The following is a 57,671-nucleotide window of genomic DNA, read 5'->3' as shown; positions in this document are numbered from 1 at the left end:
CATCTACAATTTTTGTATTTGTACTTATCACCACATTTTTAATTGGTGATGCAGATGGTGTAGATGGTGATGTGGATGCCGAAATAGAAAGTGATACAGGAATTGGGTTTCAATTCTTTTCTTTCAAAAACTTAGTAGCATTTTTTACCATATTTAGTTGGGCAGGAATTTCTTGTATCGATGCAGGATATGGAAAAGGTGTCACTATTGTCGTTTCTACCATTGCAGGACTCATTATGATGACCATTATGGCGACACTTATTTATTATATCAACAAATTGGTAAGTAGTGGAACCTTAAAACTTGAAAATGCTATCGGAAATGTGGGAGAAGTATATTTAACCATTGGAGCAAATCGTTCCAAAATGGGGAAAGTACACGTTAATATACAAGGAGCTTTACGCGAATTGGATGCACTTGCTGATAGCCAAGAAAACTTAAAAACAGGAACTGTAATTGAAGTCAAAGAAATTACAGGAACAGGAATATTAATCGTACAACCAATAAACAAAAACAATTATGACAAAACTCCTCTTATTGCAAAGTAGTTTAGGAAATGACGGCGGAAATTCTATCGCAGGATTTTCAAATATCATTCTACTTGTCTTTGCAGTGCTATTTATTTTTATACTCATCACGGTATTTATCCGTAGATACAAACGCTGTCCTTCAGATAGAATTCTCGTAGTATACGGAAAAGTTGGTGGTGGGCAATCAGCAAAATGTATTCACGGTGGCGCGGCTTTTATCATGCCAGTTATTCAAGATTATGAATATCTTGATTTAACTCCAATTTCCATAGAAGTAAACCTTGTAAATGCGCTAAGTAAACAAAACATTCGTGTAAATGTACCTTCACGATTTACGATTGGAATCTCTACAGAGCCTGGCATTATGCAAAATGCAGCAGAACGTCTATTAGGTTTAGGCCAACACGAAATTCAAGAACTAGCGCAGGAAATCATCTTTGGTCAATTACGTTTAGTAGTAGCTTCGATGGATATTGAAGAAATCAACAATGATCGTGATAAATTCTTAACAAATATTTCTGAAAGTGTTGAAACCGAATTGAAAAAAGTAGGTCTAAAACTTATCAACGTAAACATTACAGATATTGTTGACGAATCTGGCTATATTGAAGCACTTGGTAAAGAAGCTGCGGCACACGCAATCAACGCAGCTCGTAAATCGGTTGCCGAGAAAAACAGAGATGGAGCTATTGGTGAAGCAAATGCATCACAAGATGAGCGTACGCAAGTAGCAGCGGCAAATGCAAAAGCGGTTGATGGTGAAAACAAAGCAAAAATTGAAGTTGCTAATTCAGATTCCTTACGTAGACAGCGTGAAGCAGAAGCAGAACGTGTAGCAATTGCGTCTGAAAAAGTGCAAGCAGCAAAAGCCTTAGAAGAATCATACGCGGCAGAACGCGAAGCGGAAGAAGCCAGAGCAGAAAGAGAACGCTCATCACAACAAGCAGATATTATTGTTCCTGCGGAAATTGACAAACGCAAAGTAGAAATTGATGCAGAAGCGGAAGCAGAACGTATTCGTAGAAAAGCAAAAGGTGAGGCAGATGCGATTCTTTTCAAAGCACAAGCAGAAGCACAAGGACAATTTGAAGTATTAACCAAGCAAGCATCAGGTTTAGAACAAATTGTAAAAGCAGCAGGAAACAATTCAAAAGACGCTGTATTATTACTAATTGCGGATAAACTTCCAGAATTGGTTCAATTACAAGCAGAAGCGATCAAAAACATCAAAATTGATAAAGTTACTGTTTGGGAAAATGGAAGTGGCGGAAAAGATGGCAAAACCTCTACGTCAAACTTTATCTCAGGCATGTACAAAGCAGTTCCACCATTACAGGAAATGTTCAACATGGCAGGAATGGAATTGCCAGAATACTTAAAAGGTAAAGATGTTACCAAAGAAGTTCCTACAACAGAAGTAAAACCTTCGGAAGACGATTCAAAAGAAAGTTAAACAAAACTGCAACAAATACTAATACCAATTCTACTATAAAATATCCGCCTTGTGCGGATTTTTTTATGAAGTATCATTCAAAAAATCATCAAAAAAACAATTTCATTCTGCAACAAAAAAACCATAAAAAAAACTAAAAAAGGAAACCCTAATTTGTTTAAAATCGTGTCTGCAAAATCTTTAGGTATTTTTAAGCGTAAAAATATCAATCCAAAAAAACAAACTTTTTCAACTTTAAAACAGATATTTAATTAAAATTCTGAAAATAAGTAGGTTATGTAGTTTTTCTAGCTTAAATTCAGATTGAAAAATTCAACAAAAACGCTCGATTAATTCCCCAAAAACTAGCCTAATTTTAAATAAAATTGCTTCAATTAACAGTTTGTAAAAGTCCAAAATCTTTCCTTGCCCTAATTTGTTTAAAGTCGTGAAACGTTCCTTTTTTTTCAAAATTTAATGACAGACATTCGTCATCGAAATCATAAAGAAATAGTTAGCGATTTCATGTATGGGGAAGCTGAAAACCTATAATAGAGTAAGCATTATTATTAAAATTTACATACGATGAAAAAGTCATTAAAAAAATTACAGATCAACAAGCAAGTAGTTACAAACTTAGATGCTGAAAAAGTCAATGAAATAAAAGGTGGATTAACAGCTATGATGTGTAACACAGTACCAGAATGGGATGGCGGAATAGGATGTCACCTTTGGTAGTCATTAAAAACTAAAATTTCCCGTAAGTAGTATGTTTACGGGAAGTTTTAATCAAAGGGTAAACTGAAAACCTTTAACAGAGTAAGTACTACCAAAAAAATTACGCCATGAAAGATTCATTAAAAAAATTAAAACTAAAAAGAAATGTTGTTTCTACTTTTGTTATTGAAAATATTACTGGAGGATACGGTCCAACTGATTTAATGTGTAATTCTGTTGCTGTTGGAGAAGGCGGAATAGGATGTCATGTAAAATAAATTCACAGTATTCTTATGGGTAAAACTATAAGTTTTTTTAAAATTACGTTGCGCAAGTAAAAGTTATATCAGTGCTTACTTTTTCTTTGTTGTAACGTAATTTCTCTTTTTGCGTCAAATAGCTATGAAACTGGAATTTATGCTACTTTTTATTGTTTTTAGGACTGTTTTTGATAAATCAGAATTAACATGCTACGATATTGATAGTTATAAAATCATTAAAAAATTAGATCAACTATTAACAGACTTTTCTAATGAAAAATAATAAAATTGTCTTTAAAAGAAAAGTGCCAATAATGCGTTATATATTTGGTGTTGCTTTTTTCTTTATGGGAGTTTCTTGGTTAATTTCAGGAAATCTATTTGGATTAATATTCTGCGGAATGTCTATCTTTTTCTTTAATATTGATGGATCTGAAATTGACTTAGATATACAAAAATACAGAACATTTATCGAACTTTTTGGACTTCGTTTTGGAACATAGGAAGCATTACCAGAAATTGACTATGTTTCTGTGTTTAGTACAACAGAATCTGCAAAAGTGAGAGCACTTACTGCAGAAGCTACCATAAAAAATGATATTATTGTATTAAATTTATTTTATAACGGAAATCATCGCATCAAAGCTTACGCAACTAAAGACAAAGAAGATGCCTTTAAAGTTGCCAAACAAATCGCCAAAATATTAAAAATTGATATTTTAGATGCAACAAAGGCAGAATCTAAATGGATATAACTATTTTTGTCATCAAACTAACTATTTTATGAGCAACATACGACACAATTGGACCAAAGAAGAAATCATTGCGATTTACAACAAACCAATGATGGAATTGTTATATGAAGCAGCAACAATACACCGATTACACCACGATCCAAACACGGTACAAGTATCTACATTACTATCCATAAAAACAGGCGGTTGCCCAGAAGATTGTGGCTACTGTCCGCAAGCAGCACGTTATCATACGGATATTGAAGGAAACGATTTGATGTCGGTTTCGCAAGTAAAAGCACAAGCCTTACGCGCAAAATCATCAGGAAGTTCACGTGTATGTATGGGAGCAGCTTGGCGTAATGTAAAAGACGGTCCAGAATTCGATCAAGTACTAGAAATGGTACGTACCATCAACAAGCTAGACATGGAAGTTTGCTGTACACTAGGAATGGTCACAGAAAATCAAGCACAGCGTTTGGCAGAAGCCGGATTATACGCGTACAATCATAACTTAGATTCTTCAGAAGAATATTACAAAGAAGTTATTTCCACACGCGGTTACGAAGATCGTTTGGAAACTATTGACAACGTGCGTAAAACCAACGTTACGGTTTGTAGTGGAGGAATCATCGGAATGGGAGAATCAGTAGAAGACAGAGCAGGAATGTTAGTGGCATTGGCAACACTCAATCCGCAACCAGAATCTGTACCTATCAATGCATTAGTTGCAGTTGATGGAACACCACTAGAAAACGAAAAACCTGTAGAAATTTGGGAAATGATTCGTATGGTAGCAACTACCAGAATTGTCATGCCAGAAACGCAAGTACGTCTCTCTGCAGGAAGAACTAACATGAGTAGAGAAGGACAAGCCATGTGTTTCTTTGCAGGTGCAAACTCTATCTTTGCAGGAGATAAGCTATTAACAACACCAAATCCAGACGTAAATGAAGACATGAAAATGTTTGAAATGTTAGGATTAAATCCGCAAAAACCATTTACAAAAAAGGTACAACCAAAAACGGTAGAAGCAAAAGATTCTCAATATGAAGCTTTAGGTGAAAAGCCTAAATGGTCACGACCAGATCATAAAATTGATCGAAATGAAGAAGCGAAAGAAAAGAAAAAAGCAGCAGTATTAGAGAAAAAACAATAATTGAGTTTCATATATTATACTAAAAAGGGCTCTTAAATGAGCTCTTTTTTTTAGCTTTAAAATATTCTTTCATAACAATTTATTAACTTAGCTAGTATAAACGTTAGAATTTTGAAATTGAATCTACAAGAAATTCCAAGGGTTAAAACGATTACCAAAGAAGATTTTATAAAAAACTACTTCAAACCACAAAAACCTGTGGTGATAGAGCGTTTTATAGAAGATTGGCCTGCGTATAACAAATGGAGTTTGGAGTATATGAAAGAAGTTGCAGGCGATAAAGAAGTGCCGCTCTATGACGACAGACCTGTAGATTATAAAGATGGTTTTAACGAACCACACGCCAAAATGAAAATGGCGGAATACGTAGATTTGCTCAAACGTGAACCTACAAAATACAGAATCTTTCTGTGGAATATTCTCAAAGAAGTTCCTTCGTTACAAGACGACTTCTCATATCCCGATTTTGGATTAAAACTTATGAAATCATTGCCAATGTTATTCTTTGGCGGAACCAATTCGCATACCTTCATGCACTACGACATAGATTTGGCAAACATCTTTCACTTTCACTTTGAAGGAAAAAAACAATGCATTCTGTTCGATCAAAAACAAAACGATTTTCTATATAAAATTCCACACTCTTTGATCGTTCGTGAAGATATCGATTTCTCTAATCCGGACTTTGAAAAATGGCCAGCATTGCAAAAAGCAAAAGGATATATTACCAACTTAGAACACGGAAACATTCTCTACATGCCAGAAGGATATTGGCATTACATGAAATACCTAACACCAGGTTTTTCAATGAGTTTACGCGCCATTGCTAGAAACCCTAAAAACTTTGGTAAAGCGGTATACAACCTATTTGTGATGCGTCACTATGACAATTTGATGCGACGAATGAAAGGACAAAAATGGATTGATTGGAAAAATGAGCAAGCTATTTTAAGAACACACAGAAAAAACAAGATTTTTTAAAGAAATACTTACTTTACCAATTCATTAATCTTCTCATATACCAAATGTGCTTCCCAACCACGATAAAATAAATAATCTGCTATTTTTTTCTTTCGTTTAAACATATTTGTTTCCCTTACTGCTTCATTTCGTTTTCGGGCAAGCTCATCTAAGGTGTCTAAATAATCAGTTTCTTCAATCTCTTTTAGCGCAGTTTCAATATTATACTTAGAAATTTGGCGTAACTTCAATTCTCTTGTAATACGTAATTTTCCCCATTTTTTAATGCGAAACTTACCTCTGGCAAAACTCTGAGCAAAGCGTTCTTCGTTCAAAAAATTATCTTGAATCAACTCAGAAACAATCATATCAATTGCTTCAGGAATCATATTCATTTTCTGTAACTTTTCTACCACTTCTTTATGACAACGATCCTGATATGCACAAAATTGTTGCAGCTTTAACTTCGCTTCCGTAAGTGAATAAGAATCATTTTTCATAAGAGTTTACAAAAGAATAACTATTTGTTGATAGAAACAAGTTTTACAACTCTTGAAAATTAGCCAATTATCTAGTATATTAGTAAACTCATTAAATGTAGCGGAATGAAAAAAAAAATAACCCTAGTTTTCTTTTTTCTAATGTGTTTTATTGGAAATAGTCAAACAGTAATTGATTTTGAAACTGTAAATAGTGGTTACACGCCTTCAGGGACTTCAGGAACTGGATTTACAGACGTTTTCAACAGAACAAATGCAGATTTACCAAATACTACATCAGAAACAGGTTTTTATTGGGCAATAGAAGATACATCACTCTCAAATCCAAGTATAGATTTAGATCAAATTGATGTAACAGGTTCTGCTGATTTTACATTTTCAATAGATATGGTAGCACATCATTACCTAGATTGGGACACATCAGATGAGCTTTTAATAACATATTCTGTAGATGGAGGAAGCTATCAAAACTTAATGTGGGTGCAAAGTATTCCTGATGGAGACATTTCCAATTCTGTCGCTGCACTTGATACAGATTTTGATGGTGATGGTGAATGTGGTAATGTATTACCAGCTTTAACAACAGGTACAAATGCAGGATGTACAGTATCATCATCTGATTTTCAAACATTTTCAACATCTGCAATAACACTATCGGGAAATAGTACACTTGATATACGATTACAATTTAACGGACTTACAGCTGGTGATGAAGGAATATATTTAGATAACATCACTATCACAGAAACAAGCGCCTGTACTGACGCCATGGATTTTTCAAACGTACAATTTCCAACAACATCACAAACCATAACTGTTGGTGATAACTTCACAGTATTTGCGCAAACTTACGAGCCTGGCGTTACAGAAGCTGCTGGAGCAGGAACTGGCGTAGAAGCATGGATTGGTTATAATACAACAAATAACGATCCTAGTGTAGATGCAGGATGGACTTGGATTCCAGCGACATTTAATGTGCAAGTAGGAAATAACGATGAATTTAGCGCTGAAATTGGTTCCGCATTACCCACAGGAACCTATTATTATGCAAGTCGTTTTAGACTCAATAACTGCAACTTTACTTATGGAGGTTCTGGTGGCGACTGGAATAATGACTCAGTACAACTTACCGTAAATCCTGATGTGGCAGATTTCTGTAATGTAGATTTTCCGAAATCAGCAACGATCACAGAAGGCGATTCATTCAATGTATATGCACAAATTTATGAACCAGGAATTACAGATGCTGTAGGACAAGGTGCTAATGTAGAAGCTTGGATTGGTTACAGTGCCATTGATAATGATCCGAGAGTAGATGCTGGTTGGATTTGGGTTGCCGCAACATATGACTCAGATGTTGGGAATAATGACCAATACACCGCAGAAATCGGTTCTTTACGAACACCAGGAACGTATTATTATGCTTCACGATTCAGAATAAATGGTAGCGATTTTACCTATGGAGGAATTCTTGCAGACAATATGGGGAACTTTTGGGACCCTGTAACGTATAACTCCGGAATATTAACCGTAAACGCGCCACCATTAGCAGATGTTGTCATTACAGAAATCATGTATAATTCTACGGGAACAGACGACGAATGGGTTGAAATCTGTAATAACTCCGGAAGTACACAAAGTCTAAGTTTATATACTATAGAAGTAAACAGTTCTACCGTATATACTTTTTCTGGCGGAACCACCATTGCAGACGGAACTTGTATCACTATTGGAATTGGAAGTAATGGAGATGGAAATTTCAATCCAGGATGTAACTTTACACCAGATTTTGGACTCAACGGAAGTATCGACAATTCCAATAACTTACCCAACTCAACACAAACAATCACATTATTTGCCGCAGATGGAACAACAGCGGCAGATGCTGTTACATATAATACAGGAGACGGCGCTAATGGTAATGGAAACTCATTACACGTGATTGATGCTTCTTTAGATAATTCTGATACAGGAACTAATTGGCAAGAAGTTACCAATGGCGGATCGCCAGGAACAAACTCTTTAACATCACCATGTGCAACAACACAAGTAGAATTTGTAAACACAACCTCAACACTTGCTGAAGATGGATTGTTTATTGATATTTGTGTCGAAATTGTAAATCCAAGCGGAAGCACAGCAACAACGGTAGAAGTAGCACTTGATGGAGCAAGCACAGCAACCAACGGAACAGACTACGACGATGGCGCAGGAACACCAGCCGCGATCTCATTTCCTGTTACACTCACATTTCCTGCAGGTTCATCAGCAAACCAATGTGTAACAATATTTATTTCAAACGATGATGCAGTTGTAGAACCAAGCGAAACCGTAATTCTGAATTTACAAAATGTTTCAGGTGGCACTACAGCTTCTATTGCAACAAATTCTACGCATACACTCACCATTACAGACAATGATGGTGCTGGTTCTACTGATATCATGATTACTCAGTATTATGAAGGTGCGGGAATTAATAAATGGGTTGAAGTAAAAAATGTAAGTGGTGCTGTGATTCCAGCAAACACCTATTATATTGTGATATTAAACAATGCAGATGCTGATAATCCAACTGCAGCTGATCCAACTGCGGGCGGTTCGCCTTCAGCAAATAACAATCTACTCATCAGTACCGATATGGCAGTAGATGAGGTAAGACGCTATAAACATAACAGTGCTACTGTGCCTGCGTACGCAACTCCAGGAGAAGTTGGTTATGACGGAAATCCAACATTTAACTTTGCAGCTGCAGCAAGTATGTTCAGTGGTGACGATTTGGTCATTATTTCTACCACAAATGATAGTTCTACTTGGGCAAATAGAGTAGATGTTATTGGTAATGGTACAACTTGGGGAAATCGTAGATGTTTTGTACGAAACACCTGTGTGTCCACTGAACCTTCAACAACTTTTGACCTGAATGATTGGGTAGAATTTACAGATGCCGAAGTAGAAAATTCTTTAACAGGAACAAATCCATATCTAGGAGAACATGAAGAAGCCGTAACAACTTGGAATGGTGCTTCTTGGAGTAATGGATTGCCTGAAAGATCACGATTTGTAGCATTATCGGGAAATTACAATGTTGGAGTAAGCGGCGATCTAGAAGTGTGCTCACTAATGGTAGATGCTGGTATTACAGTGACAATTCCTGCGGGATCTTATATAGATATTGAAAATGATCTGAGGGTAGACGATACTGGAATTATCAATATAAATCATGAAGGCTCACTTGTCATGGTAAATGATGCAGGCGTTGTTACTCTAAACGGAACGGGAATGATTAATGTTGAAAAAACAACAGCTTCATTTGAGCAATACGATTATACGTATTGGTCTTCGCCTATAGCAAGTACAACATTTGGAACTTCTTTAGGAACATGGCGTTTAGACAGAACTTTTAGATATGTAGCATCTAATTTTGAAGATTTAGATGATGATGAGTTTGACGATAACGACGATGTTTGGGCACATATTCTATCAACAGATACGATGACGCCAGGTGTTGGATATGCCGTAATGGGACCAACAACAGGAAGCTTTCCGCGAACAGAAAATGTGACATTTAGTGGCGCCGTAAACAACGGAGTTATCACAGCGCCAATAAGTTTAAGTGCTGATGCTACCGATACTGAAGACGATTGGAATTTTGTTGGAAATCCGTATCCTTCAGCAATAAGTGCTGACGATTTTGTCACGTTAAACACAAATATTTCAGGAACGCTATACTTTTGGACACATATTGATGACGTCTCAATATCAAATCCTGGACCAGATTTATTTAATTACAGTACAGACGATTATGCAATGTACAATACGGTTGGTGGTGTTGGTACAGGTTCTACAAGTGGAAGTACTGCGCCAACTGGTTTCATAGCTTCTGGGCAAGGTTTCTTTATAGAAGCTATTACTGCGGGAACGGTTACGTTTAACAATAGCTTGCGAAGCAACACATATAGCAATGATAATTTTTACAGACCTGCAAATGCAGAAACGACTACGGAAACAACTGAAGAACGTGATCGAATTTGGCTAAATCTTACAAATCCTGATGGCGCATTTAGCCAACTGTTAATAGGTTTCTTGGATGATGCAACGTTGCAAAAAGACAGATTGTACGACGGAATCCGATTGAATGGTTCTAACTACTTGAGTTTTTACTCAAACGATGCAACGAATAACAAATACGGAATTCAAGGAAGACCAACATTTGTAGAAACAGACATTGTTCCGTTAGGATATGATGCTAGAATTTTGGGCGATATCACAATTAGTATTGATAATATAGAAGGAATTTTGAACACAGCTGATGTCGATGTATATCTAAAAGATTTAGAGTTGAATATCACACACGATTTAAAACAATCGGATTACACATTTACCACAACAGATGGCGTTTTTCCAAACAGATTTCAATTAGAATTTATTAACAATGCAATTTTAAGCGTGGAAGATGAAGTGCTTGATGATAATGCTTTGGCAGTCTATTTGAACGATAACAAAGAAATTGAAATCAAACAACGCACACGAACAATCATCAATAGTGTTACAGTATATTCTATGTTAGGGCAACAAATAGGTACAATTACAGATATGAATCAGAAGATATCTTTACGTACACAAGCTTCAGGCGTATATGTAGTTGTGATTGATACAGAAAAAGGGCAAATTAAAAAGAAAATAACGCGATAATCACGCAAGCGACAATTCTAAAAAATGATAACCAGTTCCATTGTGTAGCTTTTTTCCTTGTACAACATCTATTGGATTTTTGAATAATGGACAATCTATAACAACGGTATGAAATTCGCCATTTTCTCCGCAAACATCTACACCTTTTGCTTCAAGTAATTCAATGGTTTCTTTGTTAATGATTCTTCCCAAAAAATCTTGTCCCAAATGATCGTTACAAGAAACAATCATCGCAACAATTCCTGCTGCTACCATTTCGGTAACCAATGCGCTGCGATCTTGTTGCCAAAGCGGTAAATTACAGTTGATTTTTGCGGCATTGCAGACTTTTTCCTCCCATTCGCGATGTGATTCTATATCAATATCTCCAAAAACGACATCGGTTAATTCATACTGATTCGTAAGCATTCTCAGCTTATTAATAAACTTTTCTGTATAATCACTCCAAGTTGCAGCAATAAAGTGAATGGAAGCGCCTAAAGCATCAGCTTGCGCACGTAATAAGGCTTTGGTAAGTCCGTGTGAGCGACTAATCTCACCATTTTCATTCAAAGCATTTAGCAAAACTATTGGTCGTTCTTGCATTTGCATCAGTGCATAACAAGAATCTTTTCCGCCAGACCAAGAACAAAGTAGTTTCATAATAAAAATTTGATTTGGAAACTTTTCTTTTCCGCAGTATAATAGGGATTTTTCGTTAAAAATTTTCGAAGCCTTGGAGAAAATTTAGAAGAATTCATGCGGTTTTAGTTTTTCACTACAAGAAAAACTAAAAATACCTCTGGAAAAGTTCCCTTTCTTTTGTTTCTTTTCTTTGGGTAAGCAAAGAAAACGACAATAGCAGATAAAAAATGTATTTTGCTATAGAAATATTCTTGATTCATTAATAGTATCAATTGAATAAGTTATTTAAGACTGATGTTAAATTGTTTTACGGAAGTAAATCAGATAAAAATAACAAGCAAAATCTTCTTATTACGAAATCTCACAATTATTTTACAAAAATTATCAAAACCTAAGTCAGCGGATAATAGACTTCATCTAATGAAAACCCAATTACATGAGATAAATACGGCGCTTCATGTAAAATAATTTCGTCTCCTGTGTGTAACTTTTGATAGATATCTTCTGAAACCGAAAGTGAACCATAGGTAGTTTTAATCGCTCGTTTTTGACTTTTTGCGCCGTTTCTAGACATGGTAGTAAAAAGCTTGTCGGTTATTTGTGTGGTAATCAATTTTTTTCGTCCTTCACTCACAAACTTTTGGTAATTCATATAAAAACGAATGAGTTTGTATAAACGATATATCAAAATAAGTGGCAACGGAAACAGAAATACCAAAAGTCCGCCCAAATTACTTACCAACAAACCTACCACGGGAAAAGCGAAAAATGCAATTCCAATCAATCGAGAACGTAATTTTTTATTATAAAAACGTTTTACAAAATCTTTATCTCTTGCGGTTAGTGGTGCTTTTCTAATCTTAGAATCTGGATATGTTTTTCGTGAATAGCGTTGCACATGTTTCTGTTCGTCAACAGCTTCTTCAAGAATTTCGTAGTGTAACAATGCATTTGATTTTGGAGCAATTTCAAAATAAATTTCATCGCCAACACTTACCTTACTATACATAGGATATTCCACATTATGCTCTGTTCCTGCTACTGTAATGTAGTAATCTCGCTTGGTACTTGTTCTGCTTCCGCCAGTTCTTCTGCCGCCAGCAGTAGATCTTCCGTGCGATGTACTTTGACTAATATTGAGTCGTTTATCTTCTACAACTCCTTCAAAACAATTTTTAACACCAATTTTAATATCCTGAATGTTGCTCCATGCTATAAATACAATCACACCCGCAAAAAACAATCCAAAAACACCAAAAATAATCAGAGGTATATATCCAAAACCGTCACTTTTTGAGAAGTCTTTGAGTACAGACGAATAAATCATATAAAAAATAGCTATAGCAATAGCAGCAAAGAAAGCAACGAATATCAATTTTTTTCGAAGAATCTTTTTGTCTTTTGGAGTAAGTGGTTTTTGCATGGTATGTTAATTTCGAGATAAAAATAAATTTTATCTGTTGAAAAGAAAATACGAAGAATTACGTATTTCTATGTTCAAAGTCTCAAAAAATTTGAATAGTTTTTGTTGGAAGAAACTACGCTGAAAAATAAATATCCAATGCTTTTATCAAACTATGTACGTTGAGGTTTGGATAAAATCCGGCGCTATTGATGCAGTTGATTTCTACAATTTTCCAGCCATAATTTGTCAGGCAAATATCCATTACAAAGGCTTCGGCAACTTCGTATATTTGAAGCATTTTTTTAGCAAAATTGATTCCTTCAGAGGAAACTTCAGCTTCAAACATCACATCGCCATTAAATTTATAATACACAGCAGCTACAATTTGTCCGCCAACAATCCACAAACGTGCTTCTTTGTATATTTCTTTTGGGATAGAAGCCTGAATTAACGATTTGCCATTGAGCAATGGAGTTCTTGGGTTTTCGAGCGAATTTGCCACAAAATCTGTCCATTTTGTCTCTGTAAATACGTTTCCTGTAAAGATTTTAGCATCTTTATAGGGTTTGATGAATTTTTGTTCGTTTGGTTTCCAGGAAATTGCATTTTGAAACTCAAAAACTTCCACATCGTAGTTGAGCAAATTGTCTTTATAATAATTAGAATAGATTTTATATTGATGATTTCCGCCATAAAACGATCCAGGATTCCAATGTGTATTTACTTTCGCGAGTCGTGCCAATTTTACCGAACCGTACACGAAAACGTCTGTACGATCAGCTTGTATGGTAATTTCTTGTGTTTCTGAATTCAGTTCAATTTTTTCGTAAGGAATATTCAAATCCTGCAACGCATCAAAAATACGATTGTGATCTGGATCAGAATAAATATTCGATTGTACTAAAAAAAGCATGTGAAGTGAAAGTAGTTTTGTGTATTCTATTGAAGATGTTGAAAAGCATTTATTTTTTATCCCAATTACTTTCAAAAATATCAATAAACTGAGCGTATCGCGAACCTTCTTCGGCAAATTCTCGTGTTAATTTTGCCCAAATATCAAACTTTTCTCTATTGCGTAATTGAAAATAAGTTTGTGCCATATTGACTGCCATTTCACTTTTCTCAAAATCATTATCAGAAAGTAAAATTCCTCTTTGGTAAATGGCTTCTGCGTCTTCTATACGATTTAAATTTTTATAAGAATAGCCTAATTCTCTGTAGAAATAATAATTTTCAGGATTGTTTTCAATGGCTTTTTTCAATACAGGAATGGCTTTTTCAAATTGTTCCAATGCGTTGTATGCGTACGATAATTCAAATTCTAAACCTTGAAAATGCGGATCTTTTTCGTAAGCTTTCAACAAAGGTTTTAAGGCAAATTGACTTGCGCCAACATGATTGTAATGATATCCTATTCGTGTCAAATAGGAAACTTTTTGGGCGTCACGTTTGTAAATTTTTAGCCAGTCTGGTTGTTCTGGCAGTTCTAAAGCAGTGCGTTGTATAGGAGTTAAAATTGCTACCTTTCCTGCATTTGGCGTGAGTCTGAGTTTTAAGTTTATAGTATCAGGAGTTGCTATTTTTTTTACGCCATCTGGAGTTGGCAAAATATCACATTCATAATTCATGGTAAAACCAGCTTGCTGATCGATGTAAATAAAGCCTACAGAAATTTTGGCATTTTCCTCATCACCAATAAAAGCAACCCATTTGTCAACAGCTTCATAATATTTTTTATCAAATTTAAGTCTGGCGTTTTCCTTTTGGGCAAAGCTAGAGTTGTAGATAAAGAGTATGGCGAAAAGCGTAATTAGTTTTTTCATGAGTCGTACTTATGTAATTCGTATACTCAAATGTAACAGAATTAGGCTTCACAAAAAAAATAAAATGCGTAAACACAGGTTTTTAGTCTGTGAATCGTCCTAAAATGGTAGTGACTTTGATTTTAGGATATTCTTTAATTAAAATCCAATTTTCGATTAAAATTTCCCAAAATTGAACTTGGATAAAACATGGTAAAAATACTTTGTAGTGTTAGTTTTCTGTTCTTTTCAGGGATATCTTGCCAATATAGTTCTTGTGGATAAATGATTTTATTAATTTTCCCTGTATAATCGCCACATTCTAATTTTAATTCTTCTTGGTAAATAGGATGAATTTCAAAATGCTTCTCAAATGCTTCAAAATCCTCCGTTTTATACGTGTAAGGTATTTTGTAGATTTTATTATCTTTTCCTGTAATTTCGATGAAAATTCCGTCGTTATCCAAAACATATCGAGTACTTATAGAAATATGTTTGATATTTTTGAGTAGAATTCGAAACGATTCACAATACATTGCTTTGCCTGTTTCTTGCAAAGGAAATGCTTCAAAAAATAATTCTTCTTCTGTGATATTGATGCCGCGATTTGGAAACATAATTACTTGTTTTAAGTTTGTAGATTAATCATTGCGTTCAACTTCACTTTCAAGTTTTAAAACGCTTGTGCTGTCTTCTTGTTTTATAAGAAGTGCTTTGTCATCATCTGAACCTTTTCGGGTAATTTCGGTGCCGTTAATTGTTTTTGAGATTGATTCTGTATAGGTTTCTTCAACCTTTCCTTCTGCATAACCGTTTCCCCATTTCCATTTTACTTCTGTTCCTTTTCGTATCATTTCTTTGTTTTTTCTTAAAGATACATCAAACGTAAAGCTTTCAAAAACAGATTGTTTCTTTTGAATTGATCGAGTTAACTTTTTTATTGAATGAGAACAAAATCAAAAAGTCATGTATTATTTAAAAAATAGCTACTGCAACTACAGAAGATATGTTGCCGCAATTGAGTTATTTGAAGTTTGAAGAAAACCTGAAATAATTTTTCAATCACTCTGTTTTCAATCTTTTCATAACTTTTAAAACAAAAAAAGCGACCAATTACGGTCGCTTTTCATTAGTTGTAGATTTCATCGTTTTTGTCTTTAAAACGATATTCTAGATACGTGTAAGCATCTCTTGGTAATATTTTTACCCATTTTTTGTGTTCTAAAAACCACTTAAAACGGATGGATGGAAATCCTTTTGTGAGATACGCCGCAATAAAAGGATGCGTGTTTAACGTAACTCCGTTGAAGCCATCTTTCTTGGCTAAAATTCTTTCTAGATCAGTCGTAATTTTGTCTACGAGAACAATGGGAGCTTCTACTTCGCTTCCGCCACCATTTGGGTTTTTCTCGCGTGTTTTAATATTTACTTCTGGTCGTACTCTTTGTCGCGTAATTTGTACCAAACCAAATTTGCTAGGAGGTAATATTTTATGTTTCGCTCTGTCATCTTTCATTTCTGTCTTCAAATGATCGAATAGAGTTCTGCGGTGTTCTGCATTGGTCATATCGATAAAGTCGATTACGATAATTCCTCCCATATCGCGTAATCGTAGTTGCCTAGCAATTTCTCTTGCGGCAATTAGGTTGACTTCTAATGCAGTGTCCTCTTGTGTTTTGGCTTTGTTAGAACGGTTACCACTGTTTACATCAATAACATGTAATGCTTCGGTATGCTCAATTACTAAATAAGCGCCTTTACTCATGGAAACTGTTTTTCCAAAAGAGGTTTTAATTTGTCGTTCTACTCCATATTTTTCAAAGAGTGGAACTTTTGATTGGTACAATTTTACTATAGACTCTTTTTTTGGTGCAATTTTCTGCACGTATTCTTTAATCTCGTAATAAAGATCTTCATCATCTACTTGAATTCCTGTGAATGATTCGTTAAAAATGTCTCTTAATATAGAAGACGCTTTGTTCATTTCACTTAGTACTTTCGACGGATGTTCTGCTTTATACAATTTTTTGCACATCGTTGACCATTTTGTCAACAAGTTTTGCAAGTCTTGGTCCAATTCAGCTACTTTTTTGCCTTCAGCTACTGTACGTACAATAACGCCAAAACCTTTAGGCTTGATACTGAGTACCAAACGTTTTAAACGGTCTTTTTCTTCTTTACTTTCTATTTTTTGAGATATAGAAACACGCTCCGAAAAGGGAACAAGTACAATATATCGTCCAGCAATAGAAAGTTCCGAACTAATTCTAGGACCTTTGGTCGAAATTGGCTCTTTCACAATTTGCACTAATATAGATTGATTGGCTTTTACAGCATCCATAATGCTACCATTTTTGTCTATATTTGATTCAAACGGAAAGTTTTTTAATGTATAATCTTTTAATTTACCTGTGCTTACACGTTTTATAAATTTTAGTAAGGAAGGAAGTTGCGGTCCTAAATCGTGGTAATGTAAAAAGGCGTCTTTTTCGTAGCCAACATTTACAAAAGCTGCATTTAGTCCAGAAACGGGTTTTCTTATTTTGGCAAGAAATATGTCTCCAACTGCAAAATCATTGTTATCTTCTTCCTTATGTAATTCTATAAGTTTTCCATCCTTTAGCAAGGCAAAATCAACTTCAGAGGAATTGGATCTAATAATTAATTCTTTATTCACTCTGATTTAATTTTTATCCATACATAAATGTACAGATGGATTAAACAATTTTCACAGGTATTGTTTTTACCCAATAAAATATACATACGCTCACGCAAGCACAAGACAGAAGTGCTTACTTAGGTATGCAATTTTTTTTCAAAGAACGTTGTGTTTTATAAATTACTATAAAACAAAGAAGTAGTTTGCTATAAACTACTTCTTCTTGTGACGATTAGCTCTTCTTCTCTTTTTACGCTTATGCGTAGCCACCTTGTGTCTTTTTCTTTTTTTACCACTTGGCATAATGCTCTATGTTTTTAATTAATAAATTATTTTTTCAATTACTTTACTTCAACGTTGCTCTTTACGCCTTCAACAAAAACTTTTGCAGGTTTAAATGCAGGAATATTGTGTGCAGGAATTTTAATTGTAGTGTTCTTAGAGATGTTTCTTCCAGTTTTTTCTGCTCTAGTTTTAATGATAAAACTACCAAAACCTCTTAAGTAAACATTGTCTCCACTCTCTAAAGAATTCTTCACTTCTTCCATAAAAGTTTCTACAGTTGCCTGTACATCACCTTTTTCCATTCCTAATTTTTCTGAAATCTTTGCTACGATGTCCGCTTTCGTCATTTTAATATATTTTGTTTATTCGTTATAAAATTAAGGGATGCAAATATATAATTAATTAGATAATATTTATATTCTAATTGATTAAAATTTAACGATATAAAGATTTATTTTTGCACATTATTTTGATTTGATGAACTTTTCCAAAGAAATTATACAGTGGTATTTCCAAAATAAACGCGATTTGCCATGGCGAAAAACCAAAGATCCATACCGAATTTGGCTGTCTGAAATTATGCTGCAACAAACCCGCGTAGCGCAGGGACTACCTTATTATGAGAAGTTTACAGAAGCTTTTCCAACAGTGTATGATTTGGCAAATGCCGAAGAATCGCAGGTGTTAAAACTTTGGCAAGGACTCGGTTATTATTCGCGAGCACGCAATTTGCATTATACCGCAAAAGATATTGTAGAAAACTATAATGGGCAGTTTCCAAGCACGTATAAAGCACTTTTGAAGCTAAAAGGCGTCGGAGATTATACCGCAAGTGCCATTGCTTCGATTTGTTTTGACGAAGTTGCGCCTGTTGTCGATGGAAATGTATACCGCGTTTTGTCTCGCTATTTTGATATAGATACACCTATAAATAGCACGGAAGGCATCAAGAAGTTTAAAGAATTGGCTTTTGAAGTCGTCGATCATGATGATCCAGCAAATTTTAATCAGGCAATTATGGAGTTTGGAGCCGTACAATGCAAACCTCAAAATCCGTATTGCATTATATGTCCGTTGCATGAAAGTTGCGAAGGTTTGAAAAATCAGCGTGTTGACATGTTGCCCGTAAAGTTGAAAAAGACAAAGGTAAAAAAGCGTTGGTTCAATTATTTGGTAGTGGTTTCAAATGCATCAGAGACGCTTCTGGAGAAACGAAAAGGAAAGGGAATTTGGCAAGGATTATATCAGTTTCCTTTATTGGAGACAGAAACGTCGATTGAAACGATTGCCGACTATCAATCTGAAATAGAAGAAATTATAAAGATTAAAGATTTTTCCGTTACAAAGTTTAATGAGAAAGAAATGATTCATAAATTATCACATCAACATTTGTATACGACATTTTGGATTGTAGAAACGACCGATAGTTTAAAAAACGGAATATCTTTGCAGGAAATTAGAACATATCCAGTGCCAATATTGATTGGAAACTTCATTGAAGAATTCAATTTTTAATGGTTTTTTTAGTACATTTGATTATACACATAAATTTTAGAAGATGAGCGGAACACTAAATAAAGTAATGTTGATAGGACACTTGGGCGATGAAGTAAAAATGCATCATTTTGAAGGTGGCGGTTGTATTGGACGTTTTCCGATAGCAACTAATGATTCCTATACGAACAAACAAACAGGTGAACGCGTTGTAAATACCGATTGGCACAATATTGTGGTACGAAATAAAGCTGCGGAAATTTGTGAAAAGTATTTGAGTAAAGGAGATAAGGTATATGTGGAAGGTCGCTTAAAAAATAGACAATGGCAAGGTGAAGACGGCAATACACGCTATTCTACGGAAATACAAGTAACCGATTTTACATTTTTGTCTACAAAGAAAGAATCGCAAGCCAATGCCGCAGCAGGAAATACTAATACTGCTGCTCATACAACCACGAATCATCAAACTGCACAGCCAGTACAACAATCACAACAACAAACGCCACAAACGACGCAAGTTGAGGAAGATGATGATCTGCCATTTTAATCGAAGTTTAATTAATCATTGCCATTTTGGATCCAGAACCCAGTTTACTAATATTTACGACTTCCATTGACGGAATCCTTATTTTTAAGATTGTTTTTTTTGGTATCTTATTATGTTGCTCTGCGTTGATTTCTGGAGCAGAAGTTGCTTTTTTCTCGTTGTCGCAAACAGAAGTGAATGAAGCAGAAGAATCTGATTCTGCTCGTATGCGATTGGTGGCAAAATTACTTCGAAACCCTAAGAAATTATTAGCCACTATTTTGGTTGCGAATAATTTTATAAATATTGCTACTGTGCTATTATTTGCCGCTATTAGTGATGAATTTTTTGCAGAAATTGCAACTCCTTGGATTAAATTACTGATTGAAATTGGTGTTGTTACATTTTTAATTTTGCTTTTTGGGGAAATTCTACCAAAAGTATACGCGAGTCGAAATAAGCACAAGTTTTCGTCCATGATGGCATATCCGTTGAGTGTGCTGGACAAGCTTTTTGCGCCCATTAGTTTGCCGATGAGTTTTGTTTCTGGGTTGATTCAGAAGAATTTTGGAAAACAACGTTCTAATCTTTCGGTAGATCAATTATCGCAAGCATTGGAGTTGACTTCCGAAGACGAAACAACCAAAGAAGAACAGAAAATTTTGCAAGGAATTGTATCGTTTGGAAATACCGATACCAAGCAAGTGATGCAACCGCGAATGGATGTTTTTGCCCTAAAAGAAGACATGAAGTTTGAAGTGGTTTTGAGCGAAATTACCAAAAAAGGATATTCGCGCATTCCTGTGTATAAAGAGAGTTTGGACGAGATTTCAGGAATTTTATATGTCAAAGATTTGATTCCGCATATTGATAAAAAAAGTTTTGCTTGGACCACACTTTTGCGCAATGCGTATTTTGTGCCCGAAAATAAAAAGTTAGACGATTTATTACGTGAGTTTCAAGATAAAAAAATCCATTTAGCAATTGTGGTTGATGAATACGGTGGAACTTCTGGTTTGGTGTCGTTGGAAGATGTGATTGAAGAAATTGTAGGTGATATTAGTGATGAATTTGATGATGAAGATGTGCATTATTCTAAGATTGATGATCGAAACTATGTCTTTGAAGGAAAAACCAATTTGAAAGATTTCTACAAAATTATTGGTGTGGAAGATAATTCAGAATTTGAAGCACACAAAGGAGAATCGGAAACAATTGCGGGTTTTGTGTTGGAAATTTTTAGAGGGTTTCCGAAGATAAAGGATAAAATAAATTTCGGTAATTATACGTTTACGGTGGAAGTGATTGATAACAAACGATTGAAACAAGTAAAAGTAACACGCAAAGAATGAAAATTTTAAATTATATAAGTATCATTTTAGTACTCAGTCTCCTTTTTATTTCTTGTGAAGGAGAAGTGTTACCCAAACCGAAAGCTTTTTTACGATTGGAATATCCGAAAGCAACGTATGCCAAAGTGCAAATGGATTGTCCGTATACGTTTGAGAAAAATGAACTTGCGGTAATTCAGCCTAAAAAAGATTGTTGGATGAATTTGGATTATCCTTTGCTCAACGGAACCGTGCATTTATCATACATTCCTGTAGAAAATAATTTAGAAAAATTAGTAGAAGATATTCAAAAATTAACTTACGAACACGCCGTAAAAGCAGATGCAATTGAACCTACTGTGTATGAAAATAAGGAACAGGGTGTATATGGAATGGTATATGAAGTAGAAGGAAATGCAGCTTCACAAGCACAGTTTTATGTCACTGATAGTACCAAACATTTCTTAACTGGTTCGTTGTATTTTAATGTAAAACCAAATTACGATTCTATTTATCCTGCGGTGAATTATATTAAAAAAGACATTCGTATGATGATTGAATCTTTGAAGTGGGAAGATTAATTAGATTCGCTTCGCTCTTAGACGCGCTATTGCTTTTGGGGCGCTTCGCTGTTAGATGTTGGATCGTTTCAAACCTTATGCTAGCTTTTTATAGAAGCATCATTGATACATTTTCAAATTATCACATTACTAACATTCGCTTCGCTCAATTCAAAGATTTAAAAATTCAATGATTCAAGGTTATTTCTGAGATCATTATTTAATATTATATAAAATGCTAAGTTTTAAATTTTAAATGTGTTTCTAAGAAAAATTTGAGCGTTGTTTGAAACTAATTGCTACATTAATTAGATTCGACTTCGTCTGTTAGGATTAGTAAACTTCTATAATACGTCTTTACGAGGAAGTATGACGAAGTAATCTCATTATTTTAGAACGAATTTACTATTTAAAGTCACAGATTGCCACGAATTTTTCTCAAAATTTTCCCAAAGACGTTTCCAACCATATATTTTAATAAAAAAATCCCCAATCATAATGATTGAGGATTTTTAGGTTTTATATCTTAAAAAAAATTACGCCTTTTTAGTACAGCATTCTTTTTTACAATCTTCGGCGCAAGCCATTTTTTTGTCTTCTTTCTTTGCGCAACATTCCATTTTACAATCAGCTTTACATGCTTTTTTAGCAGCTTCTTTAGCAGAGAATGCATCTACATTTTTCATGTCTGAAATTTTATAGTCACCAGGAACTTTTGCAACTTCTTTAGTAAGTGCTACAAAATCAACTTTAGCTTCGTTGTATTCGACCATTGCTAATTTCTGGTCAAAATCTACCGTTGCAGATTTTACACCTTCCATAGCGGCTAATTTGCTTTCAATACGTTTTGCGCATCCAATAGCACACGTCATTCCATCAATTTTGAATTCAGCTTTGTTGTAGTTTGCGGCTAAGTCTTCTTTGCTAATTTCTTTTTTTACCGTTTCAACTTGTGTATTTACAGTAACAGTTTCAGGCGTTGCGTTGTTTTTGCAGCTTACTACAGCAATCGCCAATACGCAAATAAATAGTATTTTTTTCATTATGATTTTATTTAGTCAATTCATATATAATTTCTGCTTATATGAACATTACAAAATTAAGGAAATATGAATTAATTATTAGAAATATTTGTCGGACTTTTGTGTGATCTTACGAAAAACACTTATGGATGTTTCAAAATTAAAGTGGATTTACCTTTCCTTGTTGTCATTAATTTGGGGAAGTTCTTTTATTCTGATTGATCTTGCGATGGACGGATTGACGCCAATTCAGGTTGGTTCGTTGCGTGTCGTTGTGACCGGAATTTTTATTCTTTCCGCAGGAGCGAATAAGATCAAACTGATTGAAAGCAAGCAATGGAAATGGATTTTTTGGACAGCACTTGCAGGTTCCTTGTTTCCGATGTTTTTGTTTGCAATAGCGCAAGATCAATTGGATAGTTCGGTAGCGAGTATGTTAAATTCGTTAGTACCATTGCACACCATTGTTTTTGGAGTTTTGTTTTTTGGTGTCGTGGTGCAAAAACGCCAGATTTTTGGAGTATTGATTGGTTTGATTGGCGCATTGGTGTTGGTTTTTGCTGGAGCAGAATTTAATCCGAATCAAAATTATTGGTATAGTATTTTTATTCTTTTAGCAACTATTGGATATGGTTTGAATGTAAACATAATAAAACGCTATTTGAACGATTTGAATGCCATTGCAATTGTTGCTGGAAATTTTGTAATTATTACGATTCCTGGGTTGATTATCTTGTGGTATACAGGATTTTTTGAAACGATTTTAGAAAATGAAGCGATGCAAATTGCATTGGGTTACGTTGCTATTTTATCGTTATTTGGAAGTGCCATTGCAAAAGTAATTTACAGTAGATTGGTTCAGATATCGAGTCCCGTTTTTGCTTCATCTGTAACATATACAATGCCAGTTGTTGCGATATTTTGGGGAGTGATTTTTGGAGAAAAATTGAGTTTGTATCAGTTACTTGGAGGCGTTATTATTTTATTGGGCGTGTATTTGGTGAATAATACTAAAAAGAAGAAAACATAAATTAATTTTTAGACATAAAAAAAGCCAAAAATCATTGTGATTTTTGGCTTTCTTAGTTTTATGCTATTGATTTTTTATTCGAAATCTTTTTTTGTTAAAGGCGCATTGACCTTCATTGAAATCGTTGTGAACTCAATTTTTTGCCCTGCAGCAGGAGCTACCATTTTGTAAGGGAATTTTATTCCATCTACTTCTTTGTAGTTTCCGTATGTAGTTTCTTGAGTAACTTCTTGTCCTCCTGGACCTTTTGCCGTTTCAGATTTTTTCACTTTTAAGCCGGAAGCTACATCGTAGTAGTTTGTAGTTTTTCCAGCACCTGAAGTAACTACAATTACATAAGCATCTTTTCCATCTACTGGTTCAATACTTTTTAATTCAATGCTACTGCTATCGTAATTTAATTCAGGGAATAAACCTTTTCTTGATTTCATTTCAGCAAGCATATCTGCTGGCATATCTCTTTTTTGACCTTGTTGTGACATGTATCCTTTTTCTCCATCAAATGATTGTTTGAAAACCGATCCCATTCCAACAACGCTTACATCAGTCATCATCATGTTAGGCGACTTTTGTTTTAATGTTGTAATCATATTCATTCCTTGCATAGAAGCTTCCATTTCTTGTACAAGTGAAGTTACTTTCATTAATTTTTCTTTTCCTCCAACAGCTTTGATATAGTTGTCAATTACCGTTTGGGCAGTAACGCCAGCAGGAATTTCTTTTTTGAATACAGGCTTTTTTGTTGGCGCTCCGTATTGGTCAAAGTATTTAACAGGAATCTTTTTCCCTTCAAAAGTCATGTTTTCCAATGCGTTTACAACTTCGCTTCCTTTTCCTGTAACTACGATACGTAATTTGTCGTTTAAGAAATATTTTTTAGCAGCTCTTAATACATCTTCTTTTGTTACTGCTTCAATTCTTTCTAAGTATGTTTCGTAGAAATCTTTTGGAAGGTCTTGCGTAATGATGTTTAGTGCGTAGTTGGCAATTGTAGAAGGACGCTCAACTCCAGTTACAAATCGTCCAATGTATTTTGCTTTTACATTTTTTAATTCCTCATCAGAAACTAATTCTGTAGACATTTTTTTAATCTCTTTCAAAATCTCAACTACAGCGCTATCAGTTACAGCGTTACGAACACTTGCCGTAGCTCTGAATGTAGAAATTGTTTTTCTGTTGTTTCCGATACTAGAGTATGAACCGTATGTGAATTTTTTGTCTTCACGTAAGTTGTTAAATAAACGTGCTTCTCCACCGCCACCTAAGATGTTGTTGGCGATTAATACAGGGAAATAGTCTTCATCTTTCATTGCTAATGTTACTGTGTTCTGAACGCTTATTTCAGATTGTACAGCATTTTCCATGTTGATGAAGTTGATTTCTGTAGTTGTTGGATTTGTAGCCGTATCGTATGTATCAGCAACAATGGTTCCTTTTTCCCAGTTTTTGAAAAGCTTCTTTACTAATTTTTTAGCATCTCTTGTTTTTACATCTCCAATGATGATTAAATATGCATTGTTTGGCTTAAAGTATTTGTTGTGAAATGCTTTTACATCTTCAAGTGATACATTGTTTACAGATTCTTCTGTGATGAATTCTCCGTAAGGATGATTTGCACCATAAGCTAATACAGATTGAACTCTACCAGCAACAGCCTTCACATTTTTCTTTTCAGATTTTAAGTTTTCTAAAATCTTAGTTCTTTCTGCTTCTAAGTCTTCTTTTGTGAAGTTAGGATTTAAAGCGCCATCTGCCATTAATTCCATAATTCTCGGAAAATACTTTGAAAGGGAGTTTGCAAATGCACTTTGCGAACCAAAATTTAAAGAAGCTCCTAAGTAGTCAACTTCTTCATTAAAATCGTCTTTTGAGATCGAAGTAGAGCCGCTTCCAAGTAACGCACTTACTAAGCTGGTAACTCCTGCTTTTTTCCCTTCAACAATCAAAGGATTGTCAATAGTTAATGTTGCAGAAACTCGTGGTAATTTATGATTTTCTACAATCATTACGGTCAATCCGTTTTTCAGTGTAAATGTCGTTGGCTTTCCAATATTAACTTTCGGTGCAGGTCCTGGTTTTGGCTGCACAGATCTATCTATTTGAGCTTGTATTGTTAGCGATGCTAAAAACAATACAAGGAGTGAAAATATTCTTGTTTTCATCTGTTATTTTTTAATGTTTTTAAAAGATCAGAATCCTTTTTATTTTTTTTCTTGTGTTTTTTCAGCTGGTAAATATTCCAAAATCAAACGTTGGTTTGACTTTAAATATTTGTTCGCTACATTTCTAATTTCTTCTCTTGTAATTGATCTGTAAATATCAATTTCTGTATTGATAAGGTTGGTGTCACCATATAATACATTGAATCTTGCCAACGAGTTTGCAATTCCCTGCACACTTGAATTTGAGTTTACAAAGTTATTTTCAAATTTATTTTGAAGCTTTTGGTAATCTCTTTCAGAAATTAACTCTGTTTGAAGCTTTTTGATCTCAATATCCATTTCAGCAACCAAATCATCTAACGAGTTTTCACCTAATGGAATTGCAAATAAAGCGTATGTTCCATAATCTTCTTGGCTCAAATTTACTGCTTGTACTGCCAAAGCCATTTTCTTTTCATCCACCAAACGCTTGTATAATTTAGAACTCTTTCCGCTACTTAAGTAAGAAGAAATCATATCTAAAACTCTAGCATCTCTTGTTTTGAAAGATGGTGTTCTGTACGTTGCAATAACTGCTGGAATTTGAATATTTTGATCGTATGCTTTTGCACGGAATTCCTGTGTAATAGGATCTTCTTTAGGAAAGTTTCTCTTAACATCTTTTCCTCTTGGAATTGCTGCGAAGTAATCTCTAATCATTTTTTTAGTCTTAGCAGTATCAAAATCTCCTGCAACAACTAATGTAGCATTGTTAGGAACGTAGAATTTTTTATTGAATGCCATAAACTCCTCTAAAGTAGCAGCATCTAAATGTTCCATTTTACCAATGGTAGTTCCTTTGTACGGATGCTTTTTGAACATATTCTTTTTAACTTCTTCAATAATACGTCCGTAAGGCTGATTGTCTACACGAAGTCTTTTTTCTTCTTTCACAACCTCATTTTGAGTATCAACTCCAATTTGATTAATTACAGGATGTAGCATACGTTCTGATTCCATCCATAATCCTAATTGTAAATTGTTTGACGGGAATACTTCATAATAATATGTTCTGTCATCAGTTGTGTTTGCGTTATTGCTTCCTCCATTAGAAGATACAATTTTAAACCATTGTCCACGCTCAATATTTTTTGTTCCTTCAAACAAAAGGTGCTCAAAAAAATGGGCAAATCCAGTACGTTCTGGGTTTTCATCTTTGGCACCTACATGATACATAACAGCTGTAGTGACTACTGGGGCTGAATTGTCTTGGTGAAGAATTACGTGTAGACCATTGTCTAAATCATATTCTTCAAACTTAACTTCTTGTGCTTGCGAAATAAATCCTAAAAGCAACAATGAAGCTATTGAAAATAATCTTTTTCTCATTGCATTAAACTTTTTTTGACTTTAAGTTATTTAGATAGGACGCAAGTTCTATAAAAATGTTACATCTCACAAGAGAACAATCAATTTTTTAAATATTTCATCAAGTCTCATCTTTTTTGTATATTAAAGGAAATCAATTGATTAGAAACCAAAAAAAAGGGAAAAATATGGGAAATAAAATCATTAAATATGGAGGCTTTATTGCAATGAGTCTCATTTTATACTTTTTAATAGTAAGATTGGTAGGCTTGCATGAAAATCCTTGGCTACGTTTGTTAAATGGTGTTATTGTAGCGTTTGGAATATACAAAGTGATTAAAGATGTAAAAAAAGAAAGCGGTGCAAGCTTTAACTATTTTGAAGGATTTAAAGCAGGAATCATTTCAGGATTTGTGGCAACGTTAATTTTTACTCTTTTTATGGGAATTTATATTTTTCATATTGACACTGAGTTTGCCGAAAAAATTATGGCAATGAGCTTGGGAAGTGTTGCTACCGAACCTGGACTTTTACTATTCATTATATTGATAGAAGGTTTTGCTTCTACAGTGGTTTTAAGTCTATTATTTATGCAAAAATTTAAGCCAAGTTGGAATATTAGCAATAAACTACAATAGAAGTGTTTGTAGATTAATTAATTAGATGTATATTTGCGTCCATTTTTGGATAAAATTAATTAATTAAACGATACGCTATGTATGCAATTGTAGAGATAGCAGGGCAGCAATTTAAAGTTGCAAAAGATCAAAAAGTATTTGTTCATCGTTTGGCAACAGAAGAAGGAAAGAAAGTTACTTTCGACAATGTTCTTTTGTTAGATGACAACGGACAAGTTACTATTGGCGCCCCAGCTATAAACGGAGCCGCAGTAGAGGCCAAAGTTTTAAAGCACCTTAAAGGTGATAAAGTTATTGTTTTCAAGAAAAAAAGACGTAAAGGGTACCGTGTGAAGAACGGTCACCGTCAGTCTTTAACAGAAATTGTTGTTGAAAACATTGTAGCTTCTGGAGCTAAAAAAGCAGCACCAAAGAAAGAAGAAGCTAAAAAAGAAGTTGCGAAGCCGGCTGAAAAGCCAGCTGCTAAAAAAGCAACAGGTAAAGCAGATGATTTAAAAAAGATTGAAGGAATTGGTCCTAAAATCGCATCTACTTTAGTAGAAGCTGGAATTGCTACTTTCGCTGAATTAGCGAAAACTGAACCAGCAAAAATTTCTGAAATCATTTCAGGTGTTCGTGGAAACCACGTTACTGATACTTGGCCAGCACAAGCTCAATTAGCTGCTGACGGAAAGTGGGATGAGTTAAAGAAATGGCAAGACGAATTAGATGGTGGTAAAGCATAATTGCATATCACTTAAGTATAACAAATAAAACCTTACTAAGATGGCTCACAAAAAAGGAGTTGGTAGTTCTAAAAACGGTAGAGAATCAGAATCGAAACGATTAGGTGTTAAGATTTTTGGTGGACAAGCAGCAATTGCTGGTAACATACTTGTTAGACAAAGAGGTACTACTCACAACCCAGGAGAAAATGTATATATGGGAAAAGACCATACATTACATGCTAAAGTAGACGGTATTGTGAAATTCACAAAGAAATCAAACAACAGATCTTACGTATCTATCGAACCTTTCGAAGCATAGTTAAGATTTACCCTATAAAAAAAGCCTGAACATTTTTTGTTCAGGCTTTTTTTATGGAATCATTTCATTTGCCGTTATTTTACAAATCCTTTTTTCTTTAATAAAGGCTCAATTTTTGGCTCTGCACCACGGAATCCTTTGTATAATTCCATTCCTGGTAATGAACCGCCCTTACTTAACATGTTACGATATTTTTTTGCGGTTGCTGGATCAAATATATTTCCTGTGTCTTTGAATGCTTGAAAAGCATCTGCATCCAATACTTCTGACCATAAGTAGCTGTAATATCCAGAGGAATAGCCCACAGGACTCGAAAATATATGTCCGAAATATGTGCTTCTGTAACGCGGAATAATTTCGTCAATCAATCCTAATTTGGTCATCGCTGCTGCTTCAAAAGCATTAACATCTGTTGGAATATCTGCTGTTTTTGCATGCCAAGCCATGTCTAAGTATGCCGCCGCCATATATTCAACCGTAGCAAAACCACCATTGAAGGAATTGGCATCTTTCATTTTTTTAATCATTGCATCAGGAATTACTTCTCCTGTTTTGTAATGTTTGGCAAACATGCGTAATACTTGCGGTTCGCTCATCCAGTTTTCCATTACTTGCGAAGGAAATTCTACAAAGTCTCTCGGTACATTAGTTCCTGATAAGGATTCATATTTTACATTAGAAAACAATCCGTGGAGTGCATGACCAAATTCATGGAACAAGGTTTCAGCTTCCGTAAAAGATAGCAACGATGGCGAATCTCCGGAAGGAGCAGGATAATTAAAGTTATTTGTTACAATTGGTGTTACCATTCCATCAACATTCATCTGACTGCGTAAAGCATTCATCCAAGCACCACCACGCTTGCTTTCGCGGGCAAAGAAGTCCATATAAATGATTCCTAAATGTGAACCATCGGCTTCTAATACTTCAAATACTTGCTGATCGTCATGCCATTTTGGAACGTTGTTCATTTCTTTAAATTCCAAACCAAAGAGTTCATTTGCCAACGCGAAAACGCCATCTCTTACCGCATTTACTTCAAAGTACGGACGTGTTTCTTCTTCGTCAAAGTTGTATCGTTCTTTGCGGACTTTTTCTACGTAATGTCTCCAATCGCTTCCTGCAAATGTTCCTGTAACACCTTCACTTTTCATTTTTTTGGCTAAAGCTTCACGTTCCGATTTTGCCATTGCTAGTGCAGAAGACCATAATTTGTCCATAAAACCATATACAGCTTCTGGAGTTTCTGCCATATTATCCGAAAGAATGTAAGCTGCATGTGAATCGTAACCTAATAGTTTTGCTTTTTCCAAACGCAATGCTGCCATTTCGCTTAGAATGGCTTTGTTGTCGTTTTCATTATCGTTATTTGCACGCATTGCATACCCGTCAAATAAGGCTTTGCGAGCTTCTCGGTTTGGAGATGATTGTAAAAACGGATTGATACTTGGACGTTGCAATGTGAACGACCAACCATCTTCATGTCCTCTTTTTTTAGCTTCTTCCGCAGCTAAAGCCACTAGACTTTCAGGAAGATTTCCGAGGTCTTTTTTGTCTTTTGTATGGTATTCGAATGCGTTGGTTTCATCTAGTAAGTTTTCTCCAAAATCACCACTTAGTTTTGCCAGTCGCGTGTTGATTTCGCGCAAGCGATCTTGTTTTTCACCTTTTAGACTGATTCCTGCACGCACAAAACGTTTGTGAGTTTCTTCAAGCAAACGTGTTTCTTCTGGAGATAAGTTAAGTGTATTTTTTTGATCGTACACTGCTTTTACACGTTCATATAATTTAGCATTTAGGTTGATAAAATCGCTATGCGTAGCCAATGCAGGCGTAATTTCTTTTGCAGCGGCTTTTAGCGTATCATCCGTATTTGCGCCATTTACGGCATAAAAAATACGTTGTAATCTTTTTAAATATTTTCCACTAAATTCTAACGCTTCAATGGTGTTTTGAAAAGTTGGTGTTTCGGTACTTTCGCTAATGGCAGTAATTTCTTCTTGATTTTCTTTCAGTGCAATTTTGAATGCAGGCAAGTAATCGCTGCTTTTTATTATATCGAAAGGTGGTACGCCGTGTGGAGTGCTCCATTCGGTCAATAAAGGATTGTCGGTCATTTTGGTTTCTGATTTTTTTTCGGGCGTAGCATCTTTGCAGGAAGCAAATAGTAGAATGCTACTAATAATGGCTATTGAAGTACGTTTCATTTTATAGTTAATTAGTACAACAAGATACTATTTTTTTAAATTTTATGAATGATTTTAACGTTCTATACGAATTGTATATTCAACACGTTTGTATAGTATACATTCACAAAAACCGACACATGATGAAATCATTTTTTACCATTTTACTTTTTTGCATTAGTTTTTCAGTTTTTGGTCAAAAGAAAATTCATGTGTTTGTAGCGTTGTGCGATAATATACATCAGGGAATTGTGCCAGTGCCAAAATCATTAGGAAACGGTCAAAATCCACAAACAAATTTGTATTGGGGCGCGTTGTATGGAATGAAAACATATTTTAAGCGCAGTAAAGATTGGGAATTTATAAAAACGATTCCCTCAAAAAACTCAAAAATACTAGAACGTGTTCTTTTCAAACACAAAACTTCTGACACATATTTGTTGGCTGATGCATATGATGGAAAGTATATTAAACAAACAACGATCGACTTTTTACAAGCGAGTAGCGGAGCAAATTCTGAAGAAATAACCATCAACCATCAAAAAATAAATTTTGGTGGAGGTGCAGATTTAGTCGCGTATATTGGTCATGATGGTTTAATGGAGTTTACTTTAGATACAAAGTTTTCACCCAAAAACAATAAAAAGCGCGATGTAATTATTTTAGCATGTATTAGTAAAAATTATTTTAAACCGTATGTACAGCAAACAGGTGCAAATCTGTTAGTTTGGTCTACAGGATTGATGTCGCCCGAAGCATATACGCTAAAATGGGCAATTGATGGTTGGATTTTAAACGAATCTGATGCAGAAATTCGCGAACGTGCTGCAAAGGCGTATCACAAATACCAAAAATGTGGTATGCGTGGCGCAAGAGGTTTGTTGGTCACAGGGTATTGAGAAATTATTTTATAAAAAAACTTTTACCAAACTAAAATTCGTTTGGTAAAAGTTTACCTAAAGATCTATGATCTGCGTATCGTTAACTTGGGCTGCAGCCAATATTTGACCACACAGGATCTGCTGGTCGTGACCAACAAACACAGTCTGTATGAGGAATAGATGCCCAGCCAATTCCTCCTTTTACCGCTTTGAAATCTGAAATAGTGCTTTTCTCTAGTTTTAATTTATTTACATTCTTTTTTTTCATTTGGTTAACGTTTTAAAAGGTTTATTTAATTTTTAATGGTCACAGATTACCTGAGTATTTTCACAATCGTTCCAGGTTGGTTGAGGAGTACAAGGAGAATAACATGTTTTGTAGTATTTGTTTGTAAAATCGCAAGTACGTCCAGAAACACCTCCTTTTATCTCATCAATTTTTAGAGTAGAAACATTTTGCTTGTTGAGGTGAAGTTTGATTTTTGATTTTTTCATAATTTTATTGGTTTTAAGGTTAATTTCTTGGTCTTTGACATGTTTCGGTATGGTAGCAAGTAACATCTGTATACACGCATTCCTGTATTGAACATCGATACGGATAGGATGCACAACCTCTTTGCAAAGTGTCTTTTGCCAAACCTCCTGTAACTTTTTTATTAGTTAAGTCAGCAATAGGAGCTTTTTTTAAATTTAACTTAGAATGAACATTCTTTTTTTTCATAATCTTTAAAAATTTTTGGGAGTTTTTAGTGACATGAAATTAGAATGTATTTTTAGTGTACGCAATCAAACGAAACTTCGTTTTATAAAAAAGAGGTGTTACATATGTCCTGCATCATCTTTACCTTCATCCGCGTGATTTAGGCTGTCAGGTCTTGTGGTTATTGTATATTGACAGTGTGGAAATTCAGTAAAACAATCAACTTCATTAGTTTCGGGAGCGTCTGCGCCACCTGCAATGGTAAGATTTGAAATGCTAACTTTTTTTAATTTTAAGGAAACTAAAGTAAAATCTTGTTTTTTCATAGTATAAGAATTAGTATAAACTTTTTCTTAAAGATAGATATTACCTAGGCTGAAACGAAAAAGACATGCCTTCATTTTATGAAATAGCGGTAAGATTTTTGATGAAAAATGAAGGATAAATGCCTGTTTGTTTTTTAAATGCTCTCGAAAAAGCACCTTCACTTTTAAAACCTAATTCTTTAGCAATCGCTTTGATGCTATACGATCGCAACACTTTATCATTTTTTAAGGCATGCAATACATAATTGATGCGCAATTGTGTAATGTATTTTTTGAATGTAAGCCCTTTGTGTTCGTTTACGATTTGAGATAAATATGAAGTATTTGTATTTAATTTCTTGGCAACGGAAACCAAACTTGTATTTTTATGTAGAAATGCTTCTGATTTTTCAAACTTTTCCAAGCCTTCTAAGATAGTAGCAACTTTTTCATCAGAAATTTGAAATTTATTTATAGTTGCTTCCGAAACATCTTTTTTGGAAGGTTCCGTTGAAAGTTTTTGCAACAACTCATCAAATTTTTTCTTGTTGTTGCGTTGTAGTTTTTTATAGGCAAGAAATAGTCCAACAAGCGAAATAAGCAATCCGATGGAGATAAAAAGTAAGGATTTGTTTTGTTTTTCTTTTCGTTTAGAAGTAAGCTGTAAAGATGAAATTTTATCTTCTAATGTTTTTGTGTCATATTCTTTTAAAATAGTATTCGTATGAGTAATTTGCTTTTGAATGGTATCTGTATAGGCAAAATCGTGTGCAAAGCGATAGTTTTCCAATGCTTTGTCTGTGCTGTCAATCTGTTCGTAACTATTTGCTAGTAATGAAAGTACTTCTCTGAATTTAAAATCGTCAAACTCAATTTCTTTCTGTAATGATTTTATCGCTTCAAATTCGGTAATTGCTTCCGGAAACATCTTTTTTTCATAGTATGTTTTCCCGCGAAAGCGACATATAGGATATAAATTTCGTTTTGTTCCCAATAGAGAGACTAAGCTATCGGCTTTGTGTAAAACCGTCAGTGATTTGTCATAATCTTTCCGCATATAATCAACAATTCCTTGTAGGGTAAAATAATAACTCAATGCATCTGTGTCTTTTTGTGCAATGCTCATTTCTTTAAGTTCGGGTAAATATTCAGCAGCAGTTTCAACATCTACATACGTGTAAGCAGAAATCAATCCGATCAATGTGTTTAAGTATAATGTGTGATATTTTTTTTCTTCTATAATTGGTGTGATGATTTCTTTATTTTTCAAAAACAACGCTGTAGCGCCTTCATGATCGCCCATAATATTTTTGATGGAACCAATACTGTGATTTGAGTAAATCTGATAACGAATGTTTTTTGTTTTTCTCGCCAAAGCGTCCAACTGTAAATAGAAGTAAATGGCGTCCTTATATTTGCCAAATGTAAAATATGTTTTTCCTTTTTGACTTGTTGCTTTAATGAGTAAGCTATCATTTTTTTCTCGTGTGGCATAAAGAATTACGATATTGATGTGATTTAAAGCCGCATCCATATCACCAAAATAATTTTTAGAAGATGCTTGCAATAAAATACCTTCATGTTGCTCCAGTATATTGCCTGCATTAGTAGCTTTTGTGAATAATGCTTCGGCGTATTTTTCGGCGATTTTAGGTTTTGAATATGCTAAATTTCGGTATCCATCTTTTAATGCTTGATAGCTTTTTTTTAGCAGTGAATCATTTTCCTGGGCAGAAACGTTTTCACAACAGCATAAAATAAGCAATAAAGTAATACAGGAAATGAATCTCATAAAGTGGCAATTTGGCAAAAGAGGTATTCTACCTAATAGTGATGTAACTATTTGTTTTGTTACCCTAAGATAAAAAAATAAAAAGCCTTTTATCAAAAACGATAAAAGGCTTTTACATATTGTATAAGAATAAATCTTAGTATCTGTAGTATTCTGGCTTGTATGGACCTTCTACAGTTACACCAATATATTCCGCTTGATCTGTAGAAAGTTCTTCTAACTCAACGCCAATTTTTGCTAAGTGTAAACGAGCTACTTTTTCATCTAAGTGTTTTGGTAGCATGTACACTTCATTTTTGTACTTGTCTGAATGATTCCAAAGTTCAATTTGTGCCAATGTTTGGTTTGTAAATGAATTACTCATTACAAAACTTGGGTGACCTGTAGCACAACCTAAGTTTACCAAACGTCCTTCGGCTAATAAAATGATGTCTTTTCCGTTTACGGTATACTTATCAACCTGTGGCTTGATTTCTACTTTTGTATCTCCGTGGTTGTCATTTAACCAAGCAACAGCAATTTCATTATCAAAATGTCCAATATTACAAACAATCGTTTTGTCTTTCATTGCTTCAAAATGCTTTCCAGTAACGATATCTTTGTTTCCTGTTGTTGTAATTACGATATCAGCATTTCCAACAACATTTTCTAATTTCTTAACTTCAAAACCGTCCATTGCAGCTTGTAATGCGCAAATTGGATCAATTTCAGTAACGGTAACAATACTTCCTGCACCTTTAAAAGAAGCAGCAGTTCCTTTTCCTACGTCTCCGTATCCACAAACAACAACTCTTTTTCCTGCTAACATAACATCCGTTGCACGACGAATTGCATCTACAGCACTTTCTCTACATCCGTATTTATTATCAAATTTAGATTTTGTAACAGAATCGTTAATGTTAATGGCTGGCATTGGCAACGTACCATTTTTCATTCTTTCGTATAATCTGTGTACACCTGTAGTTGTTTCTTCAGATAAACCTTTGATGCCATCAACCAATTCTGGGTAACGATCTAAAACCATATTTGTTAAATCTCCACCATCATCTAAAATCATGTTTAATGGTTTGCGATCTTCTCCAAAAAATAATGTTTGTTCAATACACCAATCAAATTCTTCTTCGTTCATTCCTTTCCATGCGTATACTGGAATTCCAGCATCAGCAATAGCGGCAGCAGCCTGATCTTGTGTTGAGAAAATATTACAAGAACTCCAAGTTACTTCTGCACCAAGTGCTTTTAAAGTCTCAATTAAAACAGCAGTTTGGATAGTCATGTGTAAACATCCAGCAATTCTTGCGCCTTTTAACGGTTGTTCATCTTTATATTCTTCACGAAGACTCATTAATCCTGGCATTTCTGCTTCGGCTAATTCGATCTCTTTTCTTCCCCATGCTGCTAAAGAAATATCTTTAACTTTATAAGCTACGTAAGGAACTGATTTTGTACTCATACTCTTTTCTTTTTTTTATAGTTAGAATAATTATGGTTTGTGACCTAAAATATTTTTAAATTCGCTTCATAACTTTGCAGTGCCTCGCAAGCACTAAAAGTTTGCGAGTGCAAAGGTACTAAATAACTTTTTAATATAATGGCTCTTTACAAAACTATAACAGTAAATAAACATACTAAAGTGCTGATTTGGAAGATAGAAGAGTCTTTTGAAGAATTAAATCGTGAAATAAAACTCACAAATCACTGTCAGCAACGCCTTGACGGAATGCGCTCTGAAATTCATCAACGTGGCTTTTTAAGTGTTCGTCACTTATTGGCAGTTTGCGGATATACTGATTTTGATTTGTACTATGACGAAAAAGGAAAACCGCATTTGAAAGACGGAAAATACATTTCAATCACACATTCATTCAACTTTTCAGGAATTATCATAAGCGATACCATTCCTGTTGGGATTGATATTGAAAAACAACGTGATAAAATTCTGCGAATAGCTCATAAATTTACTCCACTAGAAGAATACAATACCATTGCCAATCATGAAGCGTTGGTTCGCAAGGTAACCATTGTTTGGGGCGGAAAAGAATCTATTTACAAAGTATATGCTGAAAAAGGATTAAGCTTTATAAAGCACATTGATATTGACGATTTTTCGATGGATGCTTCCAAAACAAAAGGAACTGTTTATTATGGAAACAATACCGCGACGTATTCGCTCGATTTTTTAGAATTTGAAGGATTTACCTGTGTCTATGCCTTAGAAGAAAATCGTTAGTATGATGAAAAAAACAATCTATGACGATATTATTCAGGCAAAACAAAACGGTCAAAAATTATTGGCAGTTTTAATTGATCCCGATAAAATAGACATCAATCACATTCCTGAATTTTTCAAAAAAGTACACAAATCGATTGTCACACATGTATTTGTTGGTGGAAGTACGGATGCAGAACGAAAAATGGAAAACGTGGTAGCAATCATCAAACAACATACAAAATTACCTGTTTTAATTTTTCCAGGAAGTCACGAGCAAATCACAGAAATGGCAGACGGAATTCTGTTCTTGTCGCTACTTTCTGGACGAAATCCGAAATACTTAATTGAACAGCAAGTACAATCGGTTGTAAAACTGATAAACACAAGTTTAGAAATCATTCCGACAGGATATATTTTAATTGATGGCGGCATAGAAACTGCGGTACAACGCGTGAGCGAAACACAGCCAATTTCACAAAAAAATCATGCAGAAATTTTACATACAGCCTTAGCAGGACAATTTTCTGGCAAAAAACTCGTCTATCTAGAAGCGGGAAGTGGCGCACAAAAAGCGATCAAGCCAGAAATCATACAAGAAGTTTCAACCAAATTGCAAATTCCATTGATTGTTGGTGGCGGCATTCGTTCCAAAAATCAACTTAATGTTGCATTCAATGCTGGAGCCGATTTGATAGTCATCGGAACTGCCTTTGAACAAAACGAAGCCTTTTTGAATGAATTGAAAAGATGAAATTTTAAATGCTTAATGTTGAATTTTAAATTAGAAAAAAGATTTTTTTAAGACCCAAGACCCAAGACCCAAGACCCAAGACCCGAGACCCGAGACCCGAGACCCAAGAGCCAAGAGCCAAGAGCCAAGAGAACAAACAACGAAAAACAAACAACAAACAACAAACAAAAAAATGAATATCTCAGTAGAATTAACGCTCACACCATTACAAAACGATTTTGAAACTCCAATTATCAATTTCATCAAAAAACTTAGAGCTTCACAATATACAGTATTGGAAAATCCATTAAGTACGCAAATTTATGGCGATTATGACGGCATTATGAAACTACTAACTTCCGAAGTAAAAACAGCGTTTGAAAAAGAAAACAACATTCTACTCACAATGAAAATCGTAAAATCCGACAGAAGCAACTATGAGCCAACTTTTTGATTTCTTAGCCAAACCGTATGAAAATGTAACCTGGTTTATGATACTGCTCGAATTTACTGCAGCAGCTTTTGGTATTGCAAGCGTATGGTTTGCCAAACAGGAAAAAATTTGGGTATATCCTACAGGAATTGTCAGTACGGTAATTTATATTTACATCTGTTATCACGCAGTATATTATGGTGATATGATTGTAAATATTTATTATTCGTTAATGAGTATTTACGGTTGGTATATGTGGACACGCGTTCGGGAAGATGCCAAATTAGAAATCTCACGCACCAACTTTTGGGACAAGCTAAAAACAATCTCTATATTTCTTTTTACGGCAGCTTTTACCTATGTCGTATATGTACAATATGATGTAATAGACATTCACTTGGGCGTTCAGGAAACTATTGATCTGGTATTTTCTAATTTTGGTTCTATAGCAGAAATTAAAACCATTACACCGTATTTAGACATTTTTACAACTGGAATTTTCTTTTCAGGAATGTGGCTCATGGCGAATAAAAAGATTGAAAACTGGATTTTTTGGATTTTCGGAAATCTTGTGTCCGTTCCGTTATATTTTGTTAAAGGATATGGTTTTACAGCAATTCAATTTGCAATTTTCTTAATTTTAGCCATCTTTGGATATATCGCATGGAGAAAAACCTTGAAAAACAAAGCAATAGCAGCATCAAAATAGTCATTTTTGGACCTGAATCTACAGGAAAAACAACACTAGCAAAGCAGTTAGCTGCACATTACAACGCTACATTTGTGCCCGAATATTCGCGTATTCTTGCAGAAGAAAAACAGCAAAAAGGTGAAAAACTAACTTCGGAAGATGTCATTCCTATTGCCAAAGGACAATTGCGATTAGAATGTCAAGCTCCTAAAAATACCATGCTCATCTGTGATACCGACATTCTAGAAACCTTAACGTATGCACGCATCTATTATCCTGAATTTAAAAGTGAAACCCTTAAAAAATATGTGGCAAAAAACACTGCAAATCTCTATTTTTTAACTTATATTGATACACCTTGGGAAGCGGACGGAATTCGCGATTTGCCTCACAAAAGAGAAGAAGCATTTTTACAATTTCAACAAACCCTAAAAACCTATAATCAACCCTATGTATTGTTGAAAGGAAATGAGCAAACACGACTCCAAACAGCAATTACACACATAAACAAACTGCTAGAAGTACATTGAACTTTTCAAAAAAACATACGGAGCAAATAGAAGCAAAAGGATTAACATTGCTTCAAGTAGAAAAACAATTAGACAAGTTTGAAAAAAAAATACCTTACACTCAAATCACTGAACACGCAAGTGTTGATCGTGGCATACTAAAACTGACGTCTGAAACAGAAGAAAGCTACAGCAAAATATACGAGGAAACCTATGAAACGCTAGAAATTGTCAAATTTACGCCAGCTTCAGGAGCGGCAACGAGAATGTTTAAATTTCTATACAAATTTCTTGAAAACTACAACCCAAAAAAGGATTCCATAAACTCATACATCAACAAAGAAAAAGAACCAGAAATTCGTCTATTCTTTATCGGATTGGAAAAATTTCCTTTTTACGATGATGTGCTAAAAATAATGAACAAAACAGAACTAGATCGTATTAAAAAACCCGATCAGTTCAATTATGATTTTGTACATACGTTGCTAGCAGAAACTGGACTCAACTACGGAAACTATCCAAAAGGATTACTTCCTTTTCACAAATACAAAAACCACCTTTCTACGCCTTTTCAAGAGCATTTATTCGAAGCTGCAAGTTACGCTTGTAAAAACGGAAAAGCCAAGTTGCACTTTACTATTTCAAAACAACATTACGAGAAATTTAAAGCCACAGAAAATAAAATTTTACCACACATTTCTCAAAAAACAGGTTGCACTTTTGACATATCTTATTCCTATCAATCGGAGCAAACGGATACCATTGCGGTCGATCAAAAAAACAGACCAATACATGATGCCGAAGGAAAGCTACTATTCAGACCTGGCGGACATGGCGCGCTCATTGAAAACCTAAATCTGATTGATGCCGATTTAATCTTCATCAAAAATATAGACAATGTTGTAGTGAATACGTACGCAGAAGAAATATCGCGCTACAAAAAAATTCTGGCAGGCAAACTCATTGAATTGCAGCAGAAAGCTTTCAAATTTATGGAAATGTTACATGAAGGTGTATCAGATGAAGAACTCAACACCATCTTAAACTTTCTCTACACCGAACTTAACATTCAAATCAGTGAAGAATTTGAAAAATACTCACAAAAATATCAAATTGAATATCTCATCGAAAAACTCAACCGACCAATTCGTGTGTGTGGCATGGTAAAAAATGAAGGAGAACCTGGCGGCGGACCATTTTGGGTAAAACATGAAAACGGTGCTGTTTCCCTACAAATTGTAGAATCAGCTCAAATAGACAAAAAGAACGACTACCATCAAAGCATTCAAAAACTTGCAACACATTTCAATCCGGTAGACATTGTTTGTGGCGTAAAAGACTATCAAGGAAACAAATACGATCTCACAAAATTTGTAGATCGTAAATCATACTTTATTGCTTCCAAATCAAAAAGTGGCAAAAAAATAAAAGCGCTGGAGTTGCCAGGTTTGTGGAATGGTGCCATGGCGTTTTGGAACACTATTTTTGTGGAAGTTCCATTAGTCACGTTCAATCCTGTAAAAACCATCAACGATTTGCTAAAACCTACGCACCAAGTAAAATAACAATTTATTGTCATTCCTTCGCAGGAAGGAATCTACTAGAAAGCAAAAAGACCAAAAAGGATTTACACTCTCAAATTTATATTGTGAATTACTTACAATTACTAACTAAGCAAACCGAGAACAATCTTATCATACATAATCACTGCTAAAAAAAATTGCATTGAAAAAAATAAATTATTTCATCAATGCAATTTCAAAATACGATCTACTGTAATGTGAGTTCAGCATAAGAATTGTAGTTTGAAACTATTCTTTTCCGCAGTATAGTAGGGATTTTTCTTTAAAGTTTTTTGAAGCTTTGAAAAAATGTTAATTCATAAACTCCATAACAGAAAATAGAGCTTGGTGAACTAAAATTTAGAAAAATTCATGCGGTTTTAGTTTTTCCCTAAAAGAAAAACTAGAAATACCTCTGGAAAAGTTCCCTTTTTTTTGTTTCTTTTCTTTGGGTAAGCAAAGAAAACGAAAATTAAAAAACTAAAAATTAATAACTTAATAGAGATGTTTCTGAAGTTGCTGTAGATATAAATCGAATTAATTATATCGAAATCACGTTACTATAATCAAAACTTACACGGTGTTCCATCAGGGTTTTGCCCGTTTCCAATTGTATGCGTACAGCGAATTGCTTCAGTAAGTTTTATAGGTTCTGTCACTGTTTGGCAGGTATCTACATCAGAAATAATACACGGATTCTCTGTAAATCTGGCTGCAGCACCTCCACGAACGGTATTCAAATAAGATACATGTGAAATTTTAGTCGTTTTAAAAGCGAGCTTTTTCTGGAAATTTTGTTTTTTCATGAGAATAAAGTTTTATGGTTACCTATTAAAAGTACTGATTTTCAGAATGCTAAAATGTTAAAAAATGATATTTTCTTACGTTTCATAAAGAAATTCAATAAAAAACACCATTATGTAACAAAATAAAAACAGTTTGATAATTGTTTAAAAAAACGATTGACAATTCAAAAAACTGAATTACTTTTGCAGCATCTCAAAGGGGTGCAACTTGAATCACATTCAAAACGCTGAGATTATACCCAATGAACCTGGGCAGGTAATGCTGCCAAGGGACAAACTAAATCTTTCAAAGATTGGTATGCCGACAGTCATAGTCTGTCAACACTAACTATTAATTTTTAATCAAGAATAATTACCCCTTTTATTCGTAACAAAACGTATTACGAATATGAAGAATTTATTCGCTTTTTTATGCCTTTTCGTACTATCAGTCAGTATGCAAGCGCAAAACTTTACAGTCTCAGGAACTGTAACCGATGAAAATGGAAAACCATTATTAGGCGCAACCATTGCCGTTAAAAATGCTTCCACAGGAACTACAACCGACAGCGACGGAAAGTATGCTATAAAAGTCGCTTCTGGGAATTATGAATTTGTTTGCACTTTCGTGGGAATGAAAACTGCAACGAAAAATGTCTCCGTAACAGGAAACACCGTAGTAAACTTTACCTTATCCGATTCGGCGGAAGCTTTAGATGCTGTCCTCATTTCAGCAGTCCGCGTAAATGCCGACTCACCAATCACTCACTCAAACCTAGAAAAAGAGGAAATCGCAGAACGTAATTTGGGACAAGATGTGCCAATTTTGATGAACTTCATGCCTTCTGTCGTTACAACTTCTGATGCTGGTGCTGGTGTCGGTTACACCGGAATTCGTGTGCGTGGTAGTGATGCGACTCGTGTAAACGTAACGATCAACGGTATTCCGTACAATGACGCGGAAAGTCAGGGAACATTTTGGGTAAACATGCCTGATTTGGCTTCTTCTACCGAAAGCATTCAGTTGCAACGTGGAGTAGGAACTTCCACAAATGGTTCTGGAGCATTTGGCGCAAGCTTAAGTTTACTTACAGACGCCGTTTCTGAAAAAGCCAACGGAGAAATTTCAAACTCTTTCGGTAGTTTCAACACCAGAAAACACACGGTAAAATTCAGTACAGGAAAACTAGATGGCAACTTTGAATTGGCTGGTCGTTTATCAAAAATAAAATCAGATGGTTATATTGATCGTGCTTCTTCCGACTTAAGCGCGTACTTTTTACAAGGTTCGTATGTGGATGAAACAACACTAATCAAAGCTTTGACGTTTGGCGGACATGAAATTACATATCAAGCTTGGAACGGAATTGACAGAGAAACATTAGAAAGAGATCGTACCTTCAATCCTTCAGGTCAATTTACAGACGAAAATGGAAATGTACGTTTTTATGACAATGAAGTAGACAATTATCGCCAAGATCATTACCAATTTCATTGGAATCAAAAACTTTCTGAAAACTGGACTACCAATCTTGGATTAAACTACACGTACGGACGCGGATATTTTGAGCAATACAAAGAAGATGAACCTTTTGATGAATATGGTTTTGAAGAAATCGTCATCAACGGAACAACCATCAATGAAACCGATTTAATCCGCAGACGTTGGTTAGACAACGATTTCTACGTTATCAACGCAAATGCAAATTACAAAAAGAACAATCTAGACATGGATTTCGGAGCGTTTTTAGGAATCTACGATGGAGATCATTTCGGAGAAGTAATTTGGGCGCGTTTTGCAAGTGATAGTGAAATAAGAGATCGTTATTACGAAGGAAACGGAAAGAAAAACGATTTGAGTTTCTTTACAAAAGCGACCATTCGTGTAAACGATAAAATAAGTCTTTTTGGAGATTTACAATTGAGAAATGTGACCTATAAAACCTCTGGAATTACGTCAGATTTAGTGCCTTTTAACATTGATGAAGATTACACGTTTTTCAATCCAAAAGCAGGAATCAATTACCGAATCAATCCAAAAAATAGTTTGTACTTCTCGTATGCGCGTGCCAACAGAGAACCAAACCGAAGTGATTTTGAAAACAACAACGAAGTAAAACCTGAACAACTAGACGATTTCGAATTAGGTTGGCGTTGGAACGGAGAAAATTTCACCGTAAATACAAACGCATATTACATGCTGTACAACGATCAATTGGTACTTACGGGAGCGTTAGATGACACAGGAACGCCGTTGCGTACCAACAGTGGAAAAAGTTACCGTTTAGGATTGGAAATTGATGCTTCTTTCAAACTAAGTGAGCAATTTACGCTTCGTCCGAACGTGGCAATCAGCACGAATAAAAACGTAGATTTTATAACATCAAGAGATGGAAGTTTGGTCGATTTAGGAAATACAGACATTTCGTTTTCACCAAATTTTGTGGCAGGAAACATACTTTCGTATGCGCCATCGCAGAAGTTTCAAGTATCATTATTGTCTAAATATGTAGGCGAACAATACATGGGAAATATTGACTCAGATGTTTCAAAACTAGACAGTTATTTTATCAATGACCTGAATTTGAACTATGAAATCAAAATGAATTCTATCTTCGAATCCATCATCTTTACAGGATTAATCAATAACATTTTTGGTGTAGAATATGTCTCTAATGGATATTTCTTCACATTTGATGATACTTGGTCAAATCCAGGAACCGTAACAACCATTGAAGGCGCAGGATTTTATCCGCAAGCCACTAGAAACTTCTTAGTAGGAATGACTTTGAAATTCTAGCAAACCAACCATACCATATGTAAAAAGCGACTTGAAAGAGTCGCTTTTTTTATCTCAATACTAAAATCTCAATACTAAGAACTATTTCTCTAGTTATTTGAAACAGTCACAACATTTCCTGATTTCGTCGTGCGATAATTTACCATAGGATAACTATCAGCACCTTCCACAGGATTCAATAACTGTCCGTTTGCCAAGCTATATTCATAATCTTCACAATCACATTTTGCCAACACGCCATTAATTTCCATTGTGGAGCATGTACTAGGAATATGGTTCGGACAACTTGCTTCCCAAGCTAAAAACTGATCGCCAGATAAATTAAACACAAAAAAACCACGAACGCCGCCACCATTAGCAATATAGGTTGAACCGCCAGCAAAATTTAAATTGTCAAACTGTGGTAAATTCAGATTGATCTGAAACTGCACCAACGCATTTGGTATATAAGGATTGTTATTCACGCCATCATCATCCGAATTACATGAAAGAAAAGCGACAAGCGTACAACATAAAAATAAAAAACGTTTCATTTAATCAGTATTTATTAAGTTTTGCAATTTACGTAAAATCATTTTTTAAAAACTCTCAACAGCAAGCACTTTAAATATTTTCTTATATTTGTATAACAAATCCCGTATTCGATGGGATTTTTTTGCGTTATATAATACATGATTATCTATTTATATCGTAAAAACCTACCGATGAATAGATAGAAAACGAAGAAATTATGAGTAAAGTATCTTATTATACAGCAGAAGGACTAAAAAAATTAAGAGATGAGTTAGATCACTTAAAAAATGTGGAACGATTAAAAGCTTCGCAAGCAATTGCAGAAGCAAGAGACAAAGGCGATTTAAGTGAAAACGCAGAATATGATGCAGCCAAAGAAGCACAAGGATTGTTAGAAATGCGAATTTCAAAAATGGAAGCTGTTTTATCTACTGCAAGAATCATTGACGAAAGTCAGTTAGACACCTCAAAAGTATTAGTGCTTTCTACAGTACGTATCAAAAATACGACCAACGGAATGGAAATGACATATACATTGGTAGCAGAAAGTGAAGCAGACTTAGCTGCTGGAAAAATTTCTGTAACTTCTCCAATCGGAAAAGGACTGTTAGGAAAATCTGTGGGTGAAATTGCTGAGGTAAAAGTACCAAACGGAATAATGAAATTTGAAGTGTTGGAAATTACACGAAGTTAATACCTAACAAATTTTTAAATAAAAAAATCCTTTCTTACTTGTTAAAAAAGGATTTTTCTATATCTATTCGCAAGAACTTTTTTATCTTACCAATTATCCAAATTCATTGATATGGCTTCGATTTTTACCAAAATAATTAATGGAGAAATTCCATCCTACAAAATTGCAGAAGACGAAAATTACTATGCTTTTTTAGATATCAATCCAAATTCGGCAGGTCATACTTTATGTATTCCGAAAGAAGAAGTAGATAAAATTTTCGATTTATCGGAAGAAACCTATATGGGGTTGATGCGTTTTTCAAGAAAAGTTGCGATTGCCATCGAAAAAGCCATTCCTTGTCAGCGTGTAGGAATGACAGTCATCGGTTTGGAAGTTCCGCATACACATGTGCATTTAATTCCGTTACATAATATGCAAAGCATGAATTTTGCAAACAAAGAAAAACTCACGCCTGGCGCGTTTGAGGAAATCGCTGAAAAAATTCGCGCGAAACTCTAGGAAATTCTAAAGTGTTTTGTGTATCACGAATCAACAAAAAACAAAAGAGCAAGCGACAAAGTCTAAAAGCGAAGCGTGTCTAAAATCTAGTAGCAAAGCGATCTTGATTCTAACAGCGTAAGCGATCTAATAATCTAATAGCAAAGCGATTCTAAACAACTGTTTTCAACGAAATCTGCATCGTTGTTCCTTTGCCAAGTTCAGACTTTAAAACTTTAATCTTTCCGTTGTGGTAATTCTCAACAATACGTTTGGCGAGTGATAAACCCAATCCCCAACCACGTTTTTTGCTGGTAAATCCAGGTTGAAACACCTTTTTAAAATTTCGCTTCGGAATTCCTTTTCCGTTATCCGTAATTTGAATCCTTACAAAACTATCTGCAGGAATAATTTCTACATGCAACGCGCCTTTTCCTTTCATGGCGTCAATGGCGTTTTTTACCATATTTTCAATCGTCCAGCTATACAATTGCGCGTTAATTTCACTGTAAATTGCGGTTTCAGGAGCGTTAAAAGTAAAATTAACTAGCTTAGACGTTCGCGATAGTAAATAATCGTAAGAATCTTTGGTTTCTTGTACAATATCCAAACGTTCTAATGTTGGAATCGAGCCAATCTTGGAGAAACGTTCGGTAATTGTTTGTAGGCGATCAATATCTTTTTCGATTTCCTGTACATACTCAGGATCTACATTTTCAGTCTTTAAAATCTCTGTCCAACCGACTAGCGAAGAAAGCGGTGTGCCAATTTGATGTGCGGTTTCCTTTGCCATTCCTGCCCACAATTTATTTTGTTCGGAAGCTTTTGAAGCACTAAAAAAGAAATAGGCAACAGCGGCGAATAACACTATAATTAGCAATAGTGCAAGTGGATAATATTTGAGTTTGTTTAAGGCTGGAGAATCCCCATAATACAATGTTCCAAGCTTTACTTGACGATTTAAATCCTCATCAAAGTAAGAAATATCAATAGGTGTGTTTTCGCTTGAAAATTGTTTAATTTTTTTCTTTAAATATAATGAGTCTCTGATTTTATCTTCATCCATGTTTTGAGCATCCATTATTCCATCCTTAGTAACAGATATTCTTGGATTTGAGGTATTTCTCATCATAACTTCTAAGTTTAAAGTTATATCGTCATCACTAGCGGCTTTGCCTTGACTTATTTCAGAAACTGCTAAAGCATAAATCTCCATTTTAGCTCGTTCTTCTTGTTTAAATTCTTGAAAGAAGATGTATGTATTCCATAAAATTCCAGAAACTATCGCGAAAGAGGCGATGATAAGAATCCAACGAACAAAAACCTGCCTATTTTTTAAAATCATAGAAATAATTTGAAAACACTAATATAAACGAAAACTAGGAGTTTTATTGTTTGCGAATACTTTGAAAAAGAATATAGAGTTATTTCTATTCTTGAAAACAACTCTATATCTCAATTAAAGATTAGAGTTCCTCCACAACGCGTCCTAAAATATTATATGTTGTATAACCAGCAGTCCCATCATCTGGAAATTGAACTATGTAAAGACCGTCTGATAAATTGTTACAATGACAGTTATCTAAAATTCCACCTAGAGCAACTCCATCTTTGCAGACCAGCTTGTAGTTAATTCCACCCAAAACTGTATGTTGCTCCGTTTTCGTCAATGTCTTTACACCATCAACATTTAAAATGTTTTTAATCATAATTTTAAATTTTTAATTATTAAATCATAAATATAACGAAGAAATACAATATGTTAGTATTTTAACTTCAAAAAAAGTAGGTAATGACGTACTTGCGACAAAATGATTGTGAAAGCTATTTTAATTCATTCTCATTAATTACGAAAAAGTCATTCTATTTGAATTTAGTTGTTAAAAACCGCCGTTCAACGTTAATAACTATAGTTGTTTGCTCCGCTTTTTTATAGTAGTTTTGTGGTACTAAACACGTAGAAATGTTATCGATAGATCCAAAAGAAATTCCAACGGCTAAATTGCACGGATATTTATTAGGTGCAGTCGCTCCAAGACCGATTGCCTTCGCCAGCACGATTGATGCGGAAGGAAATCCGAATTTATCTCCGTATAGCTTTTTTAATGTTTTTAGTGCCAATCCGCCGATCATGATTTTTTCGCCAGCGCGTAGAGTTCGTAACAATACGACAAAACATACGTTGGAAAATGCGTTGGCAACGAAAGAAGTCGTGATAAATGTGGTAAATCATGCCATTGTTCAACAAATGTCGTTGAGTAGTACGGAATATGCCGAAGGTGTAAACGAGTTTGAAAAAGCAGGATTGACGATGTTGCCATCGGAAAAAATAAAACCATTTCGTGTGGCAGAATCGCCAGTACAATTTGAATGTAAAGTCAATGAAATTGTGCATTTAGGAAATGAAGGCGGCGCAGGAAATTTGATTATTTGTGAAGTGGTAAAATTACACATAAATGAAGACGTTTTAAATGATCGTGGAACGATAGATCATTACAAAATTGACTTGGTAGCCAGAGCCGGCGGAAGTTTTTACAGCAGAGCGCGCGACGGATTTTTCGAAATTCCAAAACCCATCGCAACGTTGGGAATTGGCGTAGATCAAATTCCTGAAGCTATTCGAACAAGCAAAATTTTAACAGGAAACGATCTTGGAATTTTAGGAAATGTAGAGCAATTGCCATCTGCAAAAGACATTGAAGAATTTAAAAAAACAACTGAAATTACGATTTCAGATATATTAGAAACAAATCATAAAGCAGCACAAGCGTTTTTAGCGAAAGGAGATGTGATGACTGCTTGGAAAATATTATTAGCAAAATAAATAACATGGAAGTACAGGGAAAAATAAAAATGATCGGGCAAACGCAGACATTCGGAAACAACGGATTTAGAAAGCGTGAAGTTGTTGTAACAACAGAAGAACAATATCCACAACATATTATGGTGGAATTTGTACAAGATAAAACAGATTTACTAAATAATTTCCAAGTAGGGCAACCTGTAAAAATCAGCATCAACTTGCGTGGTAGAGAATGGGTAAATCCGCAAGGAGAAACAAAATATTTCAACTCTATTCAAGGATGGAGAATTGAAAACTTACAACAAGAAGCGCCAGCAGGAATGCCGCCAGTGCCGCCAGCAGATGCTTTTGAACCAGCAAACGACTTCAAGGAAGAAGATCATGACGATTTGCCTTTTTAAGAAAAGTTCAATTAATAAAGAGGCTGTCTAAAAGCTATGAAAAACTTCATTTTGGTCTTGTTTAAAATCTCATCACATTGATTTATAACTGTTATGAGAAACAGAGCTAGACTCAGTTTGATGAAATTGTTACTTTTAGACAGCCTCTTTTTTTAAGCCAAATTTTAAAGTATATTAGTTTGTTAGTGTTACAGATCTAGTGACTTTATTAAAAGGTCCAGGAATTAATTTTCCATTTTCATCTAACAGTTCCAATTGTATCGTAACCTCACCCATTGGTAACCCTTTTATAATATGAGGAGCCCATTCGGTAATCATAAATTCTTCGCCATTAATAGTCGCTTTTACTTTATGACCAGTTTCTGAAAGTTTAGTATTTAAAACGAAGAAATCTAACAAAAGATTTTCAGTGTCTTTTCCAGTATATTTTCCTTTAGGTCTACTGTAAATCAATGTTGGTGTACTCATATCTAAACCATGTGTGTCTTGAGGATTTTCTCCAACTTCCAATTTTTTGACAACTACAGAGTTTTCATTTTTTACAGATTCATGAAAAGAACGACTTAAAAAGGCCACCAAATGATGTACACCTTCTGGAATCTCTTTTTTGAAAGATGGTGTATAATGAGCAGAGTATGGTTGATTGTTTAGTATAAAGTGAATATGCTGTCCTTTTCCAGAATTGGCTAATAATGTAGTATTTGGTCCAGTTGTCTGCTCTCCAAGATTATAATTATTTACAGTAAAATTAAAATCCACTTCTCCTACCGTAGTAATTTTTGTATCCTCGGGCGCATCCATTGCTAATACAGCATCAGCGTATGCAGGTGATCCTTCTAATTTTTCAAGCGTGATTTTCACCTTTTTTGTCTCAACAGTTTTTGTTGTTTCTGTATCTTTAGAAATCTCTTTGTTAGCGTCTTTTTTTTCGTCTTTACAAGCGGTTATTCCTGTAATAAGTACCAGCATTATTGCAAATACACGTAAAGTTTTCATTTTCATTTCTAATAGTTTTATGGTTATTAATTAAAAGATGGTTTTATTAAAAGTATTAAAATCCCATATAGATTTCATACCATAATTGGTAATTGTGAGATTTCCTAATTGTATCACGCTACTATCAATAGTATTTAATTTACATTGTATTTGTGTAATATGACTATTTTTTATGGTCTCAGAAAGGCGAATTTCTATAGTTATATCACCGCTAGCGATGGTAAGTGTTTTTCCTTCATTTTTGATAAGATCGCATCCCAAATGTCGCATTTCTTGTGCAATACGATAAAAATCTGCTTTGGTGCAATGCATTGAAATACTCTCAATATCTTTAAAAAGGCATTCTTTTTTATATAATTTTTTTAAAAAAGCTTCTCGTGAATACGTATGGTGTTTAACGTGATACAAACTGTCTAGAAAAATAGGATTATAAAAAGCATACCACGTATGTAGATTTGTACTTATATTAGGCGAGTAAAAAGCTTTAAACCATGTAATTTCAGTATTTTCAATAGGCAAGTCAATAGTTTCAGAAATGCTTAAGTATGGAGTTTTATTTTGTGCTAACTTTGGTTGTACACCTAAGTGAAAATGCTCTCCTTTATTGTGTAGTGAAAAACCAATGCCACTTTTTCCTATAGGCTCCTGATAACGGTTATTTGGTCCTAAAATTTCAATATAATGAGAATGACCTCTTATATAACAAGATGATGTTTTAGCGTCAATAGCTTCAAAATTAGGCAAGCCTTTATCTATACTTCCATACATATCATTAAAAAATGCATTCTGCTTTAACTGTGCATACGACACACTATCTAATACGACATACAAATGGTCAAATAGTATCTGAGATACATTTGTACCAAAAAATGCATCCACTTTATCATAATCTACAGAAGATTTTTCCAAGTCTTTTTGTTGTTTACTACAAGAAAAAGAGAGGATTAGTATAAAAATAAGGGTTCTTTTATAGATCATCTGTGATTACTAATTTTAAATAGAAATTTTTGTAACGATATCTAAAAACTCTTGTCTTTTTTGATCTAGTTCAAAACACCCGCCATATTCTACTGTTGTGGTTAAGCTGTTTTTATCTTTGATTCCTCTAGAAGAAACACACAAATGTTTGGCAACTACCATTACAATTACATCTTCAGTTTTTAAGGCATATTGTAAGTCTTTCAAAATTTGCAATGATAATCGCTCTTGAACCTGCGGTCTGTGTGCATAATAATCTACCAAACGATTAATTTTAGAAAGTCCAATAACCCTATCATTTGGAATATACGCTACGTGTGCATGACCAACAATAGGTAAAAAATGATGTTCGCAAGCCGAATCAATAGTAATGTTTTGTTCTACCAGCATTTTTCCATATTTATATTTATTTTCAAAAGTGGAAAGCTTCGGTTTGTTTGCTGGATTTAATCCGTAAAATAATTCTTTTACATACATTTTCGCAACACGATACGGTGTGCCTGATAAACTATCATCGGTAAGATCAAGTCCAAGTTCTTGCATGATATGTCCGAAGTATGTTTCTATATTTTTAATCTTCTCATTATCAGAGGTGTCAAAAGCATCAGGTCGCAACGGAGTTTGTATGCTAGTAGCAATATGATTATTGCCCAATACCTCTATCTGTTCTTTGTCCATTCGATTCTTTTTTTAAAAAATTATGTTACAAAACTATGAATATTTTGCTAATGCAACTGTGTTGCGCTAAATTTATTGCGAAAATTAAAAAATTAATGAAAGCAAAAACTACCTTTCCTTAGTTCATACAAGAAAAAGAGGTAGTTTTTTGCTATTAACTAAATAAAAGCCAAATGGGATACAGTCGTAGAAATTTTATATCCTTTTTAGGAAAAGCGAGTTTGGGAGCTGTAATGATGCCACAATTTTTAATCAGTTGTGGCAATACTACCACTCCAGCCCCTGGATTTAAAAACACTCCAGAAGCTATTTTGAAAAAATTGAAGAACTTCGTTTTGAAAGGAATGTTGCCTTCTGATACAGACGACTTACTACTTGCCAATGGATTAAAGTATAACGTCATTGTGAAACACGGAGACAAAATAAGTGTAGAAGATACTTTTGGTGATAATAATGACTTTACTTGTTTTATTCCTTTTGATGAAAAGAATCCGAAAGATGGATTGCTTTGGGTAAATCATGAGTATATGAATTCTCTTTTTGTTTCTGGTTATAATTACCGTAACCCTGGAGCTACAAAAACCAAAGAACAAGTGGACAAAGAAATCTATAGTGTTGGTGGAACTATTGTGAGGATAAAAGAAGAAAACGGTCAATGGAAAGTAGTTGAAAATGATCCATATAACAAACGAATTACGGCACATACTCCTATCAAATTAAATTGGGATGTTCCTATTGCAGGAAAAAATACAGCTATTGGAACACTCAGTAATTGTTCAGGAGGAATAACACCTTGGAATACATTTCTAACCTGTGAAGAGAATTATGATAGCTGTTTTGGAGAGATCAAATATGATGAAAATAACAATCGATCAAGAATAGCAAGTCAATACGGTTGGGAGAAATTTTACAATCGTCCACCTGAACACTATGGTTGGGTTGTAGAGATAGATCCGAAAGATGGTTCCGCTCAAAAACACATTGCTTTGGGAAGGTTTGCACACGAATGTTGTACGTTGTACGAATTAGATGATAAACGCGTAGTGGCTTACACAGGAGATGATAAAAACAGCGAACATTTATACAAGTTTATTTCTTCTAAACCTGGTTCCCTTAAAGAAGGAACATTGTATGTTGCAGATACTATTAATGGAAAATGGTTAGCACTTGATTGGTCAACGCAACCGCTATTAAAAGAAAAATTCAAAGATCAAACAGAAGTATTAGTGAGAGCAAGAGAAGCTTCCAAAATATTAAAGGCTACTGAATTAAATCGTCCAGAAGATATTGAAATTGATCCAGTAACAGGACATGTATTTGTCTCATTAACAAATAACAAACCTAAAAATGATTTTCACGGCTCTATTCTTAAAATAGAGGAAACTAATGGAGAATACGATGCCTTAACGTTTAAAGCGTCTACATATATGGCTGGTGGGGAAGAAAATGGGTTTTCGTGTCCTGATAACTTGGCATTTGATATGTCTGGAAATTTATGGATTACTACGGATATGTCAGGAAGTGTGATGAACAGAGAAGACAAACCATATATGCCGTTTAAAAATAATAGTTTATTTGTGATTCCGCGCTATGGCAAAGACGCAGGGAAAATCATTCGCGTCGCGTCAGCGCCAATAGATGCAGAATTGACAGGGCCTTGGTTTTCACCCGATGGGAAAAGCTTGTTTTTAAGTGTACAACATCCAGGCGAACAAACCAAAGACCTTCAAAACCCAACAAGTACGTGGCCGTTTGATGTGGATAATATTCCAAAATCAAGTGTGGTTGCAATTACAGGAGATTTGATTGAAAAAATGAATAAGTTACAAGAAATAGAAGCGAGAAACTCTTAGTTGAGGTTCTACCATTTACAACTTGAATAAAAAAACCATCATTTACTTTTTATAGTAATTTCAAGCTCACAATTGGTATTAAAAAAATATGACTTGCCTTTTTAATCTGTAATTGTACTTTAAAAGTACACTTGATTACGGCTATAGTCGTTGTAAAAAAATGTAAAAACCTGTAATTTAAAAGATTACAGGTTTTTATTTTTATACCCGAAAGGATAGTCTTATAAATGTCTCTGATTTTAAGTGATTCATGAATTAGCATCCTCCTAATACTAATATGATCTTGTGATGAATAGTTATATTTAAACAACTATTTATCTTAGTTATCGTTAAAGGCTTTCTCCTAATAAATGTATAAAATAGTTTTTGAATCTATTTTATAGTTACTAAATATGCCATAATTTGTCTATATTTGATAGTATAATACTTCATGTATCATGGGAGCAATTGAATTAAGAGATAAAGTCATTGAGATTATTAACTCGTCAGATGAACGATTTTTGCGAATGGTAAGCGCATTGCATAAAACATATTCTGAACAAGAGGTTACTGATTTCTACGATGAACTCCCTACAGAAATTCAAGAAATCCTTAAAGAAAGCAGAAATCAAGCTCGCCAAGGTAAGACACGTTCACACAAAGATGTAATGGATGATTTTCGAAAGAAATATGACATAGCTTAATACGCTTATGAACGTTATATGGACACCAACTGCTGAATTATCATTTGTAAAAGAATTAGACAAAATCAGTAAAAAATGGTCAATCAATGAAATTATTGACTTTATAAATTTAGTGGATGATTTTGTTAAAAAACTTGAGTTAGGATTAATTGAAGGCAAAGGATCACCTAAAACAAATTTGCGCTCATTTGTAATCTCTAAACAAACAACATTATACTTTGATGTTTTTGAAGATACTCAAACCATAGAACTGCTGCTATTTTGGAACAATAAAGATAATCCGAAAGAGTTAAAAGAGTTTTTGAATATTTAACTCTTTAGATAGCTTTTTTTAATCGATATTTTTCAAAAAATCTATTTCACAACAGCATTTCCTTTCAACTTTTCCTTCAAATAGTCAAAACTATCATCAATGGTTTTGAATAAATCATCTTCGGGAACGAGATCAGGAATAATATCAACCTTTTTCAACATGTCACACGGTTGTTCTTGAAGTCCAACTAAAATGACTTCGATGTTTTTGGCACGCAAATCGAAAATGATATCTTCTAAGGTATACAAACCAGATTGATCGATATACGGAACTCTGTCCATTCTAAAAATAACTGCTTTTATATCTTTAGGCAATAACTGAATCTGATCTTTAAAATACGAGGTAAATCCGAAAAATAAAGGTCCATACAAATGTTTGATGATGACTTTACTCTTATATTCTTCATAAAACTCAATTTCATCTTGCCAAGGTTTTGAACCATCAATATCAGCGACTTTTCCAACTTCCATACCTTTTTCACTAATGTCACCCGATTTTTTCATAAATAACAAACAAGCCAACGCAATTCCGATTCCAACAGCCTGAATCAAACTTCCAAACGTAGTAATTAATAAGACCAATATCATGATAACGGCATCAGCTCTTGGAACTTTTAAAAGGTGTTTTAATCCTTTAAAATCTACAATCTTAAATCCAATTGGAATTAATAAACCAGCCAATACACACAATGGAATGTGTGCGGCTAATTGTCCCAAACCGAGTAAGACAGCCAATAGGAAAAGTCCGTGTATTATACCCGAAACTCTTGTTCTTCCACCTGCATTAATGTTTACAACAGTTCCTTTTGTTGCTCCAGCTCCAGGAATTCCACCAATAGCTGCCGCAATCATATTTCCAATTCCTTGTCCGATGAGTTCTCGGTTGCTATTGTGTTTGGTTTTGGTCATATTATCTGCAATTACAGATGTTAATAGTGAATCAATGCTTCCAAGCACTGCCAAAACCACAGCATATTCTACAATGGTAGCGTATGCAGCTGAATCAATACTTAAAATATTTCCTAACTGAAAAGTAGGCAATCCTGAAGGAATTTCTCCAATCAAAGGAACATCCATTTTCATAAAATACGCAATCAATGTAGCTACAATTAAAGCCACTAAAGCACTTGGAATTGCTTTTGTAATTTTTGGAAAAATATAATACACTGCAATGGTAATCGCACCGAGTAACAATGCATATACATTTGCATCCGTAAATAAACTCGGAAAATTCTGAATTACGGAAATAGTTGATTTTGACGAAGCCATTCCCGCAAAGGGAAATATTTGTAAAAGCACGATAATCAGTCCCACACCACTCATAAATCCTGAGATAACAGGATATGGGAAGTATTTTACATAACTGGCAATATTTAAAAACCCGAAAACGACTTGGAAAATTCCACCTAATAGAAAGGTTGCTAAAATGATACTCATGGCATTATCATTTAAAGCTTCACTTCCGCTCATTTGAATAGCAGCAGCAATCAAAGCAGCCGAAACTACGGTCATCGGACCTGTAGGACCACTTGCTTGTGTTTCTGTGCCTCCACAAAGCGCAGCAAAAATACCAACAGCAATAGCTCCATATAAACCTGCCGTTGCGCCCATTCCAGACTGTACTCCAAACGCTAAAGCTAGCGGTAAAGCCACGACACCAGCTACGAGTCCGCCCGTAAAGTCGCCTTTAAAGTTTTTAAAATCGTAAAATTTTTTTAGCATGCGTTTTCTTTTTAGATTGCTTGTATAATGTATATGCTTTAAAACTAATAATAATACAAGTTAAAATCAACAGAAAAAATGATTTAATGTTTTTTAATTTGTCAATTAGTTGAATTTGAGTAAATCATTCACAAATGAACTTCAAAAAACATTTTTGTAAATTCACGCAAAAATCAACCATGCGCATTACCAAAGCTATTGAAACCATTTTTAAACGTTATTTGCCGTCACCATTTACCATTGCGGTTTTGTTAACGTTGATAACGATTGTATTGGCAACATTTTTTACCCGACCAGAAGATACAAATACAGCCAATCATTTTGTAAGTGTATTGTCATTTTGGGAAGATGGCATCTGGAATTCAGGCTTGTTAGTATTCGCTTATCAAATGATGTTGATTCTTGTCTTGGGACATGTATTGGTTTTGAGTAAACCTGTCAATAAAATCATCATCAGTATTACAAAATCAGTAACTAATACGACAAATGCGGTCGTTTTAGTTAGTGTAACCACCATGTTGGTCGCTTTTTTCAATTGGGGATTGGGTTTGATATTCGGAGCCATTCTCGCAAGAAAAGTTGGCGAACACGCGCAACAGAATAACATTCCGATCAATTATCCGTTGGTTGGCGCCGCAGGTTATGTTGGTTTGATGGTTTGGCATGGCGGTATTAGTGGTTCGGCACCTTCAAAAGTAGCAGAAGAAGGACATTTGCTCGACATGATGAATGGCGTTTTGGATGTGGATACGTTTGGAAAAGTTCCAGAAGTCATCACTTCAAGTAGTACCATTTTTAGTTGGTGGAATTTATTATTATTCACAATTTTACTTGTCGTAATTCCGTTAACATTGCGTTTTCTTTCCAAAAAAGCGACTCCTACAAAACTAGATTTGCCAACGTATCAATTCAACACAAAAGGAAAAGAAGATTTAGAAGGTGCAGAAAAATTAGATTATTCTCCTGTATTCGCTATCATATTTGGAATTTTACTTTTAGCTGTGTTTTTTATTCAATATTCTGGCAACTTAAGTTCATTATCTGAAATAAAAATCTCCCCAAATATGCTCAACT

At 34.5% G+C, this 57,671-nt stretch carries 59 protein-coding genes (2 of these 59 only partly in view); 33 read left to right on the top strand and 26 right to left on the bottom strand.

What is annotated here, in order from left to right; genetic code table 11:
• From KAOT1_RS14175 to KAOT1_RS14150, 8 genes are all read left to right on the top strand, one after another.
• On the top strand, positions 1-548 hold the 3' portion of the coding sequence (locus KAOT1_RS14175) for a hypothetical protein (protein ID WP_007095529.1). The gene continues 64 nt to the left of window position 1, outside the view; the window shows 548 of its 612 coding nt (coding positions 65-612); its start codon lies off the left edge, out of view; its stop codon occupies positions 546-548.
• Positions 520-1,983, top strand: a complete 1,464-nt coding sequence (locus KAOT1_RS14170) for a flotillin family protein (protein ID WP_007095528.1) — start codon at positions 520-522, stop codon at positions 1,981-1,983. Before KAOT1_RS14175 ends, KAOT1_RS14170 begins: the two co-directional genes overlap by 29 nt.
• 564 nt (positions 1,984-2,547) lie before the next feature.
• A complete protein-coding gene (locus KAOT1_RS22995; RefSeq protein WP_007095527.1) occupies positions 2,548-2,700 on the top strand; it encodes a class I lanthipeptide in 153 nt (50 codons plus the stop codon).
• A gap of 107 nt (positions 2,701-2,807) precedes the next feature.
• On the top strand, positions 2,808-2,957 hold the full coding sequence (locus tag KAOT1_RS22990; RefSeq protein WP_007095526.1) for a hypothetical protein: 150 nt from the start codon (positions 2,808-2,810) through the stop codon (positions 2,955-2,957).
• A gap of 254 nt (positions 2,958-3,211) precedes the next feature.
• Entirely contained in the window at positions 3,212-3,442 is a 231-nt protein-coding gene (locus KAOT1_RS14165) for a hypothetical protein (protein WP_007095524.1), read from the top strand.
• 57 nt (positions 3,443-3,499) lie between these two features.
• A complete protein-coding gene (locus tag KAOT1_RS14160; RefSeq protein WP_157560145.1) occupies positions 3,500-3,694 on the top strand; it encodes a hypothetical protein in 195 nt (64 codons plus the stop codon).
• Positions 3,695-3,722: 28 nt separating this feature from the next.
• Positions 3,723-4,832: a biotin synthase BioB gene (gene bioB / locus KAOT1_RS14155; RefSeq protein WP_007095522.1), complete on the top strand. Its 1,110-nt coding sequence runs from the start codon at positions 3,723-3,725 to the stop codon at positions 4,830-4,832.
• Positions 4,833-4,943: 111 nt separating this feature from the next.
• Complete coding sequence (locus KAOT1_RS14150) at positions 4,944-5,813, top strand: cupin-like domain-containing protein (RefSeq protein WP_007095521.1); 870 nt, start codon at positions 4,944-4,946, stop codon at positions 5,811-5,813.
• Between the two features lie 8 nt (positions 5,814-5,821).
• Here the strand turns inward: KAOT1_RS14150 and KAOT1_RS14145 are convergent, their stop codons facing one another.
• Positions 5,822-6,292 carry a regulatory protein RecX gene (locus KAOT1_RS14145; protein WP_007095520.1) on the bottom strand — a complete coding sequence of 157 codons (471 nt, stop codon included), beginning with the start codon at positions 6,290-6,292 and terminating at the stop codon, positions 5,822-5,824.
• 105 nt (positions 6,293-6,397) lie between these two features.
• Between KAOT1_RS14145 and KAOT1_RS14140 the strand changes: the two genes are divergently transcribed.
• The gene (locus tag KAOT1_RS14140) at positions 6,398-10,984 is read left to right on the top strand and encodes a lamin tail domain-containing protein (RefSeq protein WP_083777310.1); all 4,587 of its coding nucleotides are present in this window, start codon (positions 6,398-6,400) and stop codon (positions 10,982-10,984) included.
• Here the strand turns inward: KAOT1_RS14140 and KAOT1_RS14135 are convergent, their stop codons facing one another.
• The 8 genes from KAOT1_RS14135 to KAOT1_RS14100 form a co-directional block, all read right to left on the bottom strand.
• Positions 10,985-11,626, bottom strand: coding sequence for a Dph6-related ATP pyrophosphatase (locus KAOT1_RS14135; RefSeq protein WP_007095518.1), 642 nt, complete (start codon positions 11,624-11,626; stop codon positions 10,985-10,987). It abuts the gene before it with no gap.
• A gap of 373 nt (positions 11,627-11,999) precedes the next feature.
• The gene (locus KAOT1_RS14130) at positions 12,000-13,031 is read right to left on the bottom strand and encodes a hypothetical protein (protein WP_007095517.1); all 1,032 of its coding nucleotides are present in this window, start codon (positions 13,029-13,031) and stop codon (positions 12,000-12,002) included.
• A gap of 115 nt (positions 13,032-13,146) precedes the next feature.
• On the bottom strand, positions 13,147-13,926 hold the full coding sequence (locus KAOT1_RS14125; RefSeq protein ID WP_007095516.1) for an ATP-grasp domain-containing protein: 780 nt from the start codon (positions 13,924-13,926) through the stop codon (positions 13,147-13,149).
• A 49-nt stretch (positions 13,927-13,975) separates the two neighbouring features.
• The gene (locus KAOT1_RS14120) at positions 13,976-14,836 is read right to left on the bottom strand and encodes a tetratricopeptide repeat protein (protein ID WP_007095515.1); all 861 of its coding nucleotides are present in this window, start codon (positions 14,834-14,836) and stop codon (positions 13,976-13,978) included.
• Positions 14,837-14,970: 134 nt separating this feature from the next.
• Positions 14,971-15,432 (bottom strand): hypothetical protein, encoded by a 462-nt coding sequence (locus KAOT1_RS14115; RefSeq protein ID WP_007095514.1) that lies wholly within the window; start codon positions 15,430-15,432, stop codon positions 14,971-14,973.
• A 24-nt stretch (positions 15,433-15,456) separates the two neighbouring features.
• Positions 15,457-15,669, bottom strand: coding sequence for a hypervirulence associated TUDOR domain-containing protein (locus KAOT1_RS14110; protein ID WP_007095513.1), 213 nt, complete (start codon positions 15,667-15,669; stop codon positions 15,457-15,459).
• Between the two features lie 275 nt (positions 15,670-15,944).
• Entirely contained in the window at positions 15,945-17,492 is a 1,548-nt protein-coding gene (locus tag KAOT1_RS14105) for an Rne/Rng family ribonuclease (protein WP_007095512.1), read from the bottom strand.
• Positions 17,493-17,815: 323 nt separating this feature from the next.
• Positions 17,816-18,106: an HU family DNA-binding protein gene (locus KAOT1_RS14100; protein ID WP_007095511.1), complete on the bottom strand. Its 291-nt coding sequence runs from the start codon at positions 18,104-18,106 to the stop codon at positions 17,816-17,818.
• A gap of 130 nt (positions 18,107-18,236) precedes the next feature.
• Here KAOT1_RS14100 and mutY point away from each other — a divergent pair, with 130 nt between their 5' ends.
• Genes mutY through gldD form a run of 4 tightly spaced genes read left to right on the top strand, consistent with a single transcriptional unit; the run spans position 18,237 to position 21,694 of the window.
• On the top strand, positions 18,237-19,274 hold the full coding sequence (gene mutY, locus KAOT1_RS14095) for an A/G-specific adenine glycosylase (RefSeq protein WP_007095510.1): 1,038 nt from the start codon (positions 18,237-18,239) through the stop codon (positions 19,272-19,274).
• Between the two features lie 43 nt (positions 19,275-19,317).
• Positions 19,318-19,803 (top strand): single-stranded DNA-binding protein, encoded by a 486-nt coding sequence (locus KAOT1_RS14090; RefSeq protein WP_007095509.1) that lies wholly within the window; start codon positions 19,318-19,320, stop codon positions 19,801-19,803.
• Positions 19,804-19,829: 26 nt separating this feature from the next.
• Positions 19,830-21,134 carry a gliding motility-associated protein GldE gene (locus KAOT1_RS14085; RefSeq protein ID WP_007095508.1) on the top strand — a complete coding sequence of 435 codons (1,305 nt, stop codon included), beginning with the start codon at positions 19,830-19,832 and terminating at the stop codon, positions 21,132-21,134.
• The gene (gldD, locus tag KAOT1_RS14080; RefSeq protein ID WP_007095507.1) at positions 21,131-21,694 is read left to right on the top strand and encodes a gliding motility lipoprotein GldD; all 564 of its coding nucleotides are present in this window, start codon (positions 21,131-21,133) and stop codon (positions 21,692-21,694) included. The genes KAOT1_RS14085 and gldD overlap by 4 nt, the downstream gene beginning before the upstream one ends.
• A gap of 515 nt (positions 21,695-22,209) precedes the next feature.
• On the opposite strand, the gene KAOT1_RS14075 is transcribed toward gldD, so the two are convergent.
• Positions 22,210-22,716 carry a cation transporter gene (locus KAOT1_RS14075; protein WP_007095505.1) on the bottom strand — a complete coding sequence of 169 codons (507 nt, stop codon included), beginning with the start codon at positions 22,714-22,716 and terminating at the stop codon, positions 22,210-22,212.
• A gap of 124 nt (positions 22,717-22,840) precedes the next feature.
• Here KAOT1_RS14075 and KAOT1_RS14070 point away from each other — a divergent pair, with 124 nt between their 5' ends.
• Positions 22,841-23,725, top strand: a complete 885-nt coding sequence (locus KAOT1_RS14070; RefSeq protein ID WP_007095504.1) for a DMT family transporter — start codon at positions 22,841-22,843, stop codon at positions 23,723-23,725.
• Between the two features lie 74 nt (positions 23,726-23,799).
• Here the strand turns inward: KAOT1_RS14070 and KAOT1_RS14065 are convergent, their stop codons facing one another.
• Complete coding sequence (locus KAOT1_RS14065; RefSeq protein ID WP_007095503.1) at positions 23,800-25,887, bottom strand: M16 family metallopeptidase; 2,088 nt, start codon at positions 25,885-25,887, stop codon at positions 23,800-23,802.
• Between the two features lie 39 nt (positions 25,888-25,926).
• A complete protein-coding gene (locus KAOT1_RS14060; RefSeq protein ID WP_007095502.1) occupies positions 25,927-27,255 on the bottom strand; it encodes a M16 family metallopeptidase in 1,329 nt (442 codons plus the stop codon).
• Positions 27,256-27,422: 167 nt separating this feature from the next.
• Here KAOT1_RS14060 and KAOT1_RS14055 point away from each other — a divergent pair, with 167 nt between their 5' ends.
• From KAOT1_RS14055 to rpmA, 3 genes are all read left to right on the top strand, one after another.
• Positions 27,423-27,872 carry a DUF4199 domain-containing protein gene (locus KAOT1_RS14055; protein ID WP_007095501.1) on the top strand — a complete coding sequence of 150 codons (450 nt, stop codon included), beginning with the start codon at positions 27,423-27,425 and terminating at the stop codon, positions 27,870-27,872.
• Between the two features lie 77 nt (positions 27,873-27,949).
• A complete protein-coding gene (rplU, locus tag KAOT1_RS14050) occupies positions 27,950-28,597 on the top strand; it encodes a 50S ribosomal protein L21 (RefSeq protein WP_007095500.1) in 648 nt (215 codons plus the stop codon).
• Between the two features lie 40 nt (positions 28,598-28,637).
• A complete protein-coding gene (rpmA, locus tag KAOT1_RS14045; RefSeq protein ID WP_007095499.1) occupies positions 28,638-28,898 on the top strand; it encodes a 50S ribosomal protein L27 in 261 nt (86 codons plus the stop codon).
• A gap of 74 nt (positions 28,899-28,972) precedes the next feature.
• Here the strand turns inward: rpmA and KAOT1_RS14040 are convergent, their stop codons facing one another.
• A complete protein-coding gene (locus tag KAOT1_RS14040) occupies positions 28,973-31,105 on the bottom strand; it encodes a M3 family metallopeptidase (protein WP_007095498.1) in 2,133 nt (710 codons plus the stop codon).
• A 119-nt stretch (positions 31,106-31,224) separates the two neighbouring features.
• Between KAOT1_RS14040 and KAOT1_RS14035 the strand changes: the two genes are divergently transcribed.
• A complete protein-coding gene (locus KAOT1_RS14035) occupies positions 31,225-31,983 on the top strand; it encodes a hypothetical protein (protein WP_238528706.1) in 759 nt (252 codons plus the stop codon).
• Positions 31,984-32,065: 82 nt separating this feature from the next.
• On the opposite strand, the gene KAOT1_RS22985 is transcribed toward KAOT1_RS14035, so the two are convergent.
• The 5 genes from KAOT1_RS22985 to ahcY form a co-directional block, all read right to left on the bottom strand.
• Entirely contained in the window at positions 32,066-32,233 is a 168-nt protein-coding gene (locus KAOT1_RS22985; RefSeq protein WP_007095496.1) for a hypothetical protein, read from the bottom strand.
• Positions 32,234-32,265: 32 nt separating this feature from the next.
• Positions 32,266-32,460: a hypothetical protein gene (locus tag KAOT1_RS23225; protein WP_007095495.1), complete on the bottom strand. Its 195-nt coding sequence runs from the start codon at positions 32,458-32,460 to the stop codon at positions 32,266-32,268.
• A 324-nt stretch (positions 32,461-32,784) separates the two neighbouring features.
• A complete protein-coding gene (locus tag KAOT1_RS14025; RefSeq protein WP_007095493.1) occupies positions 32,785-32,991 on the bottom strand; it encodes a hypothetical protein in 207 nt (68 codons plus the stop codon).
• Positions 32,992-33,067: 76 nt separating this feature from the next.
• Positions 33,068-34,762: a helix-turn-helix domain-containing protein gene (locus KAOT1_RS22050; protein WP_007095492.1), complete on the bottom strand. Its 1,695-nt coding sequence runs from the start codon at positions 34,760-34,762 to the stop codon at positions 33,068-33,070.
• A 136-nt stretch (positions 34,763-34,898) separates the two neighbouring features.
• A complete protein-coding gene (gene ahcY, locus KAOT1_RS14015; protein ID WP_007095491.1) occupies positions 34,899-36,215 on the bottom strand; it encodes an adenosylhomocysteinase in 1,317 nt (438 codons plus the stop codon).
• 138 nt (positions 36,216-36,353) lie between these two features.
• Between ahcY and KAOT1_RS14010 the strand changes: the two genes are divergently transcribed.
• The 6 genes from KAOT1_RS14010 (at position 36,354) to KAOT1_RS13985 (ending at position 40,902) form a co-directional block, all read left to right on the top strand.
• The gene (locus KAOT1_RS14010; RefSeq protein WP_007095490.1) at positions 36,354-36,992 is read left to right on the top strand and encodes a 4'-phosphopantetheinyl transferase family protein; all 639 of its coding nucleotides are present in this window, start codon (positions 36,354-36,356) and stop codon (positions 36,990-36,992) included.
• Between the two features lie 4 nt (positions 36,993-36,996).
• Positions 36,997-37,725, top strand: a complete 729-nt coding sequence (locus tag KAOT1_RS14005; protein ID WP_007095489.1) for a phosphoglycerol geranylgeranyltransferase — start codon at positions 36,997-36,999, stop codon at positions 37,723-37,725.
• Positions 37,726-37,897: 172 nt separating this feature from the next.
• Positions 37,898-38,158 carry a hypothetical protein gene (locus KAOT1_RS14000; protein ID WP_007095488.1) on the top strand — a complete coding sequence of 87 codons (261 nt, stop codon included), beginning with the start codon at positions 37,898-37,900 and terminating at the stop codon, positions 38,156-38,158.
• The gene (pnuC, locus tag KAOT1_RS13995) at positions 38,142-38,846 is read left to right on the top strand and encodes a nicotinamide riboside transporter PnuC (protein ID WP_007095487.1); all 705 of its coding nucleotides are present in this window, start codon (positions 38,142-38,144) and stop codon (positions 38,844-38,846) included. Before KAOT1_RS14000 ends, pnuC begins: the two co-directional genes overlap by 17 nt.
• Entirely contained in the window at positions 38,801-39,358 is a 558-nt protein-coding gene (locus KAOT1_RS13990; RefSeq protein WP_007095486.1) for an AAA family ATPase, read from the top strand. The genes pnuC and KAOT1_RS13990 overlap by 46 nt, the downstream gene beginning before the upstream one ends.
• Positions 39,355-40,902: a DUF4301 family protein gene (locus tag KAOT1_RS13985; RefSeq protein ID WP_007095485.1), complete on the top strand. Its 1,548-nt coding sequence runs from the start codon at positions 39,355-39,357 to the stop codon at positions 40,900-40,902. The genes KAOT1_RS13990 and KAOT1_RS13985 overlap by 4 nt, the downstream gene beginning before the upstream one ends.
• Before the next feature lie 563 nt (positions 40,903-41,465).
• Here KAOT1_RS13985 and KAOT1_RS13980 read toward each other — a convergent pair.
• Positions 41,466-41,705: a hypothetical protein gene (locus tag KAOT1_RS13980; RefSeq protein ID WP_007095484.1), complete on the bottom strand. Its 240-nt coding sequence runs from the start codon at positions 41,703-41,705 to the stop codon at positions 41,466-41,468.
• Positions 41,706-42,093: 388 nt separating this feature from the next.
• Here KAOT1_RS13980 and KAOT1_RS13975 point away from each other — a divergent pair, with 388 nt between their 5' ends.
• Positions 42,094-44,484: a TonB-dependent receptor gene (locus KAOT1_RS13975; protein WP_083777309.1), complete on the top strand. Its 2,391-nt coding sequence runs from the start codon at positions 42,094-42,096 to the stop codon at positions 44,482-44,484.
• 89 nt (positions 44,485-44,573) lie between these two features.
• Here the strand turns inward: KAOT1_RS13975 and KAOT1_RS13970 are convergent, their stop codons facing one another.
• Entirely contained in the window at positions 44,574-45,017 is a 444-nt protein-coding gene (locus KAOT1_RS13970) for a hypothetical protein (protein WP_007095481.1), read from the bottom strand.
• Positions 45,018-45,214: 197 nt separating this feature from the next.
• On the opposite strand from KAOT1_RS13970, the gene greA reads away from it, so the two are divergent.
• Positions 45,215-45,691 (top strand): transcription elongation factor GreA, encoded by a 477-nt coding sequence (greA, locus tag KAOT1_RS13965; RefSeq protein WP_007095480.1) that lies wholly within the window; start codon positions 45,215-45,217, stop codon positions 45,689-45,691.
• 111 nt (positions 45,692-45,802) lie between these two features.
• Positions 45,803-46,192, top strand: a complete 390-nt coding sequence (locus KAOT1_RS13960; RefSeq protein WP_007095479.1) for an HIT family protein — start codon at positions 45,803-45,805, stop codon at positions 46,190-46,192.
• Positions 46,193-46,343: 151 nt separating this feature from the next.
• Here the strand turns inward: KAOT1_RS13960 and KAOT1_RS13955 are convergent, their stop codons facing one another.
• On the bottom strand, positions 46,344-47,516 hold the full coding sequence (locus KAOT1_RS13955; RefSeq protein WP_007095478.1) for a sensor histidine kinase: 1,173 nt from the start codon (positions 47,514-47,516) through the stop codon (positions 46,344-46,346).
• A gap of 121 nt (positions 47,517-47,637) precedes the next feature.
• Positions 47,638-47,880, bottom strand: coding sequence for a hypothetical protein (locus tag KAOT1_RS13950; RefSeq protein ID WP_007095477.1), 243 nt, complete (start codon positions 47,878-47,880; stop codon positions 47,638-47,640).
• 254 nt (positions 47,881-48,134) lie between these two features.
• Here KAOT1_RS13950 and KAOT1_RS13945 point away from each other — a divergent pair, with 254 nt between their 5' ends.
• Together KAOT1_RS13945 and KAOT1_RS13940 are read left to right on the top strand one after the other, a co-directional pair.
• The gene (locus KAOT1_RS13945) at positions 48,135-48,995 is read left to right on the top strand and encodes a flavin reductase family protein (protein WP_007095476.1); all 861 of its coding nucleotides are present in this window, start codon (positions 48,135-48,137) and stop codon (positions 48,993-48,995) included.
• Between the two features lie 5 nt (positions 48,996-49,000).
• A complete protein-coding gene (locus KAOT1_RS13940) occupies positions 49,001-49,375 on the top strand; it encodes a DUF3127 domain-containing protein (protein ID WP_007095475.1) in 375 nt (124 codons plus the stop codon).
• Between the two features lie 174 nt (positions 49,376-49,549).
• Here the strand turns inward: KAOT1_RS13940 and KAOT1_RS13935 are convergent, their stop codons facing one another.
• From KAOT1_RS13935 to folE, 3 genes are all read right to left on the bottom strand, one after another.
• Entirely contained in the window at positions 49,550-50,371 is an 822-nt protein-coding gene (locus KAOT1_RS13935) for a hypothetical protein (RefSeq protein ID WP_238528705.1), read from the bottom strand.
• A 30-nt stretch (positions 50,372-50,401) separates the two neighbouring features.
• A complete protein-coding gene (locus KAOT1_RS13930) occupies positions 50,402-51,280 on the bottom strand; it encodes a DUF5829 family protein (RefSeq protein ID WP_157560138.1) in 879 nt (292 codons plus the stop codon).
• Between the two features lie 84 nt (positions 51,281-51,364).
• Positions 51,365-52,027 carry a GTP cyclohydrolase I FolE gene (gene folE / locus KAOT1_RS13925; RefSeq protein ID WP_007095472.1) on the bottom strand — a complete coding sequence of 221 codons (663 nt, stop codon included), beginning with the start codon at positions 52,025-52,027 and terminating at the stop codon, positions 51,365-51,367.
• 173 nt (positions 52,028-52,200) lie between these two features.
• Between folE and KAOT1_RS13920 the strand changes: the two genes are divergently transcribed.
• From KAOT1_RS13920 to KAOT1_RS13910, 3 genes are all read left to right on the top strand, one after another.
• Positions 52,201-53,880, top strand: coding sequence for a PhoX family protein (locus KAOT1_RS13920; RefSeq protein ID WP_007095471.1), 1,680 nt, complete (start codon positions 52,201-52,203; stop codon positions 53,878-53,880).
• A 437-nt stretch (positions 53,881-54,317) separates the two neighbouring features.
• On the top strand, positions 54,318-54,563 hold the full coding sequence (locus tag KAOT1_RS13915) for a hypothetical protein (protein ID WP_007095470.1): 246 nt from the start codon (positions 54,318-54,320) through the stop codon (positions 54,561-54,563).
• A gap of 7 nt (positions 54,564-54,570) precedes the next feature.
• Positions 54,571-54,876 carry a hypothetical protein gene (locus KAOT1_RS13910; RefSeq protein ID WP_007095469.1) on the top strand — a complete coding sequence of 102 codons (306 nt, stop codon included), beginning with the start codon at positions 54,571-54,573 and terminating at the stop codon, positions 54,874-54,876.
• Between the two features lie 41 nt (positions 54,877-54,917).
• Here KAOT1_RS13910 and KAOT1_RS13905 read toward each other — a convergent pair whose 3' ends face one another.
• Positions 54,918-56,597, bottom strand: coding sequence for a SulP family inorganic anion transporter (locus KAOT1_RS13905; RefSeq protein WP_007095468.1), 1,680 nt, complete (start codon positions 56,595-56,597; stop codon positions 54,918-54,920).
• 134 nt (positions 56,598-56,731) lie between these two features.
• On the opposite strand from KAOT1_RS13905, the gene KAOT1_RS13900 reads away from it, so the two are divergent.
• Positions 56,732-57,671, top strand: the 5' portion of a protein-coding gene (locus tag KAOT1_RS13900) for a short-chain fatty acid transporter (protein WP_007095467.1). Its footprint extends 497 nt past the window's final position; only the first 940 of its 1,437 coding nucleotides appear in the window; its start codon is at positions 56,732-56,734; the stop codon falls past the right edge of the window.

The organism is Kordia algicida OT-1, assembly GCF_000154725.1.
In the GTDB taxonomy this organism is placed as follows: Bacteria; Bacteroidota; Bacteroidia; order Flavobacteriales; family Flavobacteriaceae; genus Kordia; species Kordia algicida.
The sequence above is the reverse complement of the archived record's forward strand: the minus strand, read 5'-3'. Positions and strand labels throughout refer to the sequence as shown.

Bases quoted from the DNA above. Each gene is read 5' to 3' on its own strand.
- KAOT1_RS14170 (WP_007095528.1), top strand. From the start codon at position 520: ATGACAAAACTCCTCTTATTGCAAAGTAGTTTAGGAAATGACGGCGGA.
- KAOT1_RS22995 (WP_007095527.1), top strand. From the start codon at position 2,548: ATGAAAAAGTCATTAAAAAAATTACAGATCAACAAGCAAGTAGTTACA.
- KAOT1_RS22990 (WP_007095526.1), top strand. From the start codon at position 2,808: ATGAAAGATTCATTAAAAAAATTAAAACTAAAAAGAAATGTTGTTTCT.
- KAOT1_RS14165 (WP_007095524.1), top strand. From the start codon at position 3,212: ATGAAAAATAATAAAATTGTCTTTAAAAGAAAAGTGCCAATAATGCGT.
- bioB (WP_007095522.1), top strand. From the start codon at position 3,723: ATGAGCAACATACGACACAATTGGACCAAAGAAGAAATCATTGCGATT.
- KAOT1_RS14145 (WP_007095520.1), bottom strand. From the start codon at position 6,292: ATGAAAAATGATTCTTATTCACTTACGGAAGCGAAGTTAAAGCTGCAA.
- KAOT1_RS14140 (WP_083777310.1), top strand. From the start codon at position 6,398: ATGAAAAAAAAAATAACCCTAGTTTTCTTTTTTCTAATGTGTTTTATT.
- KAOT1_RS14135 (WP_007095518.1), bottom strand. From the start codon at position 11,626: ATGAAACTACTTTGTTCTTGGTCTGGCGGAAAAGATTCTTGTTATGCA.
- KAOT1_RS14130 (WP_007095517.1), bottom strand. From the start codon at position 13,031: ATGCAAAAACCACTTACTCCAAAAGACAAAAAGATTCTTCGAAAAAAA.
- KAOT1_RS14125 (WP_007095516.1), bottom strand. From the start codon at position 13,926: ATGCTTTTTTTAGTACAATCGAATATTTATTCTGATCCAGATCACAAT.
- KAOT1_RS14120 (WP_007095515.1), bottom strand. From the start codon at position 14,836: ATGAAAAAACTAATTACGCTTTTCGCCATACTCTTTATCTACAACTCT.
- KAOT1_RS14115 (WP_007095514.1), bottom strand. From the start codon at position 15,432: ATGTTTCCAAATCGCGGCATCAATATCACAGAAGAAGAATTATTTTTT.
- KAOT1_RS14110 (WP_007095513.1), bottom strand. From the start codon at position 15,669: ATGATACGAAAAGGAACAGAAGTAAAATGGAAATGGGGAAACGGTTAT.
- KAOT1_RS14100 (WP_007095511.1), bottom strand. From the start codon at position 18,106: ATGACGAAAGCGGACATCGTAGCAAAGATTTCAGAAAAATTAGGAATG.
- mutY (WP_007095510.1), top strand. From the start codon at position 18,237: ATGAACTTTTCCAAAGAAATTATACAGTGGTATTTCCAAAATAAACGC.
- KAOT1_RS14090 (WP_007095509.1), top strand. From the start codon at position 19,318: ATGAGCGGAACACTAAATAAAGTAATGTTGATAGGACACTTGGGCGAT.
- gldD (WP_007095507.1), top strand. From the start codon at position 21,131: ATGAAAATTTTAAATTATATAAGTATCATTTTAGTACTCAGTCTCCTT.
- KAOT1_RS14075 (WP_007095505.1), bottom strand. From the start codon at position 22,716: ATGAAAAAAATACTATTTATTTGCGTATTGGCGATTGCTGTAGTAAGC.
- KAOT1_RS14070 (WP_007095504.1), top strand. From the start codon at position 22,841: ATGGATGTTTCAAAATTAAAGTGGATTTACCTTTCCTTGTTGTCATTA.
- KAOT1_RS14065 (WP_007095503.1), bottom strand. From the start codon at position 25,887: ATGAAAACAAGAATATTTTCACTCCTTGTATTGTTTTTAGCATCGCTA.
- KAOT1_RS14060 (WP_007095502.1), bottom strand. From the start codon at position 27,255: ATGAGAAAAAGATTATTTTCAATAGCTTCATTGTTGCTTTTAGGATTT.
- KAOT1_RS14055 (WP_007095501.1), top strand. From the start codon at position 27,423: ATGGGAAATAAAATCATTAAATATGGAGGCTTTATTGCAATGAGTCTC.
- rplU (WP_007095500.1), top strand. From the start codon at position 27,950: ATGTATGCAATTGTAGAGATAGCAGGGCAGCAATTTAAAGTTGCAAAA.
- rpmA (WP_007095499.1), top strand. From the start codon at position 28,638: ATGGCTCACAAAAAAGGAGTTGGTAGTTCTAAAAACGGTAGAGAATCA.
- KAOT1_RS14040 (WP_007095498.1), bottom strand. From the start codon at position 31,105: ATGAAACGTACTTCAATAGCCATTATTAGTAGCATTCTACTATTTGCT.
- KAOT1_RS14035 (WP_238528706.1), top strand. From the start codon at position 31,225: ATGATGAAATCATTTTTTACCATTTTACTTTTTTGCATTAGTTTTTCA.
- KAOT1_RS22985 (WP_007095496.1), bottom strand. From the start codon at position 32,233: ATGAAAAAAAAGAATGTAAATAAATTAAAACTAGAGAAAAGCACTATT.
- KAOT1_RS23225 (WP_007095495.1), bottom strand. From the start codon at position 32,460: ATGAAAAAATCAAAAATCAAACTTCACCTCAACAAGCAAAATGTTTCT.
- KAOT1_RS14025 (WP_007095493.1), bottom strand. From the start codon at position 32,991: ATGAAAAAACAAGATTTTACTTTAGTTTCCTTAAAATTAAAAAAAGTT.
- KAOT1_RS22050 (WP_007095492.1), bottom strand. From the start codon at position 34,762: ATGAGATTCATTTCCTGTATTACTTTATTGCTTATTTTATGCTGTTGT.
- ahcY (WP_007095491.1), bottom strand. From the start codon at position 36,215: ATGAGTACAAAATCAGTTCCTTACGTAGCTTATAAAGTTAAAGATATT.
- KAOT1_RS14010 (WP_007095490.1), top strand. From the start codon at position 36,354: ATGGCTCTTTACAAAACTATAACAGTAAATAAACATACTAAAGTGCTG.
- KAOT1_RS14005 (WP_007095489.1), top strand. From the start codon at position 36,997: ATGAAAAAAACAATCTATGACGATATTATTCAGGCAAAACAAAACGGT.
- KAOT1_RS14000 (WP_007095488.1), top strand. From the start codon at position 37,898: ATGAATATCTCAGTAGAATTAACGCTCACACCATTACAAAACGATTTT.
- pnuC (WP_007095487.1), top strand. From the start codon at position 38,142: ATGAGCCAACTTTTTGATTTCTTAGCCAAACCGTATGAAAATGTAACC.
- KAOT1_RS13990 (WP_007095486.1), top strand. From the start codon at position 38,801: ATGGAGAAAAACCTTGAAAAACAAAGCAATAGCAGCATCAAAATAGTC.
- KAOT1_RS13980 (WP_007095484.1), bottom strand. From the start codon at position 41,705: ATGAAAAAACAAAATTTCCAGAAAAAGCTCGCTTTTAAAACGACTAAA.
- KAOT1_RS13975 (WP_083777309.1), top strand. From the start codon at position 42,094: ATGAAGAATTTATTCGCTTTTTTATGCCTTTTCGTACTATCAGTCAGT.
- KAOT1_RS13970 (WP_007095481.1), bottom strand. From the start codon at position 45,017: ATGAAACGTTTTTTATTTTTATGTTGTACGCTTGTCGCTTTTCTTTCA.
- greA (WP_007095480.1), top strand. From the start codon at position 45,215: ATGAGTAAAGTATCTTATTATACAGCAGAAGGACTAAAAAAATTAAGA.
- KAOT1_RS13960 (WP_007095479.1), top strand. From the start codon at position 45,803: ATGGCTTCGATTTTTACCAAAATAATTAATGGAGAAATTCCATCCTAC.
- KAOT1_RS13955 (WP_007095478.1), bottom strand. From the start codon at position 47,516: ATGATTTTAAAAAATAGGCAGGTTTTTGTTCGTTGGATTCTTATCATC.
- KAOT1_RS13950 (WP_007095477.1), bottom strand. From the start codon at position 47,880: ATGATTAAAAACATTTTAAATGTTGATGGTGTAAAGACATTGACGAAA.
- KAOT1_RS13945 (WP_007095476.1), top strand. From the start codon at position 48,135: ATGTTATCGATAGATCCAAAAGAAATTCCAACGGCTAAATTGCACGGA.
- KAOT1_RS13940 (WP_007095475.1), top strand. From the start codon at position 49,001: ATGGAAGTACAGGGAAAAATAAAAATGATCGGGCAAACGCAGACATTC.
- KAOT1_RS13935 (WP_238528705.1), bottom strand. From the start codon at position 50,371: ATGAAAACTTTACGTGTATTTGCAATAATGCTGGTACTTATTACAGGA.
- folE (WP_007095472.1), bottom strand. From the start codon at position 52,027: ATGGACAAAGAACAGATAGAGGTATTGGGCAATAATCATATTGCTACT.
- KAOT1_RS13920 (WP_007095471.1), top strand. From the start codon at position 52,201: ATGGGATACAGTCGTAGAAATTTTATATCCTTTTTAGGAAAAGCGAGT.
- KAOT1_RS13915 (WP_007095470.1), top strand. From the start codon at position 54,318: ATGGGAGCAATTGAATTAAGAGATAAAGTCATTGAGATTATTAACTCG.
- KAOT1_RS13910 (WP_007095469.1), top strand. From the start codon at position 54,571: ATGAACGTTATATGGACACCAACTGCTGAATTATCATTTGTAAAAGAA.
- KAOT1_RS13905 (WP_007095468.1), bottom strand. From the start codon at position 56,597: ATGCTAAAAAAATTTTACGATTTTAAAAACTTTAAAGGCGACTTTACG.